Genomic DNA, 55472 nt, shown 5'->3' on the forward strand with positions numbered 1-55472 from the left:
GTCACCGCTAGGGTGGCCACGAGGTCTCCGGTGTTGTTCTTCTTGGTCGATGAACGCTCTACCGGAGACCTCACCGCGTCCGGCGCACGACACGCCGCCACTCATCTCACTTCGAAACAGGCCCTAGCCGCGGGCGCCGGTGCTCTGCAGGTAGCGGAGGACGGCGGCGACCCGGCGGTCGGCGCGGTCGGCGGGCGCCAGGTCGAGCTTGGCGAAGATGCTCCGGATGTGCTTGTGCACGGCGCCCTCGGTGACGAAGAGCCGCTCGGCGATCGAGGCGTTCCCGTGCCCCTCCGCCATCAGGGCCAGGACGTCGCGCTCCCGTGCGGTCAGCCGCTCCAGCCCGGGGTCGGGACGGGACCGGGTGAGCATCCGCGCGACGACGTCCGGGTCGATGGCCGTGCCGCCCCCGACCACCCGGTGCAGGGCGTCCAGGAACTGCTCGACGCGGCCGACCCGCTCCTTCAGCAGGTAGCCGAGCCGGCCGCTGCCGCCGGCGAGCAGCTCGGTGGCGAACGCCTGCTCGACGTGCGCCGACAGGACGAGCACGGGCAGGCCGGGACGGCGGCGCCGGGCCTCGGCCGCGGCCCGGATGCCCTCGTCGGTGTGCGTGGGCGGCATCCGGACGTCGACGATGGCGGCGTCCGGTTCGTGCTCGTCCACGGCCGCGAGGAAGGTCTCCGGGGAGTCGGCGGTCGCGACCACGTCCAGCGACTCGGCGCGCAGCAGCATCGCCACGCCCTCGCGCAGCAGGAAGTCGTCGTCGGCGATCACGATCCGCAAGGCAGCTCCATCTCCAGCACGGTCGGCCCGCCGGGCGGGCTGGTCACGGCGAGGCGGCCGTCGTGCGCCTCGATCCGGCCCCGGATGCCGGCCAGCCCCGAGCCGCGGCCGGCCGCGGCGCCGCCGACGCCGTCGTCCTCGATCCGCAGCGACAGCAGCCCGCCGCGCAGCCGGACGGCGAGGGACGCGCTGCGGGCGCCGCTGTGCCGGGAGACGTTGGTGAGCGCCTCGGCCGTCACGAAGTAGGCGGTGGCCTCGACGGAGGCGGCGCAGCGTCCGGGGATGTCGATGTCGGTGCGGCACGGGACGCCGCAGTCGGCGGCGAGCCCGGCGAGCGCGGCGGCCAGCCCCCGGTCGGCGAGGACGGGCGGCAGGATGCCGCGCACCACCGTGCGGAGTTCGGCGAGCGCGGTCTCGGCCGCGTCCTGCGCCTGCTCCAGCATCGGCGCGGCGGCGGCGGGGTCGCGGGCCAGCGCGCGGCGGGTCGCGCCGAGCAGGACGGTGACGGCGACGAGCCGGTTCTGCGTCCCGTCGTGCAGCGAGCGCTCGATGCGGCGCAGCTCCGTCGCGTGCGCGTCCAGCGCGGCCGCGCGGGTCGCCGACAGCCGCGCCACCTGCAGGGACAGGTCGGCGTCGGGCGGCGGCGCGAGCAGCCGCCGGCCCGGCAGCGCCTGCACCCGGGCGAGGCCGGGCGCGATGAGGACGAAGACGGCGGCCAGGACCAGGCCGAAGCACGCGACCGCGAGCGCGTCGAGGTCGCTGTGGACGTGCCAGAACACGAGGTTCGGGCTGGCGTTGTCGCGGGGCAGCATCCGCCACCACAGCGGGTAGGTGATGTCCTGGACGGCCTGCACCGCCAGCGTCGCCCCGGACACGCCGACGGCCAGGCCGAGCGTGCCGTGCACCAGCAGCCAGCGCAGTTCGCGCCGGACGACCGGGTCGGCGAGGGCAGCGCGGACCCCGGCCGGCGCCGCGCCCATCGCGATGATCTCCGGGCCCCAGCGGGACAGCCGGGCGCGCTCCCGTTCGGCCGGGGCCCGGACGAGCCGGGGCAGGGCGGGCGCCAGCAGGAAGCCGAGGCCGACCGCGCACAGCACCGCGACCAGCAGCAGCCATACCAGGACGACGAACGCGGGGATGGCGGTGCCGAGGCCGCCGACGAGGTGTTCGAGCGCGTCCAGGACCACCCGTCCGCGGCGGAGGACGATGGTCCGCAGGACCCGCCTGCGGGCGCTCGATGTCACGTTGTTCACTGCCAGATCCCCGAAAGACCCTAGGGCAGTTGATCACTCCGTGACAGCCGAACTCGCGGACAGTGGTACAGCCTGCACTACCTCCATTGGGCATCTGGCTGCATTGTCCGGGCGGAGCGATCTTCCTAGCGTCGTGAGCCGTTGTACTCAGGCTCCCTGGAAGGTAACCCGCGATGTCAGTCCCCCTGCCCCCCGACGCCGTCCGCGTCGAACGTGTGACCAAGACGTACGGAGGTGAACAGCCGGTCGCGGCGCTGGCCGAGGTCGACGTCCGGTTCGCCCGGGGGACGATGACGGCCGTGATGGGACCGTCCGGTTCCGGCAAGAGCACGCTGCTGCACTGCGCGGCGGGCCTGGACCGTCCCACCTCCGGACGCGTCGTGGTCGGCGACACCGACCTGTCGACGCTGTCGGAGAAGCGGCTGACCGAGCTGCGCCGCGACCGGATCGGCTTCATCTTCCAGGCGTTCAACCTGGTGGGCGCGCTCACCGTGGAGCAGAACATCCTGCTGCCGTCGCGGCTGTCCGGCCGGCGTCCCGACCCGGCGTGGCTCGCCGAGGTGATCGGACGGGTCGGGCTCGGCCACCGGCTCGCGCACCGCCCGTCGGAGCTGTCCGGCGGCCAGCAGCAGCGGGTGGCGATCGCCCGCGCGCTCGCGACCCGGCCCGAGGTGATCTTCTGCGACGAGCCGACCGGGGCGCTGGACACCCGGACCGCGGCCGAGGTGCTGGCGCTGCTGCGCGCGGTGGTCGACCAGGCCGGGCAGACCGTGATCATGGTGACGCACGACCCGGTCGCCGCGTCCTATGCCAACCGGGTCATGGTGCTCGCCGACGGCCGGATCGTGCGGGACATGCCGCAGCCGGGCGTGCAGCGGATCGCCGAGCAGCTCGCGATGCTCGACCGCCGCCCGCCGCAGCCGGCGGCCCAGGGGCAGCCGGCCCAGCAGCGGCAGCCGTGGCCGCAGACCCCCGCGACGCGGGAGGGCTGAGCGGTGCTCGGACTCGCCGCACAGATGCTGCGGCACCGCAAGGGCACCTTCGTCGCGACCTTCCTCGCGCTCGCCGCCGGGGTCCTGGTCCTCACGGTGTGCGGGGTGCTCGCCGAATCGGGGCTGCGCTACAAGGGGGAGCCGCAGCGCTACGGCGCGGCGTCCGCCGTCATCGCCGAGCACGAGCTCACGGTCCAGGGACCGGAGCGCTTCGGGGAGCGCGAGACCAGCACGGTGGCGCTGCCGGAGCCCGGCACCGTGCCCGAGTCGCTGGTCGGCGAGGTCGCGGCGGTGCGCGGCGTGGCGAGCGCGGTCCCGGACCGGACGATCGCGGTCGCGGCGGCGGCCGCGCCGAAGGTGCCGGTCGCGGGCCACGGCTGGGCGAGCGCCGCCCTCACCCCCTACAGGGTGGTCTCCGGCACCGCGCCGCGGACCGAGGGCGAGGTCGCCGTCGACGAGCGGCTCGCCGCCGCCGGCAAGCTCCGTCCGGGCGGCACCACCGCGATCCTGACCGGCGGGACGGTCCGCCAGGTCCGGGTGAGCGGCGTCGTGAAGGCGCCCGGCGAGCCGGGGCCGCAGGCCGCGCTGTTCTTCACCGACGGCGAGGCGGCCCGGCTGTACCCGCGCCCCGGCCGCGTCGACGCGATCGGCGTGATCGCGAAGAAGGGCGCCGACGAGGACGCCGTCGCCGCGGCGGTGCGGCGCATCGCGGAGGCCGCCGGCGCCAACGCCTACGCCGGCGACGAGCGGGGGCTCGCCGAACGGCCGGAGGAGATCGCCGCCAAGGGCTTCGTGCTGGAGGCGGGCGCCGCGTTCGGCGGCTACGCCGCGCTGATCATCGGTTTCGTGGTCGCCGCGACGGTCGGCCTGTCGGTCCGGCACCGCCGCCGCGACTTCGCCCTGCTGCGCGCGATCGCGGCGACCCCGGGCCAGGTGCGGACGCTGATCCTCGGCGAGGTCGGCATGCTCGGCCTGCTCGCCGCCGTCGCCGGCGTCCCGCTCGGGCTGCTCGCCGTCCGCTGGATCAGGTCCGAGCTGGTGGACCGCGGCTTCGTCCCGGAGACCTTCACCCTGAGCGCCGGGCTCCTCGCCGTGCCGGTGGTGGTCGTGGCGGTGGCCGCGGTCGCGCTGCTGTCGGCGTGGATCGCCGCCCGGCGCACCACCCGCATCCGGCCGACCGAGGCGCTCGGCGAGGCGGCCGTCGAGGCGACGCTGGGCGGACGGGTCCGGGTCGTGTCCGGGCTGATCACGCTCGGTGCCGCGTTCGTCCTGATCATCGTGACCGGCGGTGCGCGCGGCCAGACCGCCCTGGGCGCCGCCATGGGCATGCTGTACACGTTCGTGCTGGCGATCGCGCTGCTCGCGCCGTGGATCAACCGGGCCGCGGCGGTGGCGCTCGCCCCCGTCCTGCGCACCGTGTTCGGCAGCAGCGGCTACCTGGCCGCCGCGAACCTGCGGGCGAACGCGCGCGGCATGGTCGCCGTGCTGACGGCGCTGGTGCTGTCCGTCGGGTTCGGCGGGACGATCTGGTTCCTGCAGGACAACCTGCAGCGCCAGGCGGTCGTCCAGAGCGAGGACGGCACGATCGCCCAGCACGCCCTGGTCGGCGGCGCCGGACTGCCCGCGGCGGCGGCCGAGGAGGCCCGCCGGATCCCCGGCGTGGTCGCGGCGACCGGGGTGCGCCGCACCTCGGTGCTCGTTCCGATGATGGGCGAGGCGATGGCGGTGGTCGGGCAGGGCATCGACCCCCAGGGCGCGAGCCGGACCATGGATCTGAAGGTGACGGCCGGGAAGCTGGAGGACCTGGCGGGCGACAACACCGTGGCGGTGTCGAGGTCGCAGGCGGACAGCGCGAAGTGGAAGGTCGGCGGGACGGCCGAGATGTGGCTCGGCGACGGCACCCCGGTCAAGCTGAAGGTCGTCGCGATCTACGACCGCGGCTTCGGTTTCGGGGACGTCACGCTGAACAGCCGTACCCTCGCGGGCCACACCGTGACCGGTCTGGACGACCACGTGCTGGTCCGCAGCGAGCCCGGCGCCGACGTCGGGCCTGCCCTGGCGAAGCTCGCGCAGGCGTACCCCGCGAGCACCGTGACCGGTACCGGCGAGTTCACCGCCGGGCTGGCGAAGGACCTGGCGATCAGCTCCTGGCTCAACAAGCTGCTGGTCGCCGTGCTGATCGGGTACGCGGTGCTCGCGGCGGCCAACACGCTGATCATGGCCGCGCTGGCCCGGTCCCGGGAGCTGTCGCTGCTGCGCCTGGTCGGGGTGACCCGCCGCCAGGCGAAGCGGATGGCGAACGCCGAGCAGGCCGCGCTGCTGGGCGTGGCGCTCACGATCGGCGTCGCGATCGCGGCGGTCACGCTGTCGTCGATCGTGAACGCGGTGGCGGGGCAGCCCGTCCCGTACGTCCCGGCGCTCGGCTGGGTCGTCATCCTCGGCGGCACGGTGGCGCTGGCGCTGGTGTCCACGACCGTCCCGATCGGACGGCTCCTGCGCACGCCGCCCGTCGAGGGCATGGGCATCCGCGAGTAGCGCACCGCACCCCCTCGCCCACCCCGCACCGCAGAGCCCGGGTGCGCCGTCCCGAGAGGCGGCGCGCCCGGTGTCCAGGAGAACCCCCGCTCCACCGTCCAGGTGGTTTTAGGAGTGATGATGTCCGATACGTTCGTGCCCGCCGGTCGCCCGACCGCCGCGTCCAGGCGCCGTGGGAGGCCGCTGGCGGTGGCGGTGGCCGGCGCCCTCGCCGCGGGCGCCCTCGCGGGCTGCAGCACCGGCACGGCGGCCGACGCCGAGGCCGAGATCGGCACGGCCAAGAACGAGATCGCCCTGCAGAAGGCGATGCGGGAGCTGGTGCAGGCCGGGTTCCCCGGCGTGCTGGTCTCCGTCAAGGGCAAGGACGGCGAGACCCGCGACTACGCGGCCGGGATCGGGAACCGGGAGACCGGCGACGCTCCCCCGAAGAACGGCTACATCCGCATCGGCAGCAACACCAAGACGTTCGTCGCCGCGACCGTGCTCCAACTCGTCGGCGAGGGCAAGGTGAAGCTCGACGAGCCCATCGCCACCTACCTGCCGGGCGTCGTCAAGGGGCCGGACTACTCCGGCGCGAACATCACCGTCCGGAACGTGCTCGGGCACACCAGCGGCATCCCCGACTACACCGAGTTCATGGACTCCGACACGTCCAAGGTCCCGACCCGGACCTACACGGCGGAGGAACTGCTCAAGCCCGCGCTGGGGAACAAGGCCGCGTTCCCCGTCGGGAAGCGCCGGCAGTACAGCAACACGAACTACATCATCGCGGGGATGCTCGTCACGAAGGTCACCGGCAAGCCGGTGGGCGAGGCCGTCACCGAGCGGGTCATCGACCGGATCGGCTTGAAGCAGACGTACTGGCCCGAGCCCGGCGACACCGGCGTCCGGAAGCCGCGCATGGAGGGCTACATCGCGCCGCCCGGCGGGCAGCTGAAGAACGCCACCGAGATGGACCCGTCCATCTCCGGCGCCGCCGGCATGGTGGTCTCCACCCCGCGCGACCTCAACCGCTTCTTCGCCGCGCTGGTCGGCGGCAGGCTGGTGCCGGCCGCGCAGCTGACGGAGATGCGGAAGACCATCGAGTCGCCGGACGAGGAGCCGGGCACCGTCTTCGGGCTCGGCCTCGACAAGATCACCCTGTCCTGCGGCGAGCTGTGGGGCCACGGCGGCGACATCCACGGCTACGAGACCCGCGGCGGCGTCACCGCCGACGGCCGCGAGGTCACCGTGGCCGTCAACGCCCTGCCGGGCGCGGTCATCGCGAAGCAGGACTCGGTGGAGGCCATGACCAAGGACGCCATGGAGAAGACGCTGAAGGTCAGCGCCCTGGTCGACACCGCCATCTGCAAGTAGCGGCCCGGCCGGGCCGGGGGGGCGCGCCGTCCCCGGCCCGGCCGAGGGCTGTCAGATCGTGCGTTCGGGCTGTTCGGGAGTGCGCGCCGGACAAGCTGACAACACGGATCTTCTTGTGGACACCGGGACGATCCGTGACGTTGGTCTCCGCCGCGAGCTTCGTCCCGCCACCAGGAGACCACGATGAAGTTGCCCTCAATCGCCGCCGCCCTCGCGACGGCCGCACTGCTCGCCCCGCTGGCCGGCGCGCCGGGGACGCCGGCGGCGCGGGCCGCCGTCCCGAGCGTGAACATGGAGGCCACCGTCAAGGCGGCCCAGATCGACCCGCGGCGGGCCGACGACACGCTGACCCCGGGCGCCAAGGCGAGCGTCCTCCTCGTCGAGCGGGCGCTGCGCGACCGGAACCTGCTGGACGACCAGTGGGTGGACGGCTACTTCGGCACCACCACGATCGCCGCCTACGCCAAGTACCAGAAGTCGCTCGGCTACACCGGCCTCGACGCCAACGGCCTGCCGGGCAAGACGTCGCTCACCAAGCTCGGCGCCGGCCGGTTCACCGTCACGCACGCCATCGGGCCGGGCGCCCGGGTGTCCACCGGCGGCGTCGTCATCAACACCCGCACGCAGAGCATGCTCACCGAGGCCGAGCGGCTGCTCGGCCGCAAGCTCGTGCTGGAGCAGGGGTCCTACAACCCCGGCGGCGACCCCACGTCCGCGGGCACCCACGACGGCGGCGGCGTCGTCGACATCTCGGTGAAGGGGATGAGCGCCGCCACCCGCACCTCGGTCGCCCGCGCGCTGCGGCGCGTCGGCTTCGCGGCCTGGGTGCGCAGCCCGGCCCAAGGCGACTGGCCGTGGCACATCCACGCCGCCGCCATCAGCGACACCGACCTCTCCAGCCAGGCCCAGCACCAGACCGGTGACTACTACCTCGGCCTGAACGGGCTGGCGAACCGCGGCCCGGACGACGGTCCGCGGGTCGCCATCCGTACCTGGGAGGAGTACCAGCGCAGTTGACCTTCGGTAATTCCCGCAACGCGAACAGCAGGCGAAAGGAAAGGGAACGGTTATGAGCACGCTGAGCAAGATCCTCACGCTGGCGACCGCCGCGGCGGCGGTCGGCGGCACGGCCGCCGCGCTCGCGGCGCCCGCCTCGGCCGCGGCGCGCAACGGCGTCTGCGAGAGCGGCGAGTTCTGCTACTACTACAACAGCAACAACGCCGGATCGGTCTCCGACTTCACCGGATCGGTCGCCGACTACGGCACCACCCAGCCGTCCTGCTACGACTTCAAGGGACCGGGCAACGGCAAGGGGCTCTGCATCAAGAACGAGGCCGCCTCGGTCTGGAACCGCAGCAGCAAGACCGTCCGCGTCTACTACAACAGCAACTACGGCGGCACCTACCAGGACTTCAAGGCCGGCGCCAAGGGCAACCTGAACTCCAGCCTGAAGAACCAGAACGCCTCCCACCAGTTCTCGCCGCCGTCGCGCACGAACATGTCGTACGCGCTGTACAAGGCGAGCGGCGGCCGGATCACCTGCGGCTTCGACGGCTACACCAGCACCCCCGGACGCCACGAGGGCATCGACATCGCCCGCAGCGTCGGCTCCGACGTGCACGCGCTCGTCAGCGGCAAGATCACCTACATCGCGCGCGGGGCCACCGGCAGCTCCGGGCTCTCCACGATCGCCATCTACAACTCGTCGGCCAACAAGACGGTGATCTACCTGCACTCCGCGCCGCGCTCCTCGCTGAGCGTCGGCCAGTCGATCAGCCGCGGCCAGGTCATCGCGGACGAGTCGTGGCACGGGGTGTCGTCCAGCTCCGCCGCCCACACCCACGTCGAGATGCGGCCCGGAAAGCAGACGCACGCGTCCAAGAGCGTCAACGACCCGGTCCTGAACAACCCGAACCCGACCTCGTTCTGGCACTCCCAGGGCTACAACGTCCGCTAGCGGGCAGCGGCCTCACCAGAGGAGAGAGTCAACTGTGTCGACACGAAGAGCACGGCTGATCCCGCGGCTCAGCGCGGCGGGGGCCGCACTGGCGATCGGCGGGGCGGTCCTCGTCCCGGCGGCGCCCGCATCGGCGGCGAGCCGCGACGGCGTGTGCCAGAGCGGCGAGTTCTGCTACTACTTCAACAGCAACAACGCGGGATCGGTCTCGGACTTCACCGGATCGGTCGCCGACTACGGCACCACCCAGCCCTCGTGCTACGACTTCAAGGGGCCGGGCAACGGCAAGGGGCAGTGCATCAAGAACCAGGCGGCCTCCGTCTGGAATCGCAGCGGCAAGACCGTCCGGGTGTACTACAACAGCAACTACGGCGGGACGTACCAGGACTTCAAGGCCGGCGCCAAGGGCAACCTGAACTCCAGCCTGAAGAACCAGAACGCCTCGCACAAGTTCCTGAGCTCCACCACGCCGCCGACCGGGTGCAAGACCGACGGCACGGACGGCAAACTGCCCACGACCATCCTGGTGTACCGGGTCTCGCTCGACCGCGTGGACCGGGTGGCGTTCAAGACCTACGTCAAGAACGTCCTGCCCAACGAGTGGGTGTCGAGCTGGCCGCAGGAATCGCTCCGGGCCGGGGCGATGGCGGTCAAGAGCTACGGCTGGTACTGGGCGCTGCACTCGACGCGCAAGACGTCGGACGGCCGGTGCTTCGACGTGTACGACACCACGTCCAGCCAGGTGTACAAGCCCGGCTCGGCGAAGGCGTCGACGAACTCCGCGGTGGACGCGACGTGGAGCACCCGGATGACCCGCGGCGGGAAGATCCTGCAGGCCCACTACTGCTCCACGACGACGGCGTGCGGCGGATGGGTCACCGGGGACTGGATGTCGCAGTACGGCTCCCGTGACAAGGCCAACGCGGGCTGGAACCACTCCAGAATCCTCAAGGCCTACTACAGCGGAATCGCGCTCTCCTGATTCCGCGGACGATCCGCTCCCCGTTCCCCGCCGCGCCCCGCCGCGGCGGGGAACGCCTATCGTCCCTCGATGATGATCTGGAAATTGACCGGACGGCTACCGGGGAACGCGACCTTTCCCGAGGCGTCCACCATTTTGAAGCGCACGTAGCACAGGCCCGGTTTTCTCGGCGTCGTGATTTCCGTCCGAATGTCGACCATCTTTCCGGGCTGCGTGTCATCGATCGGCACATCGGAGATGGTCTGGCATTGATCGGCCTGCTGCGGGACGTCGAGGCGGCGCAGGGAATACCCCTTCCACGGCACTTTCCCGGCGTTCTTGAGCCGCCACACCTTGGTCACGGTCTGACCGGTGCCGACGCGCGTGCAGTCGGGCAGGCTGATGTCGGCGATGAACAGGGCCACGTCGCCCTTGTGCGTCGGCGGCGCCGGCGCCGGGTTGGTCGCCAGCACCGGGCAGTCGGCCGGGGACAGCGCGGGCTTCGACCGGCCGCCCGCCTTCAGGCCGTCCCCGCCGGGGGCGGAGTCGCGGTTCACGGCGACCACGATGAGGACGGCCGCCCCGGCGCCGACGGCCGCCGTCGCCAGCACGACCGCGGCCCGGCGGGTCGGCCGGAACCGCTTTCCCGGCGCGGGAGCGGCCGCGCGGCCGCCGTCCGCCGGCTCGTCGGGAGGAGGCGGCGGTGGCTCGGACGCCGGGGGCTCGTCCTCCCGGGGCGGTTGCGGGTCGATGGCGATGTGCATGGCCCGCCGTTCCGCGGTGCTCGCGGCGGGGGCGACCCCGCCGGGCGGGCGGGCCGCGGGCGTCCCGGCGACGGCCGGCGGACGCCCGGCCCGCGCCGAGCCGACCACCCGGTTCGCCCGCTCCCAGCGGTCGCGGTACTCGGCCGGGTCGGCGCCGCACGCCTTGACGAACTCGGCGGTGGTCCCCCAGCTCGGGAGCCGGTTGCCCTTCGTGGCCTCGTGCAACGTGGTGTGCGAGATCGCCCCGGACCGCCCGGACATTTCCCGGAACGGCGGATTGCCCACCGACCTGCGCAGTTCCTGCAAAGTTGCCGCGAAGTCCGCGATCGCCTGCGCCTGTGCACGCGTGTCGTCCACCGAGTGAAGCTAACAGCGCGCACGGCCTTTGCTCAAGCCCGGCCGTATCCCGGCAGGTGAACCGGGTTCTCCGACCCCGACATGATCGGCAAGCGTCCTTTTCATTTCGCTCGGACTTCACGTCCGCGCCGGACAGCGGTGTTCTTTAGAGGCGGCCGGTTTTGCGGCCCCACCGCTCCGACCGTGCCGTCTCACCGTGCCGCTCCGACCGTGCCGTCTGATCGTGCCGCTTCGAGCGTGCCGCTCCGAGCGTGCTGCTGTGAGCGGATCCGCTGGAGGCGGATACGGCTGTGACGTGTGCGCGCGGCGGCGCAGAGTGAAGGCATGAGCGAGGAACAGAGAATCCCATTGTTCAACGAAAGGGCGCGGCGCGAGCTCTACCAGCAGCGCGTCCTCGTCCTCGACGGCCCGCTGGACGACGACAACGGCACGCTGCTGGCGACGCAGCTCATCACGCTGGCGCGGGAGGACGCGTCGTCCGACATCTCGCTGTGGATCCACTCCCCCGGCGGGTCGGTGCCGTCGATGCTCGCCATCCGCGACGTCATGCGGATCCTCCCGTGCGACGTGTCCACGCTGGTGCTCGGCATCGCCTACAGCGCGGGCCAGTTCCTGCTGTCGTCCGGGACCCGCGGCAAGCGCCGCGCGATGCCGCACGCCCGCGTGCTGATGCACCAGGGCTCCGCCGGGATCGCCGGCGCCGCCGTCGACATCGAGCTGCAGGCCGGCGACCTGCGCCACACCCGGGACACCGTGCTCGGGCTCATCAGCGAGGACACCGGCCAGCCGCTGGAGCGGGTCTTCGAGGACTCGCTGCACGACCGCTGGTACACCGCGCGCGAGGCCCTGGAGTACGGGTTCGTCGACGCGATCGTCAGCACGTTCGACGAGGTCGCACCGGCGGGCCACCGGCCCATCGGGCTCCGCGTCGCCACGGAGGGGGACGCCCGGTGAGCACCTACACGATCCCGAACGTCATCGCGCGGGACTCGCGCGGCGAACGCATCATGGACGTCTACTCGCACCTGCTGACCGAGCGGATCATCTACCTCGGCACCGCGATCGACGCGGGCGTCGCCAACGCCCTCGTCGCGCAGCTGCTGTACCTGGAGGCCGACAGCCCCGACCGCGACATCCAGCTCTACATCAACTGCGAGGGCGGCGACCCGAGCGCGATGCTCGCCGTGTACGACACCCTGCGCTACATCCGCGCCCGGGTGGCGACGACGTGCGTGGGGCAGGCCGTCGCCGTCGGCGCCGTGCTCCTCGCCGCGGGCAGTCCGGGCCTGCGTTCCGCTCTCCCGCACACGCGCGTCGTCCTGCACCAGCCGATGGGGCAGGGGCGCGGCGCGATCCCCGACCTCATCCTCCAGGCGGACGAGGTCGTGCGCGTGCGCGCGGACATCGAGGGCATCCTCGCCCGGCACACCGGCCAGGACACGGCGACGCTGCGCGCCGACACCGACCGGGACCGCGTGTTCACCGCGCAGGGCGCGCTGGACTACGGCCTCATCGACCAGGTGATCGAAGAGCGGCAGCCGATGCCCGTGTAGCCGCGCGCCGGGCAGCGCGACGGGCAGCGGACGGGCTACGCGGCCAGCGCGTACGCGGCCTGGCAGGTCGGGCCCGCCGGGGCGGTTCCGGCGGGCGCGGCCAGCAGGCTGGTCGCGACCGCGAGCGCCAGGTCGGCGAGCGTCGTGTCCAGGGCGCCCGCGACCGCGGCGATCATCTCGCTCGACGGCTCCTTGACGCCGCGCTCCATCTCGGAGAGGTACTGCGGGGAGACACCGGCGCGGCGGGCGGTCTCGACCAGGATCTCGCCGCGCTCCAGGCGCAGCCGGCGCAGGCAGCCGCCGAGCGCGTCCCGCCACAGCGGCTCCGCCGGCCCGCGTGCCGCGGCCGGCCCGTGCGGCGTCTCGCGCGGCGTCCCGTTCGGCGTCCCGTTCGGCGTCTGGTGCGGGTCCCGGCGCGACTCCTCGCGCGGCGTCTCGTGCGGCGTCTCGTCGGCGGGCATGAGCGGGCGGGTCGTCTCGGCCATGCGCACATCGTAAGTCGGCGGCCCGCTCACCCCCCAGCCGTTCCGCCGACCGCAGAACGGCGGGTGAAGGACGAGCACATGTTCCCCATGGCCGTGCATGAATCTGATGCATGGGCGACGGAGTCAGACGAGACGGCGGATGACCGAGACGGCGCGGGCGAGGTGCGGTTCGGTGCGGTCGGTGCGGTGGGCGATGGCCAGTTCGACGTCCACGGCCGGGCTCGCCAGCGGCCGGTAGGCGACGCCTTCGAGCGCCAGGGCCGTCACCGGCTCCGGGACGACGGCCACGCCGAGCCCGCCCGCGACGAGGGTGATCAGCGTGGAGGTCTCCGCCACCTCGTGCCGGATCCGCGGCTCGACGCCGGCGTCGCGGAACAGGCCGAGCACGACGTCGTACATCACCGAGCGCCGGTCCGCGGAATGGACGATGAGGTCGGCGTCCGCCAGGTCGGTGACGGCCGGCCGCCGGACGGCGGCCACGGCATGGTCGGCGGGGACGGCGACGACGAGCCGGTCCCGGCGCAGCGGCAGGACGGTGAGCGAGAGGTCGGCGATCGGGGGCCGCAGCAGCGCCAGGTCGATCTCGCCGGCCCGCAGCGCCGCGGCCTGGTCGGGGACCAGCATCTCGCCGCGGAAGGAGAAGTCGACGCCGGGCAGTTCCAGGGACAGGCCGCGCGACAGGGCGGGCAGCAGGCTGTAGGTCGCCGACCCCACGCAGCCGATCGCGAGGTGCCCGACCGCGCCGGCCGCGACCAGCCGGGCCTCGTGCGCCGCCTCGTCCACCTCGCCGAGGATCTTCCGAGCGCGGGCCAGGTAGGCGCGGCCCGCGTCGGTGAGGTCGACCCGGCGCGTGGAGCGGTGGAACAGCTCCACGCCGAGTTCGGCCTCCAGCCTGCGGATCGCCTGCGACAGCGGCGGCTGGGCCATGGTGAGCCGCTCGGCGGCGCGGCCGAAGTGGAGTTCCTCGGCGACGGCGACGAAGTACCGCAGGTGGCGCAGATCCATCAGCCGACTCATATTCTGAGCGTCTCAATCAGAGTAAATATTGATACTTCACTGTATCAAGCCAGGTCACTAGCCTCGATGGCATGAGCTCCTATCTGTACTCCGCCGTCCGGACGCCGTTCGGGCGGTTCAACGGCGCGCTGGCGGGCGTCCGCCCGGACGACCTGGCGGCCGGCGTGATCACCGCGCTGCTGGACCGCGCTCCCCGGCTGGACCGCGCCGCGATCGACGAGGTCGTGTGGGGCAACGCGAACGGCGCGGGCGAGGAGAACCGCAACGTCGGCCGGATGGCCGCGCTGCTCGCCGGGCTGCCGACGAGCGTGCCGGGCACGACCGTCAACCGGCTGTGCGGCTCCAGCCTCGACGCGGCGATGATCGGCTCCCGGGCGATCGAGACCGGCGACGCCGGCATCGTCCTGGCCGGCGGGGTCGAGTCGATGACGCGGGCGCCCTGGGTGCTGCCGAAGCCCGCCAAGGGCTTCCCGGCCGGGAACGTCACCGCGGTGTCGACCACGCTCGGCTGGCGGCTGGTGAACCCCCGCATGCCGAAGGAGTGGACGGTCTCGCTCGGCGAGGCCAACGAGCTCCTCCAGGAGCGGTACGGCATCGGCCGGGAGCGGCAGGACGCGTTCGCCCTGCGCTCCCACCGGCTGGCGGCGGCGGCCTGGGACGAGGGCTTCTACGACGACCTGGTCGCCCCGGCCGGCGACCTGAAGCGCGACGAGGGCATCCGCGCCGACACCTCGCTGGAGAAGCTGGCCGACCTCAAGCCGAGCTTCCGCCAGGACGGCACCATCACCGCGGGCAACGCCTCGCCGCTGAGCGACGGCGCGTCCGCGCTGCTGCTCGGCTCGGAGGCCGCCGCCGAGCGGATCGGCCTCGACCCGCTCGCGCGCATCGCCGGGCGCGGCGCGTTCGCGCTCGACCCGCAGGACTTCGGCTACGCCCCCGTCGAGGCGGCGAACCGCGCCCTCGCGCGGGCCGGGATCGGCTGGGACCAGGTCGGCGCCGTGGAGCTCAACGAGGCGTTCGCCGTCCAGTCGCTGGTCTGCGTGGACGCCTGGGGCATCGACCCGGAGATCGTCAACACCAAGGGCGGCGCGATCGCGCTCGGCCACCCGCTGGGAGCCAGCGGCGCCCGCGTCCTCGGCACGCTCGCGAAGGTGCTGCGGGAACGCCGCGAACGCTGGGGCGTCGCCGCGATCTGCATCGGGGTCGGCCAGGGCCTGGCCGTCGTCCTGGAGAACGTCGCCCCGGAGAACACGGAGGCGGGGGCGTGAGCCGCGCGGCGATTCTGGACAGCGTCGATGAGGCCGTACAGGGCATCGAGGACGGCAGCACCGTCCTGGTCGGCGGCTTCGGCTTCGCCGGCATGCCGTTCGACCTCATCGACGGGCTGATCCGGCAGGGCGCGAAGGACCTCACCATCGTGTCCAACAACGCCGGCAACGGGGACGTCGGGCTGGCCGCGCTGCTCAAGACCGGGCGCGTCCGGAAGGTGGTCTGCTCGTTCCCCCGGCAGAGCGACTCCTACGTCTTCGACGAGCTGTACCGGGCGGGGAGGATCGAGCTGGAGATCGTGCCGCAGGGCAACCTCGCCGAGCGGATGCGCGCGGCGGGCGCGGGCATCGGCGCCTTCTACTGCCCGACCGGGGTCGGCACCCCGCTGGCCGAGGGCAAGGAGACCCGGACGATCGACGGCCGCGTCCACGTCCTGGAGTACCCGATCAGGGGGGACGTCGCGCTGATCGGCGCGCACCGCGCCGACACGATGGGCAACCTCGTCTACCGCAAGACCGCCCGCAACTTCGGCCCCGTCATGGCGACCGCCGCGGGCACCACGATCGTGCAGGTCGGCGAGGTCGTCCCCGCCGGGGAGATCGACCCGGAGGCGGTCGTCACGCCCGGCATCTTCGTCGATCGCGTCGTGCGGGTCGAGGCACGGCGGTACACCGTCCAAGGAGCGCGCTGACATGGCCCTGAACCCCGATGAGATGGCCGCGCTCGTCGCCCGCGACATCCCGGCCGGCTCGTACGTCAACCTCGGCATCGGCCGTCCGACCAAGGTCGCCGACCATCTGCCGGACGGCTCGGGCGTCGTGCTGCACACCGAGAACGGCATGCTCAACATGGGCCCCGCCGCCGTGGGCGACGGGATCGACCCGGATCTCACCAATGCCGGGAAGGTGCCGGTGACGGAGCTTCCCGGAACGGCGTACTTCCACCACGCGGACTCGTTCGCCATGATGCGCGGCGGCCATCTCGACGTGTGCGTGCTCGGCGCGTTCCAGGTGTCGGCCACCGGCGACCTCGCCAACTGGAGCACCGGCGCCCCCGACGCCATCCCGGCCGTGGGCGGGGCGATGGACCTGGCCATCGGCGCCAAGCAGGTCTTCGTGATGATGACGCTCTTCGACAAGAAGGGCCGGTCGAAGCTGGTGCCCGAGTGCACGTACCCGCTGACCGGCGTCGGCTGCGTCGGCCGGGTCTACACCGACGTCGCCGTCTTCGACGTGGGCCCGGACGGAGCGTCCGTCCGCGAGACCTTCGGCGTGACGATCGACGAGCTGCGCGACCGGCTGCCCGTCCCCCTCAAGCCGGCCTGACCCGTTGACCTGCGGCGTGTTGTTGTTATGAGAGCGCCGATAACAACAACACGCCGCAGGTCAATGAAGGGTCGGCTCGGCTGCGGTGGAGAGGGGGATCGGCTCGAACATCTCGGGCTCGTCGGACGGGTCCAGGGCGGTCGGGCCGTAGAGCCAGTCGACGAACGCGTAGTCGTAGGTGTCGCGGTCGCGCAGCAGGGCGTTGCGCTGCTGCCGGGCGAGCCCGTCGAGGTGCCACAGCTCGCCCCACGCGCGCGAGGTCGTGAGGACGCGGCGGCAGTGCTCGGGCCGGACGGCCTGGTAGGCGGCGAGGACGGCGGGCCAGTCGACCGGCCCGCCGGCGGCGCGGTGCCGGGCGACGTGCTCGCCGAGCACCCAGCCGTCCTCCAGCGCCATGATCGCGCCCTGGGCGATGTACTGGAGCGGCGGGTGGGCGGAGTCGCCGAGCAGCGCGATGCCGCCGTCCACCCAGGCCATGATGGGGTCGCGGTCGTACATCCGCCACCACTTGTCGCGCCACATGTGCGGCAGCCCCTCGCGGACGAAGTCGCAGGTCCGCTCGAACGCCGCGTCCAGTTCGTCGGGCGTGCCCCAGTCCTGCTCGCCGGCGCGGGCCTTGGGCGACTCGAAGACGGCGACCTGGTTGAGCAGTTCGCCGCCGCGCAGCCCGTAGTGGACGAAGTGGCAGCGCGGCCCGACGTAGACGACGACCTCGCTGAGGTCGACGGCGGCGGCGCGTCCGCTCGACGTCGGCACGGTGCCCCGGTAGGCGACGTACGCGGAGGAGACGGGCTCGTCGTCCGACATGAGCGTGCGCGCCACCGAGTGCAGCCCGTCGGCCGCGATGACGACCTGCGCCTCCTCGGTGTGGCCGTCGGCGAGCGTCACGCGGGCGCCGTCGGGCGTGTTGGCGTAGGCGACCGCCTGCTGCGACGTCACCAGGTCCACGCCGGCGCGCCGGCACGCGCGCAGCAGCATCGCGTGCAGGTCGCTGCGGTGGATGACCAGGTACGGGTAGCCGTAGCGGCGCTCCAGGTCGCGCAGGTCGAGCCGGGTCAGCTCCGAGCCGTCGACGGCGTCGCGCATGATCATCGCGTCCGGGACGACGCCGAGGCCCGCGGCCTCGTCCAGCAGGCCGTAGTCGTCGAGGATGCGCGTGCAGTTGGGCGCGAGCTGGATGCCGGCGCCGACCTCGCCGAAGGAGTCGGACTTCTCCAGCAGCCGGACCGCCAGGCCCCGGCGGGCCAGCGCGTAGGCGGCGCCGAGCCCGCCGATCCCGCCGCCGACGACGATCACATCAGGGTTGGTCATGGTCTCTTCTCTTTCGGGCGCCTTAGAGCCAGGGGCCGAGGGGCGGGGCGTCGGCGAGGGCGTGCGGGCGTCCGGCCAGCCAGGCGGCCACCTCGGGCAGCGGCCCGTCCGCCGGCACCGCGTCGAGCCCCCGCTTGGCGGTGATGTCGGCGACGAGGGCGTCCAGGAAGTCGCGCGGCAGGTCGCCGAAGGAGACACCGCGGTCGAGGTCGACGGCGTGGACGAAGACCTCCCGCGACCGCAGCCACGGCACCTCGGTCGCGGGCACGGTGCGGCCCTGGGCCGTGACGACCTCGGCCCGCCACTGCCCCTCGGTCAGCTCGTCCATCGACGTCCGCAGCGTCGCGGCGGAGCGGTGCGCCCACGCGGCCAGCTCGGCGCCGCTCATGCGGGGGCCGCGCTCGATCCCGGCCGCCCGCTCCTCCGGCGAGGCGTACATGGGCGTCGCCTCGCCGGTCGCGGCCCAGTGCACCAGGTTGCCGAGCGCCTCCGCGTTCGCGGCGACGTGGGCGACCAGGTGCCTGCGGGTCCAGCCGGGCAGCAGGCTCGGGGCGTCGTACTCCGGCTCGGTCAGCCGGTCGACGGCGCCGAGGAGCAGCGCCGTCCCGTCCCGCGTCCAGCGGAGGACGTCGGCGGGCGAACGGGCCATCAGGCGTCCTCGACGATGCGGTTCGCGCAGGCGCCGAGCCCGTCGATCTCGGTCACGACCGTCTCGCCGCCGGTCAGGTAGACCTTCGGGTCGCGGGCGTGGCCGACCCCGGCGGGCGTGCCGGTGGCGATCAGGTCGCCGGGACGCAGCCGGACGATCGTCGAGACGTACTCGACCAGGAACACCGGGTCGAACAGCAGCGTGCCGGTGTCGTCGGACTGCATCTCGCGGCCGTCCACGACCGTCCGCACCGTGAGGGCCGGGCGGACGCCGCCGACCTCGTCCGGCGTGACCAGGTAGGGGCCGACGGGAGTCGAGGAGTCCCAGATCTTGCCCTGCGTCCATTCGATGGTGCGGAACTGCCAGTCGCGGACGGAGATGTCGTTCATGACGGTGAAGCCTGCGATCGCCGCCTCGGCCTGCGCGCCGCCGGCGCGGCGGACCTCCCGGCCGATGACGATGGCGAGCTCCACCTCCCAGTCGAGCGCGTCCGTCTCGGCGGGCTTGACGATGTCGTCATGGGCGCCGATGAGGCTGTCGGCGAACTTCGGGAACAGCGTCGGATACGACGGAAGCTCCCGCCCCATCTCCTTGATGTGGTCGGAGTAGTTGTGGCCGACGCAGATCACCTTCGACGGACGGGGCACGACGGGCGCGAAGTCGGCGCCCTCGACCTCGTACGCGGTGCCGGTGGCGTCCGCCGCCCTGGCCCGCCAGTCGGGGTCGGCGAGGAGCGCGCCGAGGTCGGGGAACCCGAGGTCGACGAGCGTGTCGCCGTCGAGCCGGACGGCGCGGGTCCCGGCGGCGGTGCGGAGGGTGGCGAGCTTCATCAGGAGTCCTTGGCGAGTCGGTCGAGCTTGAGCGCCTCGAAGACGGGCGCGTCGCAGAAACGGAACAGGTCGAGCGCGCCGGAGTCGGAGTCGGATGCCCCGGCCTCCGACCGCACCGAGAACGGCTCCCACGAGGGGACGACGAACAGGTCGCCGCGGGCCACCGACCAGGACCGGTCACCGACCGTCACCCGGCCGGAGCCGTCGAAGACCTGGTAGACGCTGGACCCGGTCTCGCGCACCGGAGCCGTCTCGGCGCCCCGCGCCACCCGGTGGAACTCGGCGCGGAGCGTCGGCAGCACATCGGTGCCGTCGACGGGGTTGCTGTACCGGACGGCGGCATGGCCGGGCTCGACCGTCCCCGCATGTCCTTCCCTCTCCAGCGCGAGCTGGTCGGCCAGCGCCCGGTCGGTGTACTCCCACTTGTAGGAGAGCAGCGGCGAGCCGGGCGTCGCATGCCCGACACCGACGGGACGCAGCCCGGGATGCCCCCACAGCCGCTCCGAGCGCGACCGCTCGGGCGTGCTGTGCTCGGCCTCGGACAGCTCGTCCCGCCCGAACTCGAAGAACTGCGCCTCGGTCAGGTACTGGAAGGGGATGTCGAGCCCGTCGATCCAGGCCATCGGCTGCTCGGTGGCGTTGTGGTGGGCGTGCCAGTTCCAGCCCGCCTGCGGCAGGAAGTCGCCGCGGTTCATCGGCACCGGGTCGCCGCCGACGACCGTCCACACCCCGCCGCCCTCGACCACGAACCGGAAGGCGTGCTGCGTGTGGCGGTGCTCGGGGGCGTCTTCGCCCGGCATCAGGTACTGGACCGCCGCCCACAGCGTCGGCGACGCGAACGGCCGTCCGCCGAGCCCCGGATTGGCCAGCGCGATCGCCCGCCGCTCTCCGCCGCGCCCGACCGGCACGAGCCGCCCGGCCCGCTCGGCGAGCCGGACCAGCGCGTCCCACTTCCACACGTGCGGGACGGCCTTGGACCGCGGATGCACCGGCATCAGATCGCCGATCTCCGTCCACAGCGGCACGAGCAGCTCGGACTCGAACCCGCGGTAGAGGTCGTCGAGCTCCGGTGTGACGTCCGGCTGGCCGGGCGCGTCCACGGCCCGCAGCCTCACGGGCGAGCCCGCGGCAGGAGTGCTGGTCATACCGGCAATCGTCGTGCCCGCGCCCGCCGAAGAATAGAAAATTCTGCTCCTCAGAACGAGCCCCGGGCCGGCGTCCCGCCTAGGCTGCCGAGGTGGACAGCGATACCTTCGTCGCCGGATTCGACTACCCGATGTTCGTGGTGACCGCCGTCGACCCCGGCACCGGTACGCGGGCGGGCTGCCTGGTCGGCTTCGCCACGCAGACCAGCATCGACCCGTTCCGGTTCCTCGTGTGCCTGTCCCGCGTGAACCACACCTACCGGGCGGCCGAAGCGGCGACGCACCTGGCCGTCCACGTCCTGGACGAGTCCCAGCAGGAGTTGGCGACCCTGTTCGGCTCCCAGACCGGCGACGAGATCGACAAGTTCGCCCGCTGCGCCTGGCGTCCCGGCCCGGAAGGCGTCCCCTTGCTGACCGACGCCCCCCGCCACCTGGTGGGCCGAATCCTGGCCCGCACCGACCTGGGCGACCACACCGGCTACCTCCTGACGCCGATCGACGTGACCGGCAGCGCCGAGGCCGCCCCGCTGACCTTCCGCACCCTTCCCGACCTCTCCCCGGGCCACCCCGCCGACTGACGCGTCCCTCACCAGACCGCCGTGCGCGGGATGGCGCACGGCGCCAGAGGGGAGACGCTCAGCGGGGAGCGGTGTGCTCGGCGAGCCGGCGGAGCAGGCCGACGAGCTGGTCGCGTTCGTCCGGGCGGAGCCAGCCGAAGAGCCGCTCCCCCACGTCGGCGCCGGCGCGCCGCCCGCTCTCCAGGGTGCGCCTGCCGTCATCGGTCAGCATGACCGAGTACGCCCGCCTGTCCTCCGGCACCCGGTCGCGCCGGACCAGCCCACCGTGTTCCAGGGCGTCGATGATGCGCACCATCGTCGACTTGTCGATGCCCGTCAGGTCGATGAGGCGCCGCTGGCTGGACGGCCCGTACATGTCGAGGGCGAGCAGCATCGTGAACTCGCGGACGTCGATGCCGAGCGGGCGCAGCTCGTCGTTCATCCCAGCGCGGCTCCGGCCGTGCGCGGTGGCCAGCAGCATGCCGAGGCCGACATGCCGCGCGGCGGCGTCGCCGTCCTCGGCCAGGATCCGTTCGAGCAGGTCGTCCAGCATGGCCCCATGGTAGGGCCTCCTGATATAGTCTCATATGAGACATTCTCAGGAGAGACGTGGGCGGCGCTCCGACTGAGCCGAACGGAGACGGCCATGCCCGAACTGACCCGCCGACGCGCCCTCCAGCTGTCCGGCCTGACCGCGGCGGCGGCCGCGCTGCCCGCGACCGGCGCCGCGGCGAGCCCGCCCCGGCCGGCACGCGGCCGGATCGACACCCACCACCACGCCGTCCCGCCCGCCATGCGGAAATGGGCGGTCGACCAGGGCATCCTCCCGCCGACCGGCGGCCCGTCCTGGGCCCGGTGGACCCTGGAGAGCACGCTCCGGACCATGCACGCGAACGGCATCGCCGCCGGCGTCGCGTCCGCGCCGGTGCCCGCCGAGATCTTCCGGGACCGCGCGACCGCCGTCTCGGGCGTCCGGGTGTGCAACGAGTCGCTCGCCGAACTGGCCCGCGACCACCCCACCCGCTTCGGCTTCTTCGCGAACGTGGCGATGCTCCACCCGGACCTGGCCCTCACGCAGGCCGCGCACGCGCTGGACGACCTCGGCGCCGACGGAATCCTGCTCAACACCTCGGCCGACGGCCACTACCTCGGCGATCCGATGTTCGAGCCGCTCTTCGCCGAACTCGACCGCCGCCGCGCGGTCGTGTTCACCCACCCGGTCGCGCCCAAGGGCATCGTCGAGGTGCCCGGGGTCGGCGACTGGCTCGCCGACTACCTGCTCGACACCACCCGCACCGCGCTCAGCCTCATCGCCGCCGGAACCCTCGACCGGCACCGGAACGTGTCGGTCATCCTGTCCCACGGCGGCGGGTTCCTGCCGTACATGGCCGGCCGCGCCGAACGCTCGCACCGGGAGGACGGCGGCCCGTTCCCGGCGGACATGCGCCGCGCCCTCCGCCGCTTCCACTACGACACGGCCCTGCCGACGTCCCCGTACGCCACCCCGGCCCTGCTCGACGCCGTGGGCCCCGACCGCGTCCTGTACGGCACCGACTGGCCCGCGAACACGGCCCGCGAGGTGACCCTCAACACCGGAACCCTCGACCGCGACCCGTCCCTGAACGACCAGGCCCGCCGCGCCATCACCCGCACGAACGCCCTCCGCCTCCTCCCGCGCCTGGCCGCCCGCCTCACCCGCTGACCCGATCCGCGGGCGGTGTTCTACAGGGCGGTGGCGGTTCGGATCAGGAGGGCCAGCGGCTGGGAGCGGCTGTGCGGGGGCCAGGCGATCACTGTCGTCACCTTCGGTGCGTCCACGATGGGGACGGCGGCCAGGCCCCCGCGCAGGTAGGTCGCGGCCGATTCGGGCAGGACGGCGGAGGCGCGGCCCAGTGCGATGAGTTGCAGTAGCTGTGCGTGGTCCCTCACCTGGGGGCCGGGGCCTTCGGGGTAGGTGCCGTCGGACGACGGCCAGCGCGGCATGGGGAGGCCGGGCAGGTCGGTGACGTCCGCCATGCTGAGGTGCGGTCGGCCGGCGAGGGGGTGGCCGGCGGGCAGCAGCACGACCCGGTCTTCTGTGAGCAGTTCCTCCGTGTCGAACCCGGCCGTCGAGTCGAACGGCAGGTGCAGCAGGGCCACGTCCGCGCGGCCGTCGCGGAGCAGCCGCTCCTGTTCGCCGGGGCCGCACAGGAGGACGTCAACGGGGATCGCGCCGGGTTCGGCGGCGTAGGCGTCCAGCAGTTTCTGCAGCAGTTCGCTGGACGCGCCCGCCTTCGTGACCAGGACGAGGCCGGGTTCCCCATGGGCGGCGCGGCGGGTGCGGCGGTCGGCGGCTTCGACCGCGTCCAGGGCCGCTCGTCCTTCGCGGAGCAGCACCGACCCGGCTTCGGTCAGGGTGACGTTGCGGTTCGTCCGTTCGAGGAGCGTCACCCCGAGCCGCCGTTCGAGTTTCTGGATCGCCCGGGAGAGCGGCGGCTGCGCGATGCCGAGCCGCTCGGCGGCCCGGCCGAAGTGCAGTTCCTCGGCGACGGCGACGAAGTACCGCAGTTCCCGCGTCTCCATACCGGCCACGATACCCGTGAGGTATCACCGCCCACCCAGACGGTGTTGGAGGTCCGGGGCGGTGCGCGCGCAGGCTCGAGGCATGAGCGAACCAACGATTGCGCTGGTCACCGGCGCGAACAAGGGAATCGGGTACGAGATCGCGGCCGGGCTCGGCGCCCTCGGCTGGAGCGTCGGCGTCGGCGCCCGGGACGGCGGACGGCGGGACGCCGCCGTGGAGAAGCTGCGCGCGGACGGGATCGACGCCTTCGGCGTGCCCCTCGACGTGACCGACGACGCGAGCGCCGCCGCGGCCGCCGGCCTGATCGAGGGACGGGCCGGACGCCTCGACGTCCTCGTCAACAACGCCGCCATCACCGGCGGCATGCCGCAGGAGCCGGCGAACGTCGCCCCCGAGACCATGCGGGCGGTCGTGGAGACGAACGTCATCGGCGTCATCCGCGTCACCAACGCGATGCTGCCGCTGCTGCGCCGGTCGGCGTCCCCGCGCATCGTGAACATGTCGAGCACCGTCGGCTCCCTGACGCGGCAGAGCGACCCCGACGCCGGGACGGGCCCGGTCTCCGCCGCGTACGCGCCGTCCAAGACGTTCCTCAACGCGGTCACCGTCCAGTACGCCAAGGAGCTGGCCGGCACCGGCATCCTGATCAATGCCGCCTGCCCCGGCTTCTGCGCGACCGACCTGAACGGCTTCCGCGGCGTCCGCACCCCCGTGCAGGGCGCGGCGACCGCGATCCGCCTCGCCCGGCTCCCGGACGACGGCCCGACCGGCGCGTTCTTCGACGACGACGGCCCCATCCCCTGGTGACACCCGAAGGGCCGAACCCTGGACCGCCTCCGTTCAGGGTTCGGTTGGTGCGGGTGCCCGGACGTCGGCGCGGCCCGTGTGCAGGTAGCGCGCGCGGCCCTCGCCGTCGTCCCCCAGGAACGCGACGGGGCCGTGGCCGGGCTCCGCGGGCAGGAGGGAGTCTCCGCGCCAGCCGAGCAGCTCCGTCCGGTACGGCTCATCGCCGGCCTCCACCGCCAAGCCGATGGGGACCTGCTCCAGCCACAGCCGTCCCCGCTCGTCCGCGCTGACCGTGGTCTCGCTCGTGCTCGACACGTAGACGCCCGCGCAGCGGCCGGCGTCCGGGCGGGCCGCCGGATCGGGGACGGGCTCGGCGGGCACCTCGATGACCCTGCCGAGGATCTCCTTCATCAGCCGCTTGCGGTCGCCGCCGTTGGTGAAGACCGCCACGGACAGGTCGCGGCCGGGGTCGATCCGCAGGACGGCCGACTGCCCGATGGTGTTGCCGTCGTGGCCGAACACCGGGCCGCCCGGCAGGTCGTAGAGCTCCCAGCCCAGGCCCCAGGCCGTCCCCCAGCCGATCTCCGGCAGGGCGACCTGCGGCTCCCGCATGACCCGCAGCCCCTCGTCGGTGAGATGCGCTCGGGCGAAGGCCAGCAGGTCGCGCGGGGTCATGGCGAGCATCGAGCCGGCGGGCGCGTTCGAGCGCGCCATCGCCCAGACCGGCGCGGGCCGCCCACCGAGGTGGCCCACGGCCGCGCGATGCAGGATCGCCTCGTACGGATCGCTCGACGCGTGCGCCATCCCCAGCGGCGTGAACAGGTGGTCCCGCATGCACTGGTCGAACGGCCGGCCCCGCACGACCTCGACGATCCGGCCGAGCACGCAGTAGCCCGCGTTGTTGTAGGAGAACATCTCCCCGGGCTCGAAGAGCCGGGGAACATCGGCCAGCAGCTCCACGTACCGCTCCAGGCAGTCGTCGCCCTTGCCGGTGTCGGTGAACACGTCGCCCTCGAACCCGGCCATGTGGCACAGCAACTGCCGGACGGTCGCCTTCCGGAAACCGGGAATGTAGCGGTCCACCGGGGCGTCGAGTTCCACCGACCCCTCGGCGACGAGCCCCATGACCAGCGTCGCCGTCAGCGTCTTGGTGATCGACCCGATCTGGAACACCGAGTCGGCCGTCGCCTCCACTCCCGTCGTCGTGCTCAGCACGCCCGCCGCCGCCTCGGCCAGCCGTCCTCCGGCGTCGACGGCGACCGCGACCCCAGGGACCCCGTGCTCCTCCGCCAACCCGGGCAACCGCTCCCGCAGCCACGCCTCGACCTCGTCGATCCCCATCACCATCCGCCCACCGTAAACGGCCCTGCCTGCACGCGGCCGCCCGCGGGCGGGCCGGTCACGGGCGCGGCGGGTCCAGCATGGGGACGAGGAAGCGGCGCGCCAGGGCGGCGAGCTGCTCGTCGTCGTCCAGGTCGACGAGGTGGCTCGGGATCGCCAGGAAGGACGCGGAGATCCGGACCATCAGCTCGGCCACATGGTCGATGTCGAGGTCCGCGGAGACGGTGCCGGCGCGCTGCTCGTGGCGGAGCTGGCCCGCGACGAACTGCCGGACGGTGGCGAGCGTCCGCCCCCCGTCGCTGATCATCGACGGGACGACCAGGTCCGGCTCGGTCGCGATCAGGCCGCCGATGAGCGGGTTGCGGCGGATGGCGCGCAGCGAGCTGACGAAGCCCAGCACCACCCGGTCGGCGGCGGTCTCGGCCCGCCCGATGTCGAGCAGGAACTGGTCGAAGTAGCGGCGGAACTCCCGGCGCACCACGTGCTCGACCAGCGCGTCCTTGGTGGCGAACCGCCGGTAGACGGTGATGCGGGAAACCCCGGCCCGGCGGGCGACGTCCTCCATGGTCGAGCGCTGGATGCCCAGCCGGGAGAACTGCTCGTAGGCGGCGTCGAGGACGCGCGTCCGGGTCTCGTCCTTGTCGTCGACCTGCTCGACCGCGTCGGTGTAGGCGCGTTCGAGCACGGACTCCCGGCCCTGTACGGCCAGGAAGGACAGCACAGAATCCACGAGTCTCCTCCCGAGACGCCCGATTCCGCCCAATCGTAACCATCGTCACGTTAGGTCTTGTGATGACGGACACGTTGTGCTGTTATTGGCGCTGTTACAGATGATACGCGGAAACGGTCCATGTTTCACCGTATCCGCGAGGTTCTCTCGGCCCCGGAGGAGTGAAGGCATGGAGAAACCCAGCAGGCGCCATGTACTCGCGGCGGGTGGGACGCTGGGGGCGTTCGGCGCGCTGAGCGTCGCGACGCCCGCCCAGGCGTCCGCACTGTGGACGTGGTCGCCCAAGGGGTCGGTCGCGGGCTACGGTGACGGCGCCGATCCGAAGTGGGTCTGGGATCCGGAATGCGACGAGCTGGTCGCCTCGCTGATCGACAGCGGCGCCGTCCCCGACGTGAACAGGCTGCTGAAGACCTGGACGAAGAACGGCCAGGCCCTGCCCAAGGGGCTGCCGTCCGACCTCGCGGCCTTCATCGAGAAGGCCCGCCGGCTCCCGTCCTGGACCGACCGGGCCAAGCTCGCGAAGGCGTTCGAGTTCAACGAGAAGCGCGGGCTGTACCTCGGCGTCACCTACGGCTTCGCCAGCGGGATGATGAGCACCGCCATCCCCAAGGAGGCGCGCGGTCTACTACTCCAAGGGCGGTGCGGACATGCGGGACCGCATCACCAAGACCGCCAAGCTCGGCTACGACGTCGGCACCGAGAAGGCCTTCGATCCCGAGGGCGAGATGATCGTGACCTGCGTCAAGACGCGGCTGGCCCACTCGGGCGTGCGGCACCTGCTGCCCAAGTCGCCGAACTGGTCGAAGGTCGCCGACGAGAGCATCCCGATCAGCCAGGCCGACATGATGGTCACCTGGCACAGCCTGCCGACGACGGTCATGAAGCAGCTGGCCAAATGGAAGGTTCCGATCCCCGCCGACGAGTCCGCGGCCTTCCTGCACTCCTGGCAGCTCACCGGGCACATGCTCGGCATCAGGGACGAGTACATCCCGAAGTCGTGGGACGAGGCGAACGCGCAGGCCAAGCAGGTCCTGGACCCGATCCTCGCGCCCACCCCCGAGGGCGTCAAGCTCGCCGACATGCTGCTCAACCTGGCGTCGTTCATCGACCTCGGGATCCTGTCCAAGCCCGTCCTCGGCGCGCTCACCCGGTACGTGCTCGGGGACGAGATCGCCGGCTGGCTGAAGATCCCGCGGGAACCGGTCTGGGACCCGGTCTTCGAGAACCTCTGGCCGCCGTTCGTCGCCGTCCGGGAGGGCATCCTCGACCTGACCGACGCGCCGAAGCAGCTGCGGCAGGTCTACTGGCTCTTCGACGAGATCATCCGCCAGGTGGTCCTGTTCGTCCTGTCCGGGGCGAACTACCCGATCAGCATCTCGATCCCGACCACCAACAACCCGAACTACCCGTGATGACGCCCGTCGTCTTCCGGCACCTCGCGTCAGGTGAGGTGCTGGAAGGCGACGTGGAGGGCGAGGAAGACGCCGAACCCCAGCAGCAGGCTGCCTGCGGCGTTGACGGCCGCCCTGGCGTAGGCGCCGTCCTGGAACAGGTGGACGGTGTCGAGTTCGAAGGTGCTGAACGTCGTCAGCGCACCGCACAGACCGGTGCCCATGAGCGCTTCGACATACGTTCCGGTCCCGGCTCCGTGCAGGGCGCCCAGCGCGCCCGCGCCGAGGAGGTTGACGGAGAGCGTGCCCCACGGCATCGACTTGCCGGCGGCCGCCTTGACGTAGCCGTCCAGGACGTAGCGCATCACCGCGCCCACGGCGCCGCCCGCCAGGACGAGCAGCACCACGATGAAGGTCGTCATGGCGCGTCCCCCTGCGGATTCGCGGTCCCGTGCGGGATCTTCCGTCCGAGCACCAGGCCGGCGGCGATCATGACCCAGCCGAGCACCGTGCTGGCGACCGCGTAGCCGATGCCCAGGCCCGGCTTGCCGCCGTCCCCGAGGGTGTAGACGCCGTCGATCAGGTGCGAGAACGTCGTGAATCCGCCCAGGTACCCGGTCACCGCGAGAGGCCGCGCCCACGGGTGCGCACGGCCGCCGAGCAGGTAGCTGGTGAGCAGGCCCATGGCGAGGCAGCCGAGCATGTTGACGGTGAAGGTGCCCCAGGGGAACCCCAGCTGGGACGCCGGGATCGCCTTGGTGAGCCCGTAACGGGCAAGGGCGCCGAGCGCGCCGCCCAGCGCGACGTCCGCGATGACCCTCGGCTTCAACCCCGGCAGCGGCGGCGGCCCCTTGTGCGGGTGGAGGACGCGTGCCTCGGCCCGCTCGCGGTTGTGCAGGCGTCCCCGCAGCGGCTCCTTCACGGCAGGACGCCCCGCGGGCCCAGGGCGGGGACGCCGAGCAGCAGCCGGCGGACGGCGTCCCAGGTCCGCTGGAACGCGGCCTCGACCTCCGGCGAGCGGTCGCCGAGCATCCGGGCCCACGCCCCGCAGTCGCCGGGCAGGACGCTCGCCCCGCCGCGCAGCCCCGCCGCGGCGAGCGCCTCGTGCATGGCGTCCGCGATCTGCCGGGCCGGCCGCGCCCGCGTGACGACGTAGAGGGACGCCATGAGCCCGAACCCGTCCATCACCGCGGGCCCGGTCACCCCGTGCTCGGACGGGACGAGCCGGACCGGGTCCGCGAACAGCAGCCGCCCGTCCGGGTCGCGGACCTCCAGGTCGGTGCAGTAGGCGGTGTAGGCGTGCCATTCCTCGCGGGCCAGCCGCCCCGCCATCAGCCGGTCGCCGAGGACGACGGTCGCCTCCGGGTCGGCGGTGACGCTCATGCGCTGGTAGAACCGCGACTCCCCGAACGGGATCGTGGTCGCGGGCAGGTACTCGACATGGCTGCCCGGCCCGGCGGACAGCTCGACCACCTGCGTCGCGTAGTCGTGCTCCATCCGGTAGAGGCGCGTCGCGGTCTGCGTGGTGAAGTGGACGGCCGTGCCCGGCCCGCAGTCCAGCGCCATGCGGTACCGGTCGCCCTGCAGGATCCCGGCCCCGGACGACATGAACAGCACGTGCGGCATGTCCGGCCGGCCGGGGTCGGGGTAGAGGGGCCGGGTGGTGTGCAGCGGCGCCTTCTGGAAGTGGCCGGTCATCTCCGTCCGGCCGCCGGCCGCGGCGAACCCCAGCTCCAGCACGCCGACCTTGCCCGGCGCCCCGACCGGGAGCGTGTCCGGCGTCGCGGCGTACCGCGCCACCTCGGCGGGCAGCCAGGACGGGGCGCACCGCTCCGCCGCCGTCCTGGCGGTGCCGGCGGACGCCCCGTCCGGCGGGCTCATCACGCCGGTGAGCACATCGCCTCCCGCCGCGCGAGCACGAAGTCGGCGACGTCGGCGACCCCGGTCCCGGTGAGGCAGTCGGTCAGCACGACCGGGCGCGTCCCGCGCACCTTCCGCGCGTCGCCCTCCATCACCGACAGGTCGGTGCGCACGTACGGCGCGATGTCGATCTTGTTGATGACGAGCAGGTCGGAGTCGGTGGTGCCGGGCCCGCGCTTGCGCGGCATCTTCTCCCCCTCGGCGGTGTCCAGCACGAACACGTACACGTCCGCGAGGGCGGGGCTGAAGGTGAGCGTCAGGTTGTCGCCGCCGCTCTCGAACAGCAGGACGTCGATGTCGGAGAAGCGGTCGAGCATCTCCGACGCCGCCGCGAGGTTCATCGTCGGGTCGTCCCGGACGGCGGTGTGCGGGCACGCCCCCGTCTCGACGCCGACGACGCGCTCGGCGTCGAGCGTGCCGGCGAGGGTGCGGCGGACGTGCTCGGCGTCCTCCTGCGTGTAGATGTCGTTGGTGATCACGCCGGGCCGGTGCCCGCGCTCCACCAGCATGGGGACCAGCGCCTCGATGAGGGCGGTCTTCCCCGACCCCACCGGCCCGCCGATGCCGATCTTGTACACCTGCTCCAGGTCCATGCCGTCTCCTCCAGATCGTTCGGTCAGGTGATGAACAGGCGGGCCTCGGCGCGCTCGTGGACGGCCGCGACCGCGTCGGCGGCGGGCGTCGAGGCGTGCAGGTCCCGCGGGTCGCGGGCGGCCAGCGCCGCACCGGCGGCCCGGACGAGGTCCGGCCGGATCTCGTGCAGCAGCGCCTGCGCCCGCCGGAAGTCGATCCGCCCCAGCCGGACCGCCGACGCGGCGCAGCTCGCCGCGAACGCGTACAGGTCGCTCGCCACCGCGTCCCGGACGGGCACCCCGAGGCCCGCGTGCACGGCGCCCACGACGACCGCGTGGGTTCCGGGCGTCGTGCCGTCCGCGACGAGGGCGGCGAGCCGGGCCGCCGGGGCCGAGCCGAACGCGGGCCCGGCGTTGTCCAGGACCTGCCGGCCGGTGCGCACCGACGCCGTCCGCTGCTCCCGGTTCAGCTTGAGCGCGTGCAGCCTGCGGTCGGTCTCCACGAGCAGGTCCCAGTCGCCGCCGGTGACGGCCCGGTGCGCGAGGGCCAGCGCCGCCGCGTCGGCGGTCCCGGCCGCCCGCACCAGGTCCGCCACCAGCGCGCGCAGGTCGTCCGGCGCGGCCAGGCCCAGCTGGACGTGGCCCTCCAGCCCGTGCGACAGGGTGTAGAGCCCGCTCGGGAAACCGGAGTCGGTGAGCTGGAGCTGCGCCAGCAGGACCTCCAGCCCACCGGTCTCCGAAGGCGGTGCGTCCCTCATGCGCCGACGCCGCTCATGCGATGTAGTGCAGCCGGTTCAGCGGCAGCTCGCTCGCCGGTTCGATCGACACCGGGTCCCCGTTCACCGTGACCCGGTACGTCTCCGGGTCCACCCGGACCTCGGCGATCGTCGAGTTGTACATCATGTGCCGCTTGTCGACGGTGCGGCACTGGCGCACCGGCCGGATGATCCGCTGCAGCCCGAGCTTCTCCGGGACGTTCTCGGAGATCGCCGCGTCCGACATGAACGTCACGCAGGTCGCGCCGAGCGCGGTGCCCATCGCCCCGAACGTCGGCCGGTAGTAGACCGGCTGCGGGGTGGGCAGCGAGGCGTTCGGGTCGCCCATCTGCGCCCAGCTGATCAGGCCGCCCTTGATGACCATGGCGGGCTTCGCCGCGAACGAGCGGACCGGCCACAGCACGATGTCGGCGAGCTTGCCGTCCTCCAGCGAGCCGATCTCGTCGGCCATCCCGCTGGTGCGGGCCGGGTTGATGGTGACCTTGGCGAGGAACCGCAGCACCCGCGTGTTGTCGTTGCGCGAGGAGTCCTCGGGCAGCGGGCCGCGCTTGTCCTTGCAGTGGTGGGCGACCTGGAAGGCGCGGGTGACCGATTCGCCGACCCGGCCCATCGCCTGCGAGTCCGAGCCGATGATGCTGATGATGCCGAGGTCGTGCAGCACCGTCTCCGCCGAGATCGTCTCCGCGCGGACGCGGCTCTCGGCGAACGCCAGGTCCTCGGGAACGTCGTAGCTGAGGTGGTGGCAGACCATCGTCATGTCGAGCAGCTCGTCCGCCGAGTTCACCGTGTACGGCAGCGTCGGGTTGGTCGAGGCCGGCAGGACGTTCGGCTCCGAGGTGATCTGCAGGATGTCGGGCGCGTGCCCGCCGCCGGCGCCCTCGGAGTGGTAGGTGTGGATCGCGCGGCCGTCGATCGCGCTGATCGTGTCCTCCACGAACCCGGCCTCGTTGAGGGTGTCGGTGTGGATGGAGACCTGCACGTCGTGGTCGTCGGCGACCCGCAGCGCGCAGTCGATGACCGAGGGCGTGGTGCCCCAGTCCTCGTGCACCTTCAGGCCGCACGCGCCGGCCCGGAGCTGCTCGTCCAGCGGTCCGGGCAGGCTGCCGTTGCCCTTGCCGTAGATGGCGATGTTGACCGGGACGCCCTCGTACGCCTGCAGGATCCGGGAGATGTTCCACGGCCCCGGCGTGCAGGTCGTCCCGCGGCTGCCGTCGGCGGGCCCGGTGCCGCCGCCGAGCAGGGTCGTGATGCCGTTGCTGAGCGCGTGCTGCGCCTGCTGCGGCGCGAGGAAGTGGACGTGCGTGTCGATCGCGCCGGCCGTCGCGATGAGGTTCTCCCCGGAGATGACCTCGGTGCCGGGTCCGACGATCAGCCGACGGTCCACGCCGTTCTGGGTGTGCGGGTTGCCGGACTTGCCGACGCCCGCGATCCGCCCGTTCTTGATGCCGATGTCGCCCTTGACCACGCCCAGCAGCGGATCGATGATCACCGCGTTGGTGATGACCGTGTCCAGGGTGGTCGTGGAGCTGAGCGAGGCCGGGTCGGCGGACATGCCGTCCCGGGCCGTCTTGCCTCCGCCGTACTGGGTCTCGTCCCCGTAGTGGCCCTCGTTGTAGTCCTTCTCCACCTCGACGACCAGGTTGGTGTCGGCCAGGCGGATCCGGTCGCCCACGGTGGGGCCGTACATGCTCGCGTACTTCTGCCGCGAGATCGTCGTCGCCATCGTCAGCCCTTCTTCGATCGGCCCGCGCCGGCCTTGGCGCGCCGGGCCGGGGCCCGGTGCCCGTTGCCGGACCCGTCGCCGCTCGGCATCTCGGTGTCCAGGTAGCCCCACTCGTGCATCCGGCTGACCGCCGCCTCCCGCGCGGCATGGGACCGGACGCTGCCGTTGAGCAGCCCGCCGAACCCGACGATGCGCATGCCGCCGCCGTACTGGACGAGCCGGATCTCCTTGGTGTCGCCGGCCTCGAACCGGACGGCGGTGCCCGCCGGGATGTCGAGCCGCATCCCGAACGTCTTCTCCCGGTCGAAGCTCAGCGCCCGGTTCACCTCGAAGAAGTGGTAGTGCGAGCCGACCTGCACGGCCCGGTCACCGGTGTTCTGCACGGTCAGCGTCTCCCTGCGCTGGCCGATGTTGAGCTCGATCTCCCCTTCGCCGAACATGTAGACGTCATCCGCCATGAGCGGCCGCCCCCTCCAGGGTCGTCTCAGTGATGCCGAGAAATTCGTGGTGGTGATGTGAATGTGAGTGGCCGTGGCCATGTCCGTGGCCGTGGCCGTGGCCGTGGCCGTGCGCCGCGCCGAGGCCGTCGTCGCCGTCGCGCTCCCAGCGCCGCTCCGCCGCCGCGGCCCGCTCCCGGACCAGCGCCTCGACGGCCGCCGGCTGGAGCAGCGGCCCGGCGGGCACCGTCCCCGGCACCGCCGGCGGCGGGACGAACGAGGCCGGCACCAGCGCGACCTCCCCGGCTCCGAGGCGGCGGCAGCGCTCCGCGCCCTCGGCCGGGTCGGGCTCGCCGCCGTCCAGGGCGACCTCCACCGGGCGGGCCGGCAGGCCGTCCCAGACGAGCCGCGCGACCTTGAACAGCTCCGCGTCGGCGTCGGGCCCGGCGGCGGGCGCCACCAGCAGGACGGCCCCCGCGAAGCCCGTGGTCCGCGCGAGCCGCAGGACGGCCGCGCGGATCCAACCGACCAGGTGCGTCACGGTGCCGAGCGGCTCGGCGAGCAGCAGGTCGCCGGGCGCCCGGTCGCGCGCCGCGAAGGCCAGGGTCTGCGCGGCGGACGGGGCCAGGTCCGGGTCGCGGCCCAGCGTCATCGGCACGGCGACGGCGCGCGGCCGGTCCGCCAGCGCGGTCCGCAGCCCCCGCCCCGGGCCGATGGCCTCCGCGGGGACGCTCTCGTGCCCGCCGACCGGCAGGACGGCGCGTCCGGGACGTCCCGTCACGCGCCGCCGCCGACGGGGTCGTGGCAGGAGACGAGCTTGGTGCCGTCGTCGAACGCCGCCTCGACCTGGATCAGGCTCAGCATGCCGCGCACGCCCGGCATGACGTCGTCCGGCCCGACGACCTGCTTGCCCAGTTCCATGCATTCGGAGACGGTCTTGCCGTCCCGCGCCGCCTCGACGATCGTGGAGCTGATCAGCGCCACGGTCTCGCCGTGGTTGAGCTTCAGGCCGCGCTGCCGGCGCTTCTCCGCCATCTGCGCGACGGTGAAGATCAGCACCTTGTCCATCTCTCGCGGTGACAGGTTCATCAATGCCCCTTTCTGCCCGGACGCCGCCGGACGCGGACGGCGGCGCGCTCCTCACGCGGCCCGCCGGATCCTGGTGAAGACCGGGACGGCGGCCAGGAACACCCAGGTGACCAGCACGAACGGCCAGGTCAGGGTGTGGCCGCCGACCACGCTGAACAGGTTGGTGAGACCGGCGGTCAGGCCGGCCGCGGTCGCCGCCCCGATCACCGCGTAGACGACGCCGGCCGGGCTGAGCGCGAGGAACGTCCCGGTCAGCGCGATGCCGGTGAGGACCGCGTTGTAGCCGTACAGGCCGGCGCCGATGTCGGCCGCCTGCGCGCCCATCCACCAGCCGGTGAACAGGCCGATCAGGCTGGACGCGGCCGCCGCCGCCGCGACCAGCCGGCTGGACACCGCGAGCCCGATCAGGAAGATCAGCCCCACGTACCAGACGTCCTGGAAGAACACCTGGCCGATCCCGTTGAAGAAGCCGTGCCAGAAGTACGTCCACGTCATCGTCGTGCCCGGGTCGGTCGCGGACGGCGGCAGCGTGTTGGCGTGGTCCTCCCACAGCCGGTGGTAGGACGGCGCGCCGATCACCATCACCAGCGCGACGACGCAGAACGGCGCGGTGAAGGTGGGCAGGTTGTAGGGGGTGAGCACGGCGTTCATCGCCGCGGTGAGCACGCTGCCGGCGACGGCGCCGCCGACGACCAGCGCGGCCGTCGACCAGGTCGGGCCGAGGTAGAGCACGAGCGCGACGCCGATCAGCGTCCCGTTGAACCCTTCGAGGCCCATCAGGACGCGGTTCCGGTCGACCCCCATCAGGTACGCGGTCGCGGTGGCGGTCACGACGCCGAGCAGCGCGAACGCGCCGAACTGCCAGCCGCCGACGAACAGCGCGATGATGAAGATCAGCCCGGTCCAGACGCTCGGCTGGAAGTCGACCTGGGCGACCCCGCGCGGGATCGCCATGGCGGCGTCCTTCGCGCGGTCCGCGGGCACACGTTCCCCGTCCTGCGCGTCCGTGGACGGCGACGACGCCATCGATGCTCCCCCACCGCCGGGGACCCGCACGCGGACGTGCGCCCGGCACTCGACGTCTGGATGACAACGGGCACACTTCCCGCATTCCGACGACGCGAAAAATCAGAATCTGCAAATCATTGGCAAAGGCACGGAATGTCGAGTTTGCCGCACCGCCGTGCTGCGAAACATAAAGGCGAAGCGTTCCCGCCGCGATCACGGGGGAAGACGTCACGACGATTGGTTCGCACATGTCGACGGGCCTCAATACGGGGGATTCCGCCTGGCTCATGGTGAGCACCGCGATGGTGCTGCTGATGACTCCCGGGCTCGCCTTTTTCTACGGCGGCATGGTCCGCTCGAAGAACATGCTGACGATGCTCTACATGAGCTTCATCTGCATCAGCCTCGTCACGATCCTGTGGTTCCTCTACGGATACGGGATGACGTTCGGCAGGGACGCGGGCGGCGCCGGGCTGATCGGCTGGGGCGACTGGCGGCTCGGCCACATCACCCCGGACGCGCTGCAGGGCCGGATCCCCGAGCAGATCTACGTGTGCTTCCAGCTGACGTTCGCGATCATCACGGTCGCGCTCATCAGCGGCTCGATCGCGGGGCGCGCGCGGTTCGGGCCGTGGATCCTGTTCGTCATCGTCTGGGTGACGCTCGTCTACGTCCCGATCGCGCACTGGGTGTTCGCCGATTCCGGCTGGCTGAGCAAGTGGGGCGTGATGGACTTCGCCGGCGGCCTGGTCGTCGAGCTGAACTCCGGCATCTCGGGGCTCGCCATGGCGCTGGTGCTCGGGCGCGGGGTCGCGTTCCGGCGCGGCGAGGGGCCGCGTCCGGGCAACATCCCGTTCGTGCTGCTCGGCCTCGGCCTGCTGTGGTTCGGCTGGTTCGGCTTCAACGCCGGCTCGGCGCTGAGCGACGGCGCGCTCGCGACCCGCGCGTTCATCAGCACGATGATCGCGGGCGCCGCCGGGATGCTCGCCTGGCGGACGCTGGAGTGGCTCCGGTTCCGGCACCTCACCAAGCTCGGCTCGACCAGCGGGGCCCTCGCCGGGCTCGTCGCCATCACCCCGTCCTGCGCCTTCGTGAGCGTCGAGGGCGCCTTCGCCATCGGCGTCATCGCCGCGGTCGTCTGCACCTACGCGGTGGAGCTGAAGCTCGTCGCCGGATACGACGACACCCTGGACGTCGTCGGAATCCACGGCGCCGGCGGGATCGTCGGCGTGGTGCTGCTGGGCTTCCTGTCGACCGGCTGGGAACGGGGCGTTCCGGGCCTGTTCTACGGCGGTTCCGCCGCCGTATTGGGCAAACAGGTCGTGGCGGTCCTCGCCGTGGGCGCCTATGCGTTCATCGTCACCTTCATCATCGGAAAAGTCATCGACCGCCTATTCCGGATGCGCACGACCGAGGAGGAGCAGGCCCGGGGAATGGACAGCGCCTTCGTGGACGACTGAGCACCGGCCCGAGCGGCGGTACCGGCGCCCGTTACCCGACGGCCCCGTGCCCGGCCGCCAGGGCGGTGCCGATGATCCAGCCCATGCCGAAAGCGGAGAGCAGCCCGTTGCCGGACATGTAGCCGTCCGAGTGGGGTCCGGCCAGGCCGCAGGCGGTGCCGCCGCCCGCGTACAGCCCCGGGATCGGTGCGCCTTCGCCGTCGAGAACACGGCCGGACGGGTCGATCACCAGGCCGCCCTGGGTGGCGAGCAGACCGTGGGTGACCCACGCGAAGTGGAAGGGCGCGGTGAGCCGGCGGCGTCCGGGCAGCGGGGTCAGCGCGCGTTCGGTCTCGGCGACCGTGCGTCCCAGGGACGTGGCCAGGTCCTCGATGGCCGGACGGTCGTGGACGGCCCCCGCGGCGAGGCATTCGCGCATCATCTCCGACTCGCGGGTGGCGGCCATCGCGGTGGCGTCCCAGACCATCGCGGCGCGCTCGCCCCGCTGTCGTCGCAGGATGCCGGCCAATGACGAGTAGCCCTTGGACTCCTCGTCCACGAAGCGTTCGCCGTCGAGGTTCACCAGGACGGCGCCGTTGAACTGGAGCGCCGGGGACACGCGGGTGCCGTGGCCGGCCACGACCAGGCCCGAGCGGAGCCCGGCGCCCATGTTCCGCAGCCGTCCGCCGAGCCGCAGCGCCCAGGCGAGCGCGTCGCCGGTCGAGGTGGAGACGCCGCCGTAGAAGGGCGTCCCGAGGTGCGGCAGGTGCTCCTCGACCAGCGCCCGGTCGGCGGCGAACCCGTCGGCGGCGAGGACGACGGCACCGGCCCGGACGCGTTGCAGCGCCCCGTTCTGGGAGACGACGACCCCGACCGCCTCGCCGTCCTCGGAGACGAGGTCGACGACGGGCGCCTCGTCCACGAAGGCGATGTTGTCGTGGGCTTCGAGGAGGCCGCGCAGGTGGCGCATGAGCCGGCCGCCGCCCAGCCGCCCGGTGTCGGTGTGCAGGCGCGGGGCCGTCATGCCGGCGCGGGGCATGTCGGTGCCGATCTCGACGGGGTGGCCGGTGTCGGCGATCCACTCCACGAACGCGGGGGCCGCCGCGCAGAGCGCCTCCACGACCGGGCGCCATTCCTCGTCGCCGCTGGCGCGCAGGATGTCGTCGGCGTGCCGCTTCGGCGAGTCGTCGATGCCGGCCGCGGCCTGGAATCGGGTGCCGCCGGCGGCGAGGGAGCCCGAGGAGATGGCGGCGTTGCATCCCTCGCGGGCCGACTTCTCGAAGACGGCGACGACCAGGTCCGGGTTGCGCGCCGCCTGGAGCGCGGTCATCATCCCGCAGGCGCCGCCGCCGACGACGGCGACGTCCACGTCGGTGTCCCAGGCGGTCACGCCAGTGCCTCGGGCGTGCCGTAGAAGGCGCGGGCGGCGTCGATCAGCGGGCGGGGCGGCCGCGCACCGTAGAAGCCGGTCCGGGCGGGGGCGAGCCCGGTCGCGTGGAACTGCGCCGCGCGCACCTCCGCGACGCGGACGCAGGTGCCGAGGGAGTCGAGCACCGGCACGTCGTCCACCCGCGACACGCCCTGGTCGGCGAGGAACACGTTGAGCGGGCCCTCGCCGGGGACGATGACGTTCGCGCCCTCCCCGATCGCGGTGCGGGCGGCGCGGGTGAACGCGTCCAGCAGCGGCTCCGGGTCGGCGTACGCGGCCATCACGTCGGTGAACTCGGCCTCCACCTGGACGATCGGGCCGACGAGCCGATCCAGCCGGTAGTCGCGCATGTTGCGGCGGAGCTGCGGTTCCAGGGCGCCGATGAAGTTGACGATCCCGACGCGGTCGCCGAGCGCGGCGGCCATCAGCACCGACGTCTGCCCGAACGCGATGACGGGGATGTCGACGACCGTCCTGACCTCCTCGTACGCGGTGTCGGGGATGGTCGCGATGAGGAAGGCGTCGTATCCCTCGTCCTGCGCGCGCAGAGCCGCGTGCACGAACTGCTCCCGGTGCAGGCCGGCGAGGTAGGCGTAGCCGATGTGCGTCCCCGGATAGTCGGACGGGTACGTGCCCGGCTTCATCCCGTGGAAGTCGATCCCGGTGCCGGGCGCCGCCTGCGAGCGCAGGTGGCGGGCCAGCGCGTCCCGGTAGTGCGGGACGTCGTCGAGGACCGTGAACGACTGGTGCCAGATGCGCATGCTCACTCCCCCGCCGCGTGGGCCGTCACTGGAGCCGCCGCGTGGGCCGCCGCGTTCGCTCCGGCGATCCTGCCGAACGTCGCGCCGCGCAGCACCGAGGTGGAGCCGGTGTAGTTGGAGTAGTACAGCCCGGTCAGCTCCCCCGCCGCGTACAGGCCGGTCATGGGGCGGCCGTCGCGGTCGACGACCTCGGCGGCGGACGTGGTCTTCAGCCCGCCGAAGCTGAAGACGTTGGCCGCCATGATCGGGTAGGCGGCGAACGGCCCGTCCGCGATGGGCGTGGCCCAGTTCGACTTCGGTACGGCCAGCCCGGCGGTCGCGAGGCCGTCCGGCCTGCCGTGGTCGAAGCCGTCCGAGGGCGGGCAGGCCGCGTTGTAGGCGTCGATGGTCGCTTCGACGGTCGCGACGGGGAGCCCGAGCAGCCTCGCGAGTCCGCCGACGGTGCCGGCGGTGACCGGCGGGACGTCGGTGCGGACGCCCGCCATCAGGTTCGGCACCGCCAGCCCCCGCTGGTCGAGGATCACCCAGGCGATCCCGTCGGTCTGGGCCTGGATGGAGCGGGTGGTCCGCTCGTACCAGGCGTCGACGGTGCCGCGGGCCTCGTCCACGAAGCGGCGGCCCTCCTTGTTCACCAGCACGCCGTAGGGGAAGCAGAAGATCGCGGCCTCCGGCTCGCCGCTGCGCGGGTCGACCGGCTCGGCGTGGAAGAGCGCGAAGTTCCCGGCGGTGGCGGCGCCGAGCGCCAGCGCCATCTCCAGCCCCTCGCCCTTGTTGTAGTTGCCGCCCTTGGCGACCGGGCGGCAGGTCAGCGCCCCGTCGCCGTGGTAGCGCGCCATCAGCTCGAAGTTGCCCTGGTACCCGCCGCTGGCGAGGACGACCGCGCCCTCGAACACGGCCGGCCCGGTCGGGGTGTGCGCGAACACGCCGGTGACGCCCCGCCCGGAGGAGGCAAGACGGCGGGCCGTGGTCTCGAAGTGGAACTCCGCGCCGAGCCCGCGCGCGGCCCTGCCCATCGTCTCGACGATGGCGAGGCCGCCGCCGACCGGCGCCATCCGGGTGGTCGACCGGGTGAGGAACGGGGTCGGCATGAAGTCGAACCGGACGCCGTGGCCGGACATCCAGCGCAGCGTCGGCGGCGCCTTCTCGGCGAGCGTGGCGACGTAGTCCGGGTCGATGGTGTGGGTGGCGCGGTAGAGCGCGCTCTGCCTGCGCGGCGGGAGGGCCGCGTCGTTGACGATGGACGGGTCGGGGTGGCCCATGAAGTCGTCCACGAGGGCGTCCTCGAAGCCGTCGGCGACCTCGTCCAGCGACTTCATGCGCAGGAACGCCTCGGTGTGGCGGGTGTTGCCGCCGGTCTCGGCCTCCGGGGAGCGTTCCAGGACCGCGACGCGGGCGCCGCTCTCGGCCGCCGCGACGGCCGCCGACAGGCCGGCGACCCCGCCGCCGACCACGACGACGTCATAGCGGTGGGTCTGTTCGGTCATGACCGCGTCCCTCTCAGAACTCGAGCTCGGCGGAGCCGACCACGGAGCCGAACAGCGGCAGCATGTTCGCAACGGAGAACGCGTGGAAGTCGGGGCGGAACGAGGCGCACATGTCCTCGACGACGGTCACCTGGAGGCCGGAGTCGGAGGCGTGCCGGGCCGCCGACTCCACGACCAGGTTGGTCGCGACGCCGCCGAGGACGACCTCGGTGACCCCTTCGGCGGCGAGGACGTCCCGCAGCGCCGTCCCCACGAACGGGTCGACGCAGCCCTTGTCGATGACGGGCTCGCCCGCCACCGGCGCCAGCGCCTTGACGATCTGCGCCTCGGGAGAGTCGGCGAGCATCGCGCGCTGCTCCTCGTAGGGGTCGAAGCGGGGCAGCCGGTTGGTGCGCAGCCTGTAGGACGGGTCGAACGCCAGCCGCACATGGACGACGAGCGTCCCGGCGGCGCGGGCGGCGCCCAGCACGCGCTCGGCGGTCGCGAGCACGCCGCGCTCGGCGATCTGCGCGGCGAGCGGCGGCATCCTCAGGTGCGGCCCCTCCTCGCAGAGCGCGACCTGGTAGTCGAGCATGAGCAGGGCCTTCTTGGCGGTCGTCATGGATCTCCTTAGGGAACGGTGATTACCGGGCCGGGTTACGGGGCGGGGTTACCAGGCGGACCAGCCGCCGTCGACGTACACGACCTGGCCGGTCATGTACGCGGCGGCGGGGCTCGCGAGCAGGAGCAGGGGTCCGGCGAAGTCGGTGTCGGGGTCGCCGAGGCGGCCGAGCATCGTGCGCTCGCCGAACCAGCGCAGCCGGTCGGGGTCGGCGCCGAGCGCGGCCGTCATCTGGGTGGGGTAGAACACGCCGGGCGCCAAGCAGTTGACGTTGACGCCGTGCGGGCCGAGTTCGGCGGCCAGCGACCGGGTCACGTTGACGACGCCGGCCTTGGACGCGTAGTACGCCGACTCGGGGACGGGTCCGACGCGTTCGGCGTAGACGGTGGTGAGGTTGACGATGCGTCCGCCGCTCCCCTGCCGGGTGAGGGCCCGGCCGGCGGCGCGTCCGACGAGCCAGGTCCCGGTGAGGTTGACCCGGACGACCCGCTCGAACTCCTCGACCGACGTCTCGTCGTAGGGCTTGCGGAGCATGACGCCCGCCGCGTTGACGACGACGTCGAGACGGCCGTGCTCGGCCATGACCGCGTCGATCAGGGCCGTGACGGACGCTTCGTCGGTGACGTCGACCTCGTGCGTGCTCGCCCCGCAGGTCTGCGCGGTGGCGGCGAGGTCGGCGGCGCGCGATGCGAGGTCGGCGACGGCGACCGCCGCGCCCGCGCCGGCGAGCGCCCGCGCCGCACGTTCGCCGAGGCCGCCGGCCGCGGCGCCGGTCACGAGGGCGGTCCGGCCCGTCAGGTCGAAGGCTTCCGTCACCACTGGAGTTCACTCTCCTCTCGGGCGGCGTTCCGGCCGGCGAGCCGTCCGAAGACGCCGGACTTTCCGATGGACGTGCCGGTCATGTAGCCGGCGCCGTGGAAGCCGCCGGTGATCTCGCCGGCGGCGTAGAGGCGTCCGATCGGCTCGCCCCACCAGTCGACGACCCGCATGCGGGTGTCGACGGTGAGCCCGCAGTACGTCGCGAGCACGACCGTCCCGGACGGGTGCGCGTAGAACGGCGGACGGTCGATCGGGGCCGGTTCGCCCACTCCGCCCGACAGGTGCGCCCGTCCGAACGGGTCGGGGCGGCCTTCCTCGATCGCGGCGTTGTACTCGGCGACCGTGCGCTGCAAGGAGCCTTCGGGGAGACCGGTCTCGGCTTCCAGAGCGGCGATCGTGTCGGCTTTGCGGAGCATTCCGGCGCGCTCGCGCCCGGCGAACTCGTAGATGGGCACCTCGTCGTTGGCCTGCGCCATCGTCTTCGCGTCGAAGACCTGCCAGGTCGTCACGCCGGGCTGGACGAGCGCCGCGTCGCCGATCTCCTTGTAGTTCTTCGACTCGTCCACGAACCGGCGGCCGTCGCGGTTGACCGCGATCGCGCCCTTGTAGACGGCGAGGATCCCGGTGCCGTCCTCGTCCGGGTGCTCGACGTGGAAATGCCCGTAGGTGCCCTTGATGTAGGGGGTGTCGCGCAGCCCGGCACCGAGCGCCATGGCCATTTTGAGGCCGTCGCCCTGGTTGCCGGCGCCGCCCTGCCGCAGCGCGTGCTCCATCTGCGGCGCGAACGCGGACAGCAGGTTCGGGTTCATCGAGAACCCGCCGGTGGCGAGCACGACCGCGTCGGCGAGGACTTCGCGTCCGTCCGCGAGCCGGACACCGGTCACTCTGGAGCCGTCGTGCAGCAGCCGGGCCGCCGGGGTGTTCAGCATGATCCGCGCCCCGCGCTCACCGGCGGCCTTGAGCAGGCGTTCCAGCATGTGGGTGGTGTCGGACGGGTGGCTGCGCGGCACCGACTGGCCCGACGCGGCGTGGATCTCCCCGTACCGGACGCCGTGCCCCTTCAACCAGCGGTACGTCTCCAGCTGGTGCTCGCAGTACAGGTCGACGAGCGCCGGGTCGTTGCGCCGCTTCCCGACGTCGAGGAGATCCTCGCGGAGCAGCTCGACCGAGTCGGCGATGCCCTGCTCGGCCTGCTCGTCGGTGCCGGCGAACGCCGACAGCCCGGCCGACTTCACCGTGGAGCCGCCGATCCCGCCGGTCTTCTCCAGCAGCAGCGCGTACTGCCCCGCCTCGGCGGCGGCCAGCAGCGCGGCGCATCCGGCCAGCCCGGCGCCGAGCACCAGGACGCCGACGCGGCCGGGCGGTTCCGTCTCGATCGGCAGGCCCGGGACGGAGCTCACCCGATGCTCCCGAGCTCCCGGTCGAGCGCGGACTCGGCGGCGCTGAACTCCGGCAGGTGGAACAGGTTCTGCCGCTGCGACCAGGTCGCCATCCGGTCGGCCCGGGACGCGGTCTCGCCGTGCTCGCGCAGGTGGGCGAGGGCCTCCCGGCCGGCCAGGTGCATCGAACGCATCAGGTAGTTGGCGAACAGCACGACGCCGAACCCCAGCTCGGCGTACGCGGCGACGTCCAGCTGCGGGGTCTTGCCGCCCTCGACGACGTTGACGATCAGCGGGACGCCGGCCAGCTCGCATCCGACCAGGGCCAGCTCGTCGACCGTCCGGGGCGCCTCGATGAACAGCGCGTCGGCGCCGGCCTCGGCGTAGGCGCGGCCGCGCTCGATCGCCTCGTCGATGCCGTGGGCCGAGCGGGCGTCCGTGCGGGCGATGATCACGAGCCGGTCGCCCGTGCCCGTGCCCGTGCCCGTGTCCGCGCCCCGCGCCTCGCACGCCGCCGCGATCTTGGTCTGCATGTGCCCGGACGGGATCAGCGTGTGCGCGTCGAAATGCCCGCACCGCTTCGGCATCTCCTGGTCTTCGAGCTGGATCCCGGCGACCCCGGCGCGCTCCAGCAGCCGGACGGTGCGCATCGCCGACAGCGGGCCGCCGTAGCCGGTGTCGGCGTCGCAGACGAGCGGGATCCGGGTCGCCTCCGCGAGCCGTCCGGCGTGGTCGGCGACCTCCGCCAGCGAGATCAGCCCGATGTCGGGGAGGCCGAAGCCCGCGTTCGCGAGCCCGGCGCCGGTCGCGTAGACGGCGGCGAACCCGGCCTCCTCGACGAGCCGGGCGCCGAGCGCGTCGGTCGCGCCGGGCAGCACCAGCGGCTCGATCCCCCCGCCCGGCCGGGACGCGGCCGCGGCCAGCGCGGCGCGCAGCGCGGCCCGCTTGTCGCGGGCGCTAGGGCCGGGCCCGACCCCGGTCAGCGACGACAGCAGCCCCGGTTCCCAGGGCGGCGTATGCGGCACGGCGAACTCCTCCATGTAGTGATTACTACAGACCCCAACCGTGACACCGGTCACCGCAAACCGCAACCCCACCACCCCCACTCCGTTGACCTGCGGCGTGTTGTTGTTATCAGCCGCTTCATAACAACAACACGCCGCAAGTCAACGGGGCGGGGGCGCGGCTCGGGGGGTGGGGGCGCAGATTTACCGGCGAGGGCCTTGCCTTCCCTGGAGTAAGCGTTCTACGGTTCCGTGTAGTGACTGCTACAGAGATGCCGGTCACGCTCTCCAACCTGCGCCCTACGTAAGGAACTGACGCGATGACCGTCCTGGACGAGATCCGCCGGCTGGAGCCGGAGTTTCGGGCCGAGGAGGACCTCTCGGCCGAGCAGCGCACGCTGACCGGCCGGGCCTTCACGCACATGCGGGAGACCGGCCTCATGCGCGGTCTCCAGCCCAAGCGCTGGGGCGGCGCCGAGCTGTCGCTGCGCGAGCACCTCGCCGGCGTCTACGAACTCGGCCGGATCGCGCCGTCGGCGGGCTGGGTGGCCGGGGTCATGGGGTCGCACCCGTGGCAGATCGCGCTCTTCCCCGAGGAGACGCAGGCCGAGGTCTGGGAGGCCGATCCGGACTGGAACGCCTCCTCGTCCTACGCCCCGACCGGGAAGATCGAGCCGGTGGACGGCGGCTACCGGGTGTCCGGCCGCTGGTCGTTCTCGTCCGGCTGCGACCACGCCCAGGGCGTGATCCTCGGCGGGTTCGCCGGGAAGGTCGAGGCCGCGCCGGGCGTCGAGGTGCCGAACTACGGGTCCGCGCTGCTGCACCGCGACCAGTACGCCATCGAGGACACCTGGCACGTCGGCGGCTCGCGCGGCACCGGCAGCAAGGACATCGTCGTCGCGGACGCGTTCATCCCGGCGCGCCGCTTCCTGTCCAGCCCGCTCTACGAGTACAACCCGGACCGTCCCGCGCCCGGCATGGAGACCAACCCGTCCGCGCTCTACAAGGTGCCGTGGGCGGTCATGTTCAACCTGGTCCTCGTCGCGCCGATGCTCGGGCTCGCCCGCCGCGTCCTGGACGACTGGACGTCCGACACCGCCGTCCGCAAGGCGAACTGGGGCGGCACCTACGCCGACGACCCGCTGATGCAGATGCACCTGGCCGAGGCCGAATGGGTGCACGACGCGGCCGTCATGAAGATGTACGACGCGATCGACACGATCACCGAGGCCGCCGAGGCCGGCGTGTTCCTGGACAAGCGGCAGCGGGCCCGGCTGCGCTGGAACATCACCAAGGGCTGCCAGGAGACCGGCTTCGCGATCAACCGGCTGATGCGGGTCGCGTCCGGCCGCACGGTCTTCGTCGACCACCCGCTGCACCGCCTCTACCAGGACGTCATCGCCGAACTCGGCCACGCGTTCCTCGTCTCCGACGGCGTCGGCCAGTACTACGGCGCCGCGCTCCTCGACTCGTCCGCTCCGGAGGTCATGCTGTGATTTCGCAACTCGCTTACCTGGGGATCGCGTCGCCGAGGGCGGAGGAGTGGCGGGACTACGCCACCCGGCTGCTCGGCGCGGTCACCGCCGAGGACGGGCCGGACGGCGCCGTCCGGGTCAAGGTCGACGACAAGGGCTACCGGATCGCCGTCCACCCGGCGGAGCAGGACGAACTCCGGTACGTCGGCTGGGACTGCGGCAACGAGACCGGGCTGCGCGCCTACGTCGCGGAGCTGCGCGGCAAGGGCGTCGAGGTGCACGAGGGCGGCGCCGGCGAGCTGAAGGAGCGCCAGGTCGCCGAGCTGTACTGGTTCGCCGACCCGTTCGGCAACCGGCACGAGCTGGTCTGGGGCCAGTTCTCCCAGCCGAACTCGTTCTTCCCCGGACGCCCCATGCGCGGCCGCTTCGTCACCGGCGACCTCGGCCTCGGGCACGTCGTGCTCATCGTCCCCGACCTGGAGCGGGCCAACGCGTTCTACGCCGACACGCTCGGGTTCCGGCTGTCGGACCGGGTGAAGAGCGACATCTTCAACCTGCGCTTCTACCACTGCAACGGCCGCCACCACTCGCTCGCCGTCGCCGAGATCCCCGGCATGACCGGCATCAACCACCTGATGCTGGAGGTCGAGTCGTTCGACGACCTCGGCACCGCGATCGACCTGTTCACGGCCGACCCGGAGCGGGAGATCCTGCTGTCGCTCGGGCGGCACACCAACGACCTGATGACGTCCATCTACGTCCAGACGCCGTCCTCGATGCAGATCGAGTACGGGCACGGCGGGATCACCGTGGACGACCTCACGTGGGTCGCGGGCAACCACGACCTGCCGTCCATCTGGGGGCACCACCGCTCCCAGGCGTACCTGGACGGGCCGCCCGGGATCTTCCGCACGGTCGCCGGGGAGGCCGCCGAATGACCGCCGAGATCCGCGTCGAGGACATCCCGATCGGCGGCGGGCGCCACCTGCACGTCAACCAGACCGGCACGCCGGGCGCGCCCGCACTGCTCTTCCTGCACGGTTCCGGGCCGGGTGTGACCGCCGCGTCCAACTGGCGGGAGGTCATCGAGGGGCTCGGCGACACCTACCACTGCATCGCCCCGGACATCCTCGGGTTCGGCGACTCCAGCCATCCCGACCCGCAGCCGCAGGGGTTCGCGGCGCAGGCCGAGGTCCGCATCGACGCGCTGTTCCAACTCGTGGACGCCCTCGGCCTGGAGAAGGTCGTGCTCGTCGGCAACTCGATGGGCGGCATGTACTCGCTGCGCATCGCCCAGCTCCGGCCCGATCTGGTCGGCAAGATCATCCTGATGGGCTCGGGCGGCATGCCCGGCCTGGAGCCGACCCCCGAGCTGATCAAGCTGATCACCTACTTCGACGACCCGACCGTCGAGGCGATGGCGGACCTGCTGATCCAGTTCGTCCACGACAAGAGCGCGTTCGGCGACACGGTCGAGAAGGTCGCGGCCGAGCGGATGCCGATGGTCCGGCGGCCCTCGATCGAGGCGGGGCACCGGGCCATGTTCGGCCCCGAGATGCTCACTTTCGGGCCGGACGACCTCGCCAAGATCGACAAGCCGACGCTGGTCGTGCACGGCCGCCAGGACGTCATCGTGCCGATCGAATGCAGCTACTACCTGGCCGAGCACCTGCCGCAGGCGGACCTCTACGTCATCGACAAGTGCGGCCACTGGACCCAGATCGAGCAGGCCGCGCGCTTCCAGTCGATCGTGCGGACCTTCGTCGGCAGCGGTCTCTGACATGACATCCCAGGACGGAACCACCACCATGAGCATGATCGAGAAGGCGCGGGCCGCCGCGGACGCGCTCGCTGCCGCGGACGCGCCGAGCGCCGAGCAGGGGCGCCTCACCCCGGAGGCGGTCGCGGCGCTCGACGGGATCGGGGTGCTGCGCGCGCTCCAGCCCGCCCGCTGGGGCGGCGGCGAGGCCCACCTCGCCGAGTACGCCGAGACGGTGATCGAGATCGGCCGGGCGTCGGCGTCCGCCGGCTGGGTCGCCTCCGTCGTCGGCGTCCACCCGTGGCAGATCGCCCTCTTCCCGGAGGAGACGCAGGAGGAGATCTGGGGGGACGACCCGACGCGCAAGATCGCCTCGTCCTACACCCCGACCGGGAAGATCGAGAAGGTGCCGGGCGGGTACCAGGTGTCCGGGCGCTGGAGTTTCTCCTCCGGCAGCGGCATCTGCTCCGGCGTCATCCTCGGCGGCATCGCCGGAACCCGCGAGGTGAACGGCACCGAGTACCCCGACTTCACCTCGGTCATCCTGGACGCCGCCGACTACCGCATCGAGGAGACCTGGAACGTCGCGGGCCTGCGCGGCACCGGCTCCGACGACATCGTGGTGGACGGCGTCTTCGTCCCCGAGCACCGCGGCCAGTCGCACGTCTACTACACGCACGGCCTCGGCATCCCGCTGCCCGGCCAGGAGCGCAACGACGCCCCGCTGTACCGGACGCCGTGGGCGGTGACCTTCAACCTGATCATCGCGGCGGGGGCGCTCGGCGCCTGCCTCGGCTTCTACGACCAGTGGGTCACCGAGACGCGGGGCCGCCGCACCAACTACGGCCAGCTCCTCCGCGAGGAGCCCGTCGTGCAGAACCACCTCGCCGAGGCCGCCTGGCAGCTCGACGCCGCCGTCCTCAAGGTGAAGCGGACGGCCACCGAGCTGATGGAGCACGCCGAGCGCGGCGAGATCCCGTCGCTGGAGCAGCGCGCCTTCTGGCGCTGGGACGTCGCCCGGTCGGCGAACGCGGCGCTCGACACCGTCCAGGCGCTGATGCGGGTCTCGTCGGGCCGCTCCGCGTTCCTCGACCACCCGCTGCAGAAGAAGTTCCAGGACGCGGTCGCCGCCGGCAGCCACGCGTTCCTGTTCGGCGACCCGCTCGCCAAGGCGTGGGGCGGCCGGCACCTCGGCGCCGAGAAGCTCGCGGCGGTGCACCTGTGATCACCTCTGCCGACGTCACGGTCAAGGTGCGGGACGGGGAGCTGACGTTCCGGCTGCACGAGACCGGGAGGCGCGGGACGGAGGCCGTGCTGTTCCTGCACGGCTCCGGCCCCGGCGCGACCGGCTTGTCGAACTGGGAGCGGATCATCGCCGACCTCGGCGACCGGTACTGGTGCCTCGCCCCCGACCAGATCGGGTTCGGCGACTCCTCGCACCCGCTCGACGCCCCGCGCGGGATGGGCCCCTTCAACGACCTGCGCGCCGAGGCGCTGCTGGCCCTGGTCGACGAGCTGGGCCTACGGAAAGTCCATCTGATCGGCAACTCGATGGGCGGCCAGCTCGCCCTCCTGATGGTGCTGGCCCGCCCCGAACTGGTCGGCAAGATCCTGCTGATGGGCAGCGGCGGCGCACCGGACATGCCGGTCAGCCCCGGCCTGAAGCACCTCCGCGAGTTCTACGCGAGCCCCAGCGCGGAATCCCTGAAGGGCCTGCTCAGCGAGTTCGTCTACGACCTCGAACCGATGCGCGGCACCGTCGACCGGGTCGTGGCCGAGCGCATGGCGTACGTGAACCGCGACGACGTCCGGCGCTCGCACGAGGCGTCCTTCGACCCTGCCGGGACGCGCCGCTTCTTCACACCCGAGGATCTAGCACCCATCACCCACGACGTCCTCTGCGTCCACGGCCGCGACGACCGGATCATCCCGGTCGCCGCCAGCAGGTACTTCGCCGACCACCTCCCGAACGCGAACCTCTACGTCATCGCGCGATGCGGCCACTGGACGCAGATCGAGCACCCCGAAACCTTCGAGCGGCTCCTGGTGGGCCTGATCGACGGCCGGATATAAGGAAGTACATGCGCATCGCCAACCACGCCGGCCGGGCCGTCCTCGTCCTGTCCGGCGGCAAGGGCGCCGACATCGCGACCGCCTCGGGCGGCCGCTTCGGCCCCGCCCCCCAGAGCGTCTACGACAACTGGAACGCGTTCACCTCCTGGGCCGCGACCACCACCCCGACCCCCGACATCGAACTCGACCGCACCCGACTCGAATCACCGTCGCCCACCCCGTCCCAGGTCGTCGCGATCGGGCTGAACTACGCCGACCACGCGGCGGAGACGGGCTTCGAGCCCCCGGAGGACCTGCCGCCGGTCTTCACGAAGTTCGCCTCGTCCATCACGGGCCCCTACGGCGAGATCGCCCTCCCAGAGGGCGGCCACACCGACTGGGAGGTCGAGGTCGTCGCCGTCATCGGCACGACGGCCCACAAGGTCTCCCCCGCCGAAGCGTGGGACCACGTCGCCGGCCTCACGATCGGCCAGGACCTCTCCGAGCGGATCCTCCAGTTCGTCGGCCAGGCCCCGCAGTTCGGCTTCGCCAAGTCCTACCCGGGGTTCGCGCCGATCGGCCCCTGGCTCGTGACGCCCGACGAGTTCCCCGACCGCGACGACCTCGCGCTCGGCTGCTCGATCGACGGCGAGACCGTCCAGGACGGACGCACGTCCAAACTGATCTTCTCGATCCCCCGCACGATCGCGAAGCTGTCGGAGGTCATCACCCTGCGCCCCGGCGACGTCATCTTCACCGGCACCCCGGACGGCGTCGGCCTAGGCCGCACCCCCCAGCGCTTCCTCCAGCCCGGCGAAACCCTCCGCACCTGGGTAGAGGGCATAGGCGAAATGGAACACACCTTCCGCTAAGCCGCCCTGACCGCAAGCCCCCGGGACTGAACTCCGTCCCGGGGCCTTGCCATGAGGTCAGAAGAGGTCCCAGAAGTCGGGGCGCTTCCGCATTTCTTCTGCTGCCTCTTCCAGGATCACCTTGCCGGAGCGCATGACGTAGGCGCGGTCGGCGATTTGCAGGGCCTGCTTGACGTTCTGTTCCAGCAGGAGGATGCCCAGGCCCTCGTCGTCGGCGAGGGAGCGGAGGAGTTCGAACATCGTCTCCACCACGGACGGGGCCAAGCCGAGGGACGGTTCGTCTAGGAGGAGCAGTCTGGGGCGGGCCATCAGGGCCATGCCCAGGCTCACCATGCGCTGCTGCCCGCCCGACATCGAACCGGCCGGTTGCTTGGCGCGCTCGTCCAGGATCGGGAACAGGTCCTTGACGGTCTTGAGGCGTTCCCCGGTGCCGGTCCCTGATGGTGCGTTGGCGGCGCCCAGGAGGAGGTTGTCGTGCACTGAGAGGTCGGGGAAGACGAACCGTTCTGAGGGGATCATCGCGACGCCCGCCGCCACGGCCTTGCGCACCGGGCGGCGGGTGGTGTCGTGGCCGGCGATTCTGACGGTTCCGGAGCGGGGGCGGACGGCGCCGAGCACCGACCTGATCGTGGTCGTCTTCCCGGCGCCGTTGTGGCCCATCAGGGTCACGATCTCGCCCTCGTCGACGCGGAGGCCGACGCCGTGGAGCACCTCCTTGCGGCCGTAGCCGGCGACCAGGTCGGTCACGTCGAGCAGCGTCATATGCGTCCTTCCTTACCGGGCGCCCCTTACTGGGCGCCGAAGTACGCCTCGGCGAGCCGGGCCGAGCCGGTCAGCTCGGCGAGCGTGCCGGACGCGGTGATCTCGCCGAGTTCCATGAAGTAGGTGTGGTCGGACAGTTCGCGCACCACGTCGAGGTTGTGCTCGACCAGGCAGACGGTGCGGCCCTCGTCCCGGACGGCGGCGACCATGGAGAGCATGGTCTCGACCCAGGTCGCGTCTACGCCGGAGGCCGGTTCGTCCAGGAGGAGGACGTCGGCCCTGGTGGCCAGGGCCCGTGCCAGGGAGACCAGCTTCGACTGGCCGTAGGAGAGGGCGTCGGCCGGTGTGGCGGCCTGGTCGGCCATGCCGACGAAGTCGAGCCATTCCATCGCCTGGGCGGCGACGTCGTGGTCCGCGCGGGAGACGGCGCGGCCGGGCACGAAGAGGCGGGCCGGGTGCTCCCCCGGCTGACCGGGCACGGCCAGCATGACGTTCTCCAGGCAGGTCAGGCGGCCGAGCAGCCGGACGTCCTGGAACGTGCGCACCAGCCCGGCGCGGACGACGAGGTCCGGGCGCATCCCGACGAGTTCGGCGCCGTTCAGCGTCACCGAGCCGGTGTCCGGGGCGACCGTGCCGGTCAGCAGGTTGAACGCGGTCGTCTTGCCGGCGCCGTTCGGGCCGACGAGCGCCGTGATCGTGCCGCGCCGCAGTTCGAGGTCGAGGTCCTTGGCGGCCACGATGCCGCCGAACCGCTTGGACAGGCCCTCCGCGCGGAGCACCACCTCGGCCTCGTCATAGGGCGTGCGGCCGGGACGCGGGGCGGCCTGCGCCCGGGGCCCGGCGCCGGGCGCGACGGCCTTCCGGGAGCGCTCGGGGAACAGCCCCTGCGGCCGGACGATCATGACGGCCACCAGCAGCACCCCGTACAGCACGACCTGCAGCAGCGTCGCCTGGGTGCTCTGCACGCCGAGGACCTCGCGCAGCAGCGGCTCGATCATCGTCAGCGCGACGCCCGCCACGACGGAGCCGGCCAGGTTGGCGTTGCCGCCGACGATGACCATCGCGAAGACCGCCATCGCGAGCGGGAACCCGAACGCCGACGGGGTCGCCTGGCCGAGCCAGCCGGAGTACACGCCGCCGATCAGCCCGGCCAGGCCGCTGGTGACCGCGAAGACGCCGATCTTGTAGCCGAAGGTGTTCTTGCCCAGCGCCCGGGTCGCCACGGCGTCCTCCCGGATGCCCTTCAGCACCCGGCCGTACGGGGATTCGCCGAGGCGCCGGCAGACGGCGAAGACGAGCACGAGCACCGCCGCCGACGGGACCAGCCAGTCGGACGGGGTCGCCAGCTCGGCGCCGAACAGCCGCAGGCCGTCCACGCCGGTGATGCCCATGACGCCGCCGAGGGAGTCGAACGTCGCGAAGACCCCGATGATGCCCAGCGAGAACGCCAGCGTCATCAGGATGAGGAACTCCTCGGCGAGCCCCAGCGCGATCAGCCCGATCAGCACGCCGAACGCGGTCGCGACCAGCACCGCGACGCCGAGCGAGGCGAGGTAGGGCCAGTCGTGCACCCCGGCGAGGAAGCAGACGGTGTAGCCGCCGACGCCCGCGAACGCGGCGTGCGCGACGGAGACCTGCCCGGCGTAGCCGACGAGCAGGTTGACGCCGACGGCGAGCGCCGCGAGCAGCAGCGCCTGGTCGAGATAGTTGATCCACATGGCGTCAGGCCCTCCGCGGCGACACGAGGGGGAGGCGGCTCTTCCCCGCGAGGAACGCGAGGTAGCCGGTGAGGACGATGAACACGGCGGTCTGCGTCCACTGCAGCGACAGCCAGCTCGACGCCCACTGCTCGATCAGCCCGAGCCCGAGGCCGACCGGCAGGGCGCGCAGCGGGGACGAGCGGGTGCCCGCCAGGAAGGCCACCACGAATCCGTAGATGACCGTCGAGTCGCCCATGGTCGGCTGGACGGTGTAGAGCAGCCCGTACCAGAGCGCGCACGCGCCGGAGATGAGCCCGGCGGCGGCGAAGCAGACGAGGTTGACCCGCCGGACGCTGATCCCGAGCACGGCGGCGAGGCCCGGATTGCTGCGGACCGCCTTGACCGACCGTCCGATCGGGGTGAACGCCAGGAACGCGGCGAGCCCGCCGACGAGGAGCAGGCAGGTGGCGGCCTGCTCGATCTCGAAGCTGGAGACCCGCACCGGGCCGAGGTCGTACCGCTGCGGCTGGGGCCCGTAGAACGGGAGACTGCTCGTCCCGAACTTGAGCTGGAGCAGCGCGATGCCCGCCGTGCTGACGCCGATCGACGTCACCAGCACGGCGAGCATGGCCCGGTCGGCGGCGCGCCGCGCGACCGGCTCGTAGACGCCCAGTTCCAGCAGCATGCTGATGGCGACCGCCGTGGCGAGGCCGATGAGCGCGGACGGCCAGAACGGCGCGCCGAGACCGTCCATCGCCCAGAAGGCGGCGTACGGGGCGGCGGTGTAGGTGAGCGCGTAGGCGAAGTGGAACCGGGTCGTGACCCCGATGACGAGGGCGAGCCCGGCGCCGAGCGCGGCGTAGAAGGAGCCCCGGACGAGGCCGTTGGCGGTCAGCTGCCAGAGCTCGCCGCCCAGCAGGTCGTGCATGGAGCCTCCGGAGGGGAAGGGGGACGGCCGCCGCCGCGGCCGTCCCCTCGGACGGGACGGGTCAGGGGGCGAGGCGGAACTCCCGGCCGCCGACGTTGTAGGTGGCGAGCGCCGTGACCTTGCCGTCCTTGTACTCGAAGACCCCCATCGGACGGCTCGCGACACCGTGCGTCTTCAGGTCGATCTGGAGGCTCCCGACCGTGGCGGCGTCACCGCCGTAGACCGAGGCGAACGTCGGGTCCTTCTCCAGCGCGGCCTTCAGCTGCGCGCTGTCGGACGGGTTCCCGCCGGCGGCCACGACGCGGCGGATGAGGTCCCAGATCATCAGGGTCTCCTCGTAGGCGTTCGCGGCGTAGAAGTCCGCCGGCGCACCGTAGGCCTTCTCGTACGCCTCGGCGAACAGCTTCGCGAGGGGGTTGGGCGGCGCGGACGCGTCGAAGTAGTCCATGGCGAACTTGAACCCGCCGGAGTCGAGGACGCCCTTGGACGCCTTGACCGCGTCCTGCGTGAACTCGATGCCGAGCAGCTCGCTCTTGATCCCGGCGCTCTCGGCCTGGGCGGCGAACGCGCCGGGGGCCGCGCCGCCGAACGCGACCCACAGCAGGTCGGGCTCGTTGTCCTTGACCTTCGCGATCATGCTCGCGTAGTCCTGCGAGCTGGGCGAGACGGTCTCCCACAGGCCGTTGAAGGTCAGGCCGGCGGCCTCGATCTTCGCCTTCATGTCCGCCTGGATCGCGGCGTTCAGCGGGCCGAGGTCGACGCCGACGAGGCCGACCGTCCGCCCGTCGGGGTGGGCCTTCTTGAACCACTCCAGGGCGCCGGGCGCCGCGTCGGACGGCGCGACCTCGCGGGTGCCGTAGAAGTACTGCGTGCCCTTGGTGAAGACCTGGGCGCCGCCGACGCCGTCCAGGCTGAGGATCTTGCTCTTGTCGGTGTCGGCGAGCATCGCGCCGAGCCCGTCCCCCATCGAGGTGATCTTCGCGGGGACGCCCTCGGCGGCCAGCTCGGACGCGGCCTGCTTGGCGGCGACGGGGTCGGGGCCCTTGATGTCCTTCACGCTCAGCTCGATCGACGGGCCGCCGGCCGCCTTGATCTGCTGGGCGGCCAGCTCGATGGCGTTGCGCATCGACTGGCCGTTCCCGGCGGACGGGCCGGACAGGGTGAGCGCGGCGCCGAGCTTGAACGCGACGCCGCCGCCGAGGCCCGCGCCGTCCTTGAGGCCGAGGACCTTGACGAGGTCGGCGGCCTGGGTCTTGGCGTCCGCGGCGCTGACGCCCGCGTCGCCCGACCCGCAGGCCGTGAGCGTCGCCGCCGCCGTCAGCGCGGCCAGGGCGGGGGCGAGCAGCCGCCGCCGGCGGAGAGCACTGCGTGGAGTGGGCATTCTCTTCTCCGTTTCGCCGACCAACGCCGAGGCGCCGGCAGGAATCGTGCACGCTCGATCGAGCCGTCCGTCGATCCGTATCGATCGCTACACTGACTGGAGCGATCACTACAGGGACGTGCGGCGACCGTACCCATGATGTGATGGGCGGCACAACCCCCCGCCGGGACCGAGTTTCCGAAGGCCAGAGGA

Annotated in this window: 57 protein-coding genes; 22 read left to right on the forward strand and 35 right to left on the reverse strand. The window is 72.4% G+C overall.

Annotated elements, in window-relative coordinates; all coding sequences use genetic code 11:
• Positions 1–123: 123 nt before the first annotated feature.
• Together ABFX46_RS28700 and ABFX46_RS28705 are read right to left on the reverse strand one after the other, a co-directional pair.
• Positions 124–783, reverse strand: a complete 660-nt coding sequence (locus ABFX46_RS28700) for a response regulator transcription factor (RefSeq protein ID WP_346046882.1) — start codon at positions 781–783, stop codon at positions 124–126.
• The gene (locus ABFX46_RS28705) at positions 771–2036 is read right to left on the reverse strand and encodes a sensor histidine kinase (protein WP_346046884.1); all 1266 of its coding nucleotides are present in this window, start codon (positions 2034–2036) and stop codon (positions 771–773) included. Before ABFX46_RS28705 ends, ABFX46_RS28700 begins: the two co-directional genes overlap by 13 nt.
• Positions 2037–2209: 173 nt before the next feature.
• Between ABFX46_RS28705 and ABFX46_RS28710 the strand changes: the two genes are divergently transcribed.
• The 6 genes from ABFX46_RS28710 to ABFX46_RS28735 all read left to right on the forward strand — a co-directional run bounded on the left by ABFX46_RS28710 (position 2210) and on the right by ABFX46_RS28735 (position 9858).
• Positions 2210–3028, forward strand: a complete 819-nt coding sequence (locus tag ABFX46_RS28710; protein ID WP_346046886.1) for an ABC transporter ATP-binding protein — start codon at positions 2210–2212, stop codon at positions 3026–3028.
• Positions 3029–3031: 3 nt separating this feature from the next.
• Positions 3032–5563, forward strand: a complete 2532-nt coding sequence (locus tag ABFX46_RS28715) for an ABC transporter permease (protein ID WP_346046888.1) — start codon at positions 3032–3034, stop codon at positions 5561–5563.
• 117 nt (positions 5564–5680) lie between these two features.
• Positions 5681–6919: a serine hydrolase domain-containing protein gene (locus tag ABFX46_RS28720; RefSeq protein ID WP_346046889.1), complete on the forward strand. Its 1239-nt coding sequence runs from the start codon at positions 5681–5683 to the stop codon at positions 6917–6919.
• A gap of 183 nt (positions 6920–7102) precedes the next feature.
• Positions 7103–7936 (forward strand): peptidoglycan-binding domain-containing protein, encoded by an 834-nt coding sequence (locus tag ABFX46_RS28725; protein ID WP_346046891.1) that lies wholly within the window; start codon positions 7103–7105, stop codon positions 7934–7936.
• Between the two features lie 52 nt (positions 7937–7988).
• Positions 7989–8876, forward strand: a complete 888-nt coding sequence (locus ABFX46_RS28730; protein WP_346046893.1) for a peptidase inhibitor family I36 protein — start codon at positions 7989–7991, stop codon at positions 8874–8876.
• Between the two features lie 34 nt (positions 8877–8910).
• Positions 8911–9858 (forward strand): peptidase inhibitor family I36 protein, encoded by a 948-nt coding sequence (locus ABFX46_RS28735; RefSeq protein WP_346046895.1) that lies wholly within the window; start codon positions 8911–8913, stop codon positions 9856–9858.
• Between the two features lie 56 nt (positions 9859–9914).
• Here the strand turns inward: ABFX46_RS28735 and ABFX46_RS28740 are convergent, their stop codons facing one another.
• Positions 9915–10958: an NBR1-Ig-like domain-containing protein gene (locus ABFX46_RS28740; RefSeq protein WP_346046897.1), complete on the reverse strand. Its 1044-nt coding sequence runs from the start codon at positions 10956–10958 to the stop codon at positions 9915–9917.
• A 324-nt stretch (positions 10959–11282) separates the two neighbouring features.
• On the opposite strand from ABFX46_RS28740, the gene ABFX46_RS28745 reads away from it, so the two are divergent.
• Positions 11283–11912: a ClpP family protease gene (locus ABFX46_RS28745; protein WP_163053743.1), complete on the forward strand. Its 630-nt coding sequence runs from the start codon at positions 11283–11285 to the stop codon at positions 11910–11912.
• Complete coding sequence (locus ABFX46_RS28750) at positions 11909–12511, forward strand: ClpP family protease (protein ID WP_346046900.1); 603 nt, start codon at positions 11909–11911, stop codon at positions 12509–12511. Before ABFX46_RS28745 ends, ABFX46_RS28750 begins: the two co-directional genes overlap by 4 nt.
• Positions 12512–12546: 35 nt before the next feature.
• On the opposite strand, the gene ABFX46_RS28755 is transcribed toward ABFX46_RS28750, so the two are convergent.
• The gene (locus ABFX46_RS28755) at positions 12547–12996 is read right to left on the reverse strand and encodes a helix-turn-helix domain-containing protein (RefSeq protein WP_346046902.1); all 450 of its coding nucleotides are present in this window, start codon (positions 12994–12996) and stop codon (positions 12547–12549) included.
• A 123-nt stretch (positions 12997–13119) separates the two neighbouring features.
• Positions 13120–14001 carry a LysR family transcriptional regulator gene (locus tag ABFX46_RS28760; protein WP_346046904.1) on the reverse strand — a complete coding sequence of 294 codons (882 nt, stop codon included), beginning with the start codon at positions 13999–14001 and terminating at the stop codon, positions 13120–13122.
• 83 nt (positions 14002–14084) lie between these two features.
• Between ABFX46_RS28760 and ABFX46_RS28765 the strand changes: the two genes are divergently transcribed.
• The 3 genes from ABFX46_RS28765 to ABFX46_RS28775 are packed head-to-tail and all read left to right on the forward strand — an operon-like array spanning position 14085 to position 16607.
• Positions 14085–15281: a thiolase family protein gene (locus ABFX46_RS28765; protein WP_346046906.1), complete on the forward strand. Its 1197-nt coding sequence runs from the start codon at positions 14085–14087 to the stop codon at positions 15279–15281.
• Positions 15278–15973 carry a 3-oxoacid CoA-transferase subunit A gene (locus ABFX46_RS28770; protein ID WP_346046908.1) on the forward strand — a complete coding sequence of 232 codons (696 nt, stop codon included), beginning with the start codon at positions 15278–15280 and terminating at the stop codon, positions 15971–15973. The genes ABFX46_RS28765 and ABFX46_RS28770 overlap by 4 nt, the downstream gene beginning before the upstream one ends.
• 1 nt (position 15974) lies before the next feature.
• Positions 15975–16607: a 3-oxoacid CoA-transferase subunit B gene (locus ABFX46_RS28775; protein ID WP_346046910.1), complete on the forward strand. Its 633-nt coding sequence runs from the start codon at positions 15975–15977 to the stop codon at positions 16605–16607.
• A 60-nt stretch (positions 16608–16667) separates the two neighbouring features.
• Here the strand turns inward: ABFX46_RS28775 and ABFX46_RS28780 are convergent, their stop codons facing one another.
• Genes ABFX46_RS28780 through ABFX46_RS28795 form a run of 4 tightly spaced genes read right to left on the reverse strand, consistent with a single transcriptional unit; the run spans position 16668 to position 20542 of the window.
• Positions 16668–17918 (reverse strand): FAD-dependent oxidoreductase, encoded by a 1251-nt coding sequence (locus ABFX46_RS28780; RefSeq protein ID WP_346046911.1) that lies wholly within the window; start codon positions 17916–17918, stop codon positions 16668–16670.
• Positions 17919–17940: 22 nt separating this feature from the next.
• Entirely contained in the window at positions 17941–18567 is a 627-nt protein-coding gene (locus ABFX46_RS28785) for a maleylpyruvate isomerase family mycothiol-dependent enzyme (RefSeq protein ID WP_346046913.1), read from the reverse strand.
• Positions 18567–19397, reverse strand: a complete 831-nt coding sequence (locus tag ABFX46_RS28790; protein ID WP_346046915.1) for a fumarylacetoacetate hydrolase family protein — start codon at positions 19395–19397, stop codon at positions 18567–18569. Before ABFX46_RS28790 ends, ABFX46_RS28785 begins: the two co-directional genes overlap by 1 nt.
• Positions 19397–20542 carry a cupin domain-containing protein gene (locus tag ABFX46_RS28795; protein WP_346046917.1) on the reverse strand — a complete coding sequence of 382 codons (1146 nt, stop codon included), beginning with the start codon at positions 20540–20542 and terminating at the stop codon, positions 19397–19399. Before ABFX46_RS28795 ends, ABFX46_RS28790 begins: the two co-directional genes overlap by 1 nt.
• Positions 20543–20634: 92 nt before the next feature.
• On the opposite strand from ABFX46_RS28795, the gene ABFX46_RS28800 reads away from it, so the two are divergent.
• The gene (locus tag ABFX46_RS28800; protein ID WP_346046919.1) at positions 20635–21120 is read left to right on the forward strand and encodes a flavin reductase family protein; all 486 of its coding nucleotides are present in this window, start codon (positions 20635–20637) and stop codon (positions 21118–21120) included.
• Between the two features lie 58 nt (positions 21121–21178).
• On the opposite strand, the gene ABFX46_RS28805 is transcribed toward ABFX46_RS28800, so the two are convergent.
• A complete protein-coding gene (locus tag ABFX46_RS28805; protein WP_346046920.1) occupies positions 21179–21652 on the reverse strand; it encodes a MarR family winged helix-turn-helix transcriptional regulator in 474 nt (157 codons plus the stop codon).
• Positions 21653–21745: 93 nt separating this feature from the next.
• Between ABFX46_RS28805 and ABFX46_RS28810 the strand changes: the two genes are divergently transcribed.
• Positions 21746–22801, forward strand: a complete 1056-nt coding sequence (locus ABFX46_RS28810) for an amidohydrolase family protein (RefSeq protein ID WP_346046921.1) — start codon at positions 21746–21748, stop codon at positions 22799–22801.
• A gap of 20 nt (positions 22802–22821) precedes the next feature.
• On the opposite strand, the gene ABFX46_RS28815 is transcribed toward ABFX46_RS28810, so the two are convergent.
• Positions 22822–23661 (reverse strand): LysR family transcriptional regulator, encoded by an 840-nt coding sequence (locus tag ABFX46_RS28815; protein ID WP_346046922.1) that lies wholly within the window; start codon positions 23659–23661, stop codon positions 22822–22824.
• A gap of 82 nt (positions 23662–23743) precedes the next feature.
• Between ABFX46_RS28815 and ABFX46_RS28820 the strand changes: the two genes are divergently transcribed.
• Positions 23744–24469, forward strand: a complete 726-nt coding sequence (locus ABFX46_RS28820; RefSeq protein WP_346046923.1) for an SDR family oxidoreductase — start codon at positions 23744–23746, stop codon at positions 24467–24469.
• Positions 24470–24502: 33 nt separating this feature from the next.
• Here ABFX46_RS28820 and ABFX46_RS28825 read toward each other — a convergent pair whose 3' ends face one another.
• The 3 genes from ABFX46_RS28825 to ABFX46_RS28835 all read right to left on the reverse strand — a co-directional run bounded on the left by ABFX46_RS28825 (position 24503) and on the right by ABFX46_RS28835 (position 27056).
• Positions 24503–25795: a serine hydrolase domain-containing protein gene (locus tag ABFX46_RS28825; RefSeq protein WP_346046924.1), complete on the reverse strand. Its 1293-nt coding sequence runs from the start codon at positions 25793–25795 to the stop codon at positions 24503–24505.
• A gap of 52 nt (positions 25796–25847) precedes the next feature.
• The gene (locus ABFX46_RS28830; RefSeq protein WP_346046925.1) at positions 25848–26519 is read right to left on the reverse strand and encodes a TetR/AcrR family transcriptional regulator; all 672 of its coding nucleotides are present in this window, start codon (positions 26517–26519) and stop codon (positions 25848–25850) included.
• A 300-nt stretch (positions 26520–26819) separates the two neighbouring features.
• A complete protein-coding gene (locus tag ABFX46_RS28835; RefSeq protein ID WP_346046926.1) occupies positions 26820–27056 on the reverse strand; it encodes a hypothetical protein in 237 nt (78 codons plus the stop codon).
• A gap of 110 nt (positions 27057–27166) precedes the next feature.
• Between ABFX46_RS28835 and ABFX46_RS28840 the strand changes: the two genes are divergently transcribed.
• Positions 27167–27931 (forward strand): oxygenase MpaB family protein, encoded by a 765-nt coding sequence (locus ABFX46_RS28840; protein ID WP_346046927.1) that lies wholly within the window; start codon positions 27167–27169, stop codon positions 27929–27931.
• Positions 27932–27960: 29 nt separating this feature from the next.
• Here ABFX46_RS28840 and ABFX46_RS28845 read toward each other — a convergent pair whose 3' ends face one another.
• From ABFX46_RS28845 to ABFX46_RS28890, 10 genes are read right to left on the reverse strand one after another with little or no spacing between them, the layout of a single operon-like run.
• The gene (locus ABFX46_RS28845; RefSeq protein ID WP_346046928.1) at positions 27961–28332 is read right to left on the reverse strand and encodes a fluoride efflux transporter FluC; all 372 of its coding nucleotides are present in this window, start codon (positions 28330–28332) and stop codon (positions 27961–27963) included.
• Positions 28329–28832, reverse strand: coding sequence for a fluoride efflux transporter FluC (locus ABFX46_RS28850; protein WP_346046929.1), 504 nt, complete (start codon positions 28830–28832; stop codon positions 28329–28331). The genes ABFX46_RS28845 and ABFX46_RS28850 overlap by 4 nt, the downstream gene beginning before the upstream one ends.
• Positions 28829–29806 (reverse strand): urease accessory protein UreD, encoded by a 978-nt coding sequence (locus ABFX46_RS28855; protein ID WP_346046930.1) that lies wholly within the window; start codon positions 29804–29806, stop codon positions 28829–28831. The genes ABFX46_RS28850 and ABFX46_RS28855 overlap by 4 nt, the downstream gene beginning before the upstream one ends.
• Positions 29791–30423 (reverse strand): urease accessory protein UreG, encoded by a 633-nt coding sequence (gene ureG / locus ABFX46_RS28860; protein WP_346046931.1) that lies wholly within the window; start codon positions 30421–30423, stop codon positions 29791–29793. The genes ABFX46_RS28855 and ureG overlap by 16 nt, the downstream gene beginning before the upstream one ends.
• A gap of 23 nt (positions 30424–30446) precedes the next feature.
• Complete coding sequence (locus ABFX46_RS28865) at positions 30447–31160, reverse strand: urease accessory protein UreF (RefSeq protein ID WP_346046933.1); 714 nt, start codon at positions 31158–31160, stop codon at positions 30447–30449.
• Positions 31161–31173: 13 nt separating this feature from the next.
• Positions 31174–32901 (reverse strand): urease subunit alpha, encoded by a 1728-nt coding sequence (gene ureC, locus ABFX46_RS28870; RefSeq protein WP_346046934.1) that lies wholly within the window; start codon positions 32899–32901, stop codon positions 31174–31176.
• A 2-nt stretch (positions 32902–32903) separates the two neighbouring features.
• A complete protein-coding gene (locus ABFX46_RS28875; RefSeq protein WP_428831323.1) occupies positions 32904–33359 on the reverse strand; it encodes an urease subunit beta in 456 nt (151 codons plus the stop codon).
• Positions 33349–34119, reverse strand: coding sequence for a sirohydrochlorin chelatase family protein (locus ABFX46_RS28880; protein WP_346046935.1), 771 nt, complete (start codon positions 34117–34119; stop codon positions 33349–33351). Before ABFX46_RS28880 ends, ABFX46_RS28875 begins: the two co-directional genes overlap by 11 nt.
• Positions 34116–34427: an urease subunit gamma gene (locus ABFX46_RS28885; protein ID WP_163056234.1), complete on the reverse strand. Its 312-nt coding sequence runs from the start codon at positions 34425–34427 to the stop codon at positions 34116–34118. Before ABFX46_RS28885 ends, ABFX46_RS28880 begins: the two co-directional genes overlap by 4 nt.
• A 51-nt stretch (positions 34428–34478) precedes the next feature.
• Entirely contained in the window at positions 34479–35453 is a 975-nt protein-coding gene (locus ABFX46_RS28890; protein ID WP_346046937.1) for an urea transporter, read from the reverse strand.
• Between the two features lie 230 nt (positions 35454–35683).
• Here ABFX46_RS28890 and ABFX46_RS28895 point away from each other — a divergent pair, with 230 nt between their 5' ends.
• Positions 35684–36895, forward strand: coding sequence for an ammonium transporter (locus ABFX46_RS28895; RefSeq protein WP_346046939.1), 1212 nt, complete (start codon positions 35684–35686; stop codon positions 36893–36895).
• A gap of 31 nt (positions 36896–36926) precedes the next feature.
• Here ABFX46_RS28895 and ABFX46_RS28900 read toward each other — a convergent pair whose 3' ends face one another.
• From ABFX46_RS28900 to ABFX46_RS28930, 7 genes are read right to left on the reverse strand one after another with little or no spacing between them, the layout of a single operon-like run.
• Complete coding sequence (locus ABFX46_RS28900; RefSeq protein WP_346046941.1) at positions 36927–38264, reverse strand: FAD-dependent oxidoreductase; 1338 nt, start codon at positions 38262–38264, stop codon at positions 36927–36929.
• Positions 38261–39064, reverse strand: coding sequence for an aspartate/glutamate racemase family protein (locus ABFX46_RS28905; RefSeq protein ID WP_346046942.1), 804 nt, complete (start codon positions 39062–39064; stop codon positions 38261–38263). The genes ABFX46_RS28900 and ABFX46_RS28905 overlap by 4 nt, the downstream gene beginning before the upstream one ends.
• Before the next feature lie 2 nt (positions 39065–39066).
• On the reverse strand, positions 39067–40548 hold the full coding sequence (locus tag ABFX46_RS28910) for an FAD-dependent oxidoreductase (RefSeq protein ID WP_346046943.1): 1482 nt from the start codon (positions 40546–40548) through the stop codon (positions 39067–39069).
• A gap of 13 nt (positions 40549–40561) precedes the next feature.
• On the reverse strand, positions 40562–41149 hold the full coding sequence (locus ABFX46_RS28915) for a cysteine hydrolase family protein (RefSeq protein ID WP_346046944.1): 588 nt from the start codon (positions 41147–41149) through the stop codon (positions 40562–40564).
• A gap of 48 nt (positions 41150–41197) precedes the next feature.
• On the reverse strand, positions 41198–41968 hold the full coding sequence (locus ABFX46_RS28920) for an SDR family NAD(P)-dependent oxidoreductase (RefSeq protein WP_346046945.1): 771 nt from the start codon (positions 41966–41968) through the stop codon (positions 41198–41200).
• The gene (locus ABFX46_RS28925; protein WP_346046946.1) at positions 41962–43368 is read right to left on the reverse strand and encodes an FAD-dependent oxidoreductase; all 1407 of its coding nucleotides are present in this window, start codon (positions 43366–43368) and stop codon (positions 41962–41964) included. The genes ABFX46_RS28920 and ABFX46_RS28925 overlap by 7 nt, the downstream gene beginning before the upstream one ends.
• The gene (locus ABFX46_RS28930) at positions 43365–44387 is read right to left on the reverse strand and encodes an isocitrate lyase/PEP mutase family protein (RefSeq protein WP_346046947.1); all 1023 of its coding nucleotides are present in this window, start codon (positions 44385–44387) and stop codon (positions 43365–43367) included. The genes ABFX46_RS28925 and ABFX46_RS28930 overlap by 4 nt, the downstream gene beginning before the upstream one ends.
• Positions 44388–44671: 284 nt before the next feature.
• Here ABFX46_RS28930 and ABFX46_RS28935 point away from each other — a divergent pair, with 284 nt between their 5' ends.
• The 6 genes from ABFX46_RS28935 to ABFX46_RS28960 are packed head-to-tail and all read left to right on the forward strand — an operon-like array spanning position 44672 to position 50509.
• The gene (locus tag ABFX46_RS28935; protein ID WP_346046948.1) at positions 44672–45847 is read left to right on the forward strand and encodes an acyl-CoA dehydrogenase family protein; all 1176 of its coding nucleotides are present in this window, start codon (positions 44672–44674) and stop codon (positions 45845–45847) included.
• Complete coding sequence (locus tag ABFX46_RS28940; RefSeq protein ID WP_346046949.1) at positions 45844–46764, forward strand: VOC family protein; 921 nt, start codon at positions 45844–45846, stop codon at positions 46762–46764. Before ABFX46_RS28935 ends, ABFX46_RS28940 begins: the two co-directional genes overlap by 4 nt.
• Positions 46761–47606 carry an alpha/beta fold hydrolase gene (locus ABFX46_RS28945; RefSeq protein WP_346046950.1) on the forward strand — a complete coding sequence of 282 codons (846 nt, stop codon included), beginning with the start codon at positions 46761–46763 and terminating at the stop codon, positions 47604–47606. Before ABFX46_RS28940 ends, ABFX46_RS28945 begins: the two co-directional genes overlap by 4 nt.
• 28 nt (positions 47607–47634) lie before the next feature.
• Positions 47635–48810 carry an acyl-CoA dehydrogenase family protein gene (locus ABFX46_RS28950; protein WP_346046951.1) on the forward strand — a complete coding sequence of 392 codons (1176 nt, stop codon included), beginning with the start codon at positions 47635–47637 and terminating at the stop codon, positions 48808–48810.
• On the forward strand, positions 48807–49658 hold the full coding sequence (locus ABFX46_RS28955) for an alpha/beta fold hydrolase (protein ID WP_346046952.1): 852 nt from the start codon (positions 48807–48809) through the stop codon (positions 49656–49658). Before ABFX46_RS28950 ends, ABFX46_RS28955 begins: the two co-directional genes overlap by 4 nt.
• 8 nt (positions 49659–49666) lie before the next feature.
• Positions 49667–50509: a fumarylacetoacetate hydrolase family protein gene (locus ABFX46_RS28960; protein ID WP_346046953.1), complete on the forward strand. Its 843-nt coding sequence runs from the start codon at positions 49667–49669 to the stop codon at positions 50507–50509.
• A 57-nt stretch (positions 50510–50566) separates the two neighbouring features.
• Here the strand turns inward: ABFX46_RS28960 and ABFX46_RS28965 are convergent, their stop codons facing one another.
• From ABFX46_RS28965 to ABFX46_RS28980, 4 genes are all read right to left on the reverse strand, one after another.
• Positions 50567–51271: an ABC transporter ATP-binding protein gene (locus tag ABFX46_RS28965; protein WP_346046954.1), complete on the reverse strand. Its 705-nt coding sequence runs from the start codon at positions 51269–51271 to the stop codon at positions 50567–50569.
• A gap of 26 nt (positions 51272–51297) precedes the next feature.
• Positions 51298–52989, reverse strand: coding sequence for a branched-chain amino acid ABC transporter ATP-binding protein/permease (locus ABFX46_RS28970; RefSeq protein WP_346046956.1), 1692 nt, complete (start codon positions 52987–52989; stop codon positions 51298–51300).
• A gap of 4 nt (positions 52990–52993) precedes the next feature.
• Positions 52994–53899 carry a branched-chain amino acid ABC transporter permease gene (locus ABFX46_RS28975; protein WP_346046957.1) on the reverse strand — a complete coding sequence of 302 codons (906 nt, stop codon included), beginning with the start codon at positions 53897–53899 and terminating at the stop codon, positions 52994–52996.
• A 61-nt stretch (positions 53900–53960) separates the two neighbouring features.
• Positions 53961–55280, reverse strand: a complete 1320-nt coding sequence (locus ABFX46_RS28980; protein WP_346046959.1) for an ABC transporter substrate-binding protein — start codon at positions 55278–55280, stop codon at positions 53961–53963.
• Between the last annotated feature and the right edge of the window lie 192 nt (positions 55281–55472).

Source organism: Actinomadura chokoriensis (assembly GCF_039529475.1).
In the GTDB taxonomy this organism is placed as follows: Bacteria; Actinomycetota; Actinomycetes; order Streptosporangiales; family Streptosporangiaceae; genus Spirillospora; species Spirillospora bangladeshensis.

Coding starts and splice junctions, on each gene's coding strand:
- ABFX46_RS28935 (WP_346046948.1), top strand. CDS start 44,672: ATGACCGTCCTGGACGAGATCCGCCGGCTGGAGCCGGAGTTTCGGGCC.
- ABFX46_RS28815 (WP_346046922.1), bottom strand. CDS start 23,661: ATGGAGACGCGGGAACTGCGGTACTTCGTCGCCGTCGCCGAGGAACTG.
- ABFX46_RS28795 (WP_346046917.1), bottom strand. CDS start 20,542: ATGACCAGCACTCCTGCCGCGGGCTCGCCCGTGAGGCTGCGGGCCGTG.
- ABFX46_RS28820 (WP_346046923.1), top strand. CDS start 23,744: ATGAGCGAACCAACGATTGCGCTGGTCACCGGCGCGAACAAGGGAATC.
- ABFX46_RS28825 (WP_346046924.1), bottom strand. CDS start 25,795: ATGGTGATGGGGATCGACGAGGTCGAGGCGTGGCTGCGGGAGCGGTTG.
- ABFX46_RS28970 (WP_346046956.1), bottom strand. CDS start 52,989: ATGTGGATCAACTATCTCGACCAGGCGCTGCTGCTCGCGGCGCTCGCC.
- ABFX46_RS28950 (WP_346046951.1), top strand. CDS start 47,635: ATGAGCATGATCGAGAAGGCGCGGGCCGCCGCGGACGCGCTCGCTGCC.
- ABFX46_RS28730 (WP_346046893.1), top strand. CDS start 7,989: ATGAGCACGCTGAGCAAGATCCTCACGCTGGCGACCGCCGCGGCGGCG.
- ABFX46_RS28915 (WP_346046944.1), bottom strand. CDS start 41,149: ATGACGACCGCCAAGAAGGCCCTGCTCATGCTCGACTACCAGGTCGCG.
- ABFX46_RS28890 (WP_346046937.1), bottom strand. CDS start 35,453: ATGGCGTCGTCGCCGTCCACGGACGCGCAGGACGGGGAACGTGTGCCC.
- ABFX46_RS28790 (WP_346046915.1), bottom strand. CDS start 19,397: ATGAAGCTCGCCACCCTCCGCACCGCCGCCGGGACCCGCGCCGTCCGG.
- ABFX46_RS28720 (WP_346046889.1), top strand. CDS start 5,681: ATGATGTCCGATACGTTCGTGCCCGCCGGTCGCCCGACCGCCGCGTCC.
- ABFX46_RS28930 (WP_346046947.1), bottom strand. CDS start 44,387: ATGGAGGAGTTCGCCGTGCCGCATACGCCGCCCTGGGAACCGGGGCTG.
- ABFX46_RS28975 (WP_346046957.1), bottom strand. CDS start 53,899: ATGCACGACCTGCTGGGCGGCGAGCTCTGGCAGCTGACCGCCAACGGC.
- ABFX46_RS28980 (WP_346046959.1), bottom strand. CDS start 55,280: ATGCCCACTCCACGCAGTGCTCTCCGCCGGCGGCGGCTGCTCGCCCCC.
- ABFX46_RS28895 (WP_346046939.1), top strand. CDS start 35,684: ATGTCGACGGGCCTCAATACGGGGGATTCCGCCTGGCTCATGGTGAGC.
- ABFX46_RS28885 (WP_163056234.1), bottom strand. CDS start 34,427: ATGAACCTGTCACCGCGAGAGATGGACAAGGTGCTGATCTTCACCGTC.
- ABFX46_RS28710 (WP_346046886.1), top strand. CDS start 2,210: ATGTCAGTCCCCCTGCCCCCCGACGCCGTCCGCGTCGAACGTGTGACC.
- ABFX46_RS28805 (WP_346046920.1), bottom strand. CDS start 21,652: ATGCTGGACGACCTGCTCGAACGGATCCTGGCCGAGGACGGCGACGCC.
- ABFX46_RS28775 (WP_346046910.1), top strand. CDS start 15,975: ATGGCCCTGAACCCCGATGAGATGGCCGCGCTCGTCGCCCGCGACATC.
- ABFX46_RS28845 (WP_346046928.1), bottom strand. CDS start 28,332: ATGACGACCTTCATCGTGGTGCTGCTCGTCCTGGCGGGCGGCGCCGTG.
- ABFX46_RS28760 (WP_346046904.1), bottom strand. CDS start 14,001: ATGGATCTGCGCCACCTGCGGTACTTCGTCGCCGTCGCCGAGGAACTC.
- ABFX46_RS28960 (WP_346046953.1), top strand. CDS start 49,667: ATGCGCATCGCCAACCACGCCGGCCGGGCCGTCCTCGTCCTGTCCGGC.
- ABFX46_RS28745 (WP_163053743.1), top strand. CDS start 11,283: ATGAGCGAGGAACAGAGAATCCCATTGTTCAACGAAAGGGCGCGGCGC.
- ABFX46_RS28785 (WP_346046913.1), bottom strand. CDS start 18,567: ATGGCCCGTTCGCCCGCCGACGTCCTCCGCTGGACGCGGGACGGGACG.
- ABFX46_RS28725 (WP_346046891.1), top strand. CDS start 7,103: ATGAAGTTGCCCTCAATCGCCGCCGCCCTCGCGACGGCCGCACTGCTC.
- ABFX46_RS28780 (WP_346046911.1), bottom strand. CDS start 17,918: ATGACCAACCCTGATGTGATCGTCGTCGGCGGCGGGATCGGCGGGCTC.
- ABFX46_RS28945 (WP_346046950.1), top strand. CDS start 46,761: ATGACCGCCGAGATCCGCGTCGAGGACATCCCGATCGGCGGCGGGCGC.
- ABFX46_RS28875 (WP_428831323.1), bottom strand. CDS start 33,359: ATGGCGGATGACGTCTACATGTTCGGCGAAGGGGAGATCGAGCTCAAC.
- ureC (WP_346046934.1), bottom strand. CDS start 32,901: ATGGCGACGACGATCTCGCGGCAGAAGTACGCGAGCATGTACGGCCCC.
- ABFX46_RS28865 (WP_346046933.1), bottom strand. CDS start 31,160: ATGAGGGACGCACCGCCTTCGGAGACCGGTGGGCTGGAGGTCCTGCTG.
- ABFX46_RS28910 (WP_346046943.1), bottom strand. CDS start 40,548: ATGACCGAACAGACCCACCGCTATGACGTCGTCGTGGTCGGCGGCGGG.
- ABFX46_RS28905 (WP_346046942.1), bottom strand. CDS start 39,064: ATGCGCATCTGGCACCAGTCGTTCACGGTCCTCGACGACGTCCCGCAC.
- ABFX46_RS28755 (WP_346046902.1), bottom strand. CDS start 12,996: ATGGCCGAGACGACCCGCCCGCTCATGCCCGCCGACGAGACGCCGCAC.
- ureG (WP_346046931.1), bottom strand. CDS start 30,423: ATGGACCTGGAGCAGGTGTACAAGATCGGCATCGGCGGGCCGGTGGGG.
- ABFX46_RS28965 (WP_346046954.1), bottom strand. CDS start 51,271: ATGACGCTGCTCGACGTGACCGACCTGGTCGCCGGCTACGGCCGCAAG.
- ABFX46_RS28810 (WP_346046921.1), top strand. CDS start 21,746: ATGCCCGAACTGACCCGCCGACGCGCCCTCCAGCTGTCCGGCCTGACC.
- ABFX46_RS28840 (WP_346046927.1), top strand. CDS start 27,167: ATGCGGGACCGCATCACCAAGACCGCCAAGCTCGGCTACGACGTCGGC.
- ABFX46_RS28765 (WP_346046906.1), top strand. CDS start 14,085: ATGAGCTCCTATCTGTACTCCGCCGTCCGGACGCCGTTCGGGCGGTTC.